This window comes from Ramlibacter pinisoli, from assembly GCF_009758015.1.
Classification (GTDB): Bacteria; Pseudomonadota; Gammaproteobacteria; order Burkholderiales; family Burkholderiaceae_C; genus Ramlibacter; species Ramlibacter pinisoli.
Genome location: NZ_WSEL01000002.1, coordinates 205,145 through 248,893 on the forward strand (window position 1 = coordinate 205,145; position 43,749 = coordinate 248,893).

Annotated in this window: 38 protein-coding genes (1 of these 38 running past the window's edge); 23 read left to right on the forward strand and 15 right to left on the reverse strand. The window is 65.8% G+C overall.

The window, feature by feature from the left end; genetic code table 11:
• Positions 1-103, forward strand: the 3' portion of a protein-coding gene (locus GON04_RS01035) for a class I adenylate-forming enzyme family protein (protein ID WP_157396139.1). 1,367 nt of this gene lie to the left of the window's left edge; the window shows 103 of its 1,470 coding nt (coding positions 1,368-1,470); its start codon lies beyond the left edge, outside the window; its stop codon occupies positions 101-103.
• Here the strand turns inward: GON04_RS01035 and GON04_RS01040 are convergent.
• On the reverse strand, positions 91-1,446 hold the full coding sequence (locus GON04_RS01040; protein WP_157396140.1) for an AmpG family muropeptide MFS transporter: 1,356 nt from the start codon (positions 1,444-1,446) through the stop codon (positions 91-93). The genes GON04_RS01035 and GON04_RS01040 overlap by 13 nt on opposite strands.
• Before the next feature lie 31 nt (positions 1,447-1,477).
• Between GON04_RS01040 and GON04_RS01045 the strand changes: the two genes are divergently transcribed.
• Positions 1,478-2,314, forward strand: coding sequence for a M48 family metallopeptidase (locus GON04_RS01045; protein ID WP_157396141.1), 837 nt, complete (start codon positions 1,478-1,480; stop codon positions 2,312-2,314).
• Here GON04_RS01045 and GON04_RS01050 read toward each other — a convergent pair.
• On the reverse strand, positions 2,311-3,216 hold the full coding sequence (locus tag GON04_RS01050) for a DMT family transporter (RefSeq protein ID WP_157396142.1): 906 nt from the start codon (positions 3,214-3,216) through the stop codon (positions 2,311-2,313). The two genes, GON04_RS01045 and GON04_RS01050, sit on opposite strands and share 4 nt — an antisense overlap.
• Positions 3,217-3,251: 35 nt before the next feature.
• Between GON04_RS01050 and pyrF the strand changes: the two genes are divergently transcribed.
• Positions 3,252-4,079 carry an orotidine-5'-phosphate decarboxylase gene (gene pyrF / locus GON04_RS01055; RefSeq protein ID WP_157396143.1) on the forward strand — a complete coding sequence of 276 codons (828 nt, stop codon included), beginning with the start codon at positions 3,252-3,254 and terminating at the stop codon, positions 4,077-4,079.
• Here pyrF and GON04_RS01060 read toward each other — a convergent pair.
• Together GON04_RS01060 and uvrA are read right to left on the reverse strand one after the other, a co-directional pair.
• Complete coding sequence (locus GON04_RS01060; protein WP_157396144.1) at positions 4,076-4,291, reverse strand: DUF3606 domain-containing protein; 216 nt, start codon at positions 4,289-4,291, stop codon at positions 4,076-4,078. The genes pyrF and GON04_RS01060 overlap by 4 nt on opposite strands.
• 103 nt (positions 4,292-4,394) lie before the next feature.
• Positions 4,395-7,301, reverse strand: coding sequence for an excinuclease ABC subunit UvrA (uvrA, locus tag GON04_RS01065; protein WP_181653582.1), 2,907 nt, complete (start codon positions 7,299-7,301; stop codon positions 4,395-4,397).
• Between the two features lie 179 nt (positions 7,302-7,480).
• On the opposite strand from uvrA, the gene GON04_RS01070 reads away from it, so the two are divergent.
• From GON04_RS01070 to GON04_RS26520, 12 genes are all read left to right on the forward strand, one after another.
• A complete protein-coding gene (locus tag GON04_RS01070) occupies positions 7,481-8,011 on the forward strand; it encodes a hypothetical protein (RefSeq protein WP_157396146.1) in 531 nt (176 codons plus the stop codon).
• Between the two features lie 148 nt (positions 8,012-8,159).
• Positions 8,160-9,365: an MFS transporter gene (locus tag GON04_RS01075; protein ID WP_157396196.1), complete on the forward strand. Its 1,206-nt coding sequence runs from the start codon at positions 8,160-8,162 to the stop codon at positions 9,363-9,365.
• Positions 9,366-9,398: 33 nt separating this feature from the next.
• Positions 9,399-9,899, forward strand: coding sequence for a single-stranded DNA-binding protein (gene ssb, locus GON04_RS01080; RefSeq protein WP_157396147.1), 501 nt, complete (start codon positions 9,399-9,401; stop codon positions 9,897-9,899).
• Between the two features lie 525 nt (positions 9,900-10,424).
• On the forward strand, positions 10,425-11,036 hold the full coding sequence (locus tag GON04_RS01085; protein WP_157396148.1) for a site-specific integrase: 612 nt from the start codon (positions 10,425-10,427) through the stop codon (positions 11,034-11,036).
• 199 nt (positions 11,037-11,235) lie between these two features.
• Positions 11,236-12,504: a site-specific integrase gene (locus GON04_RS01090; protein ID WP_157396149.1), complete on the forward strand. Its 1,269-nt coding sequence runs from the start codon at positions 11,236-11,238 to the stop codon at positions 12,502-12,504.
• Positions 12,501-14,024, forward strand: a complete 1,524-nt coding sequence (locus GON04_RS01095; protein ID WP_157396150.1) for a site-specific integrase — start codon at positions 12,501-12,503, stop codon at positions 14,022-14,024. The genes GON04_RS01090 and GON04_RS01095 overlap by 4 nt, the downstream gene beginning before the upstream one ends.
• Positions 14,017-16,029 carry an integrase gene (locus GON04_RS01100; RefSeq protein ID WP_157396151.1) on the forward strand — a complete coding sequence of 671 codons (2,013 nt, stop codon included), beginning with the start codon at positions 14,017-14,019 and terminating at the stop codon, positions 16,027-16,029. Before GON04_RS01095 ends, GON04_RS01100 begins: the two co-directional genes overlap by 8 nt.
• 47 nt (positions 16,030-16,076) lie before the next feature.
• Positions 16,077-16,574: a hypothetical protein gene (locus GON04_RS26515; RefSeq protein ID WP_198349181.1), complete on the forward strand. Its 498-nt coding sequence runs from the start codon at positions 16,077-16,079 to the stop codon at positions 16,572-16,574.
• 2 nt (positions 16,575-16,576) lie between these two features.
• Positions 16,577-17,011: a VPA1267 family protein gene (locus GON04_RS26995; protein ID WP_157396153.1), complete on the forward strand. Its 435-nt coding sequence runs from the start codon at positions 16,577-16,579 to the stop codon at positions 17,009-17,011.
• Positions 17,008-19,332: an ATP-dependent DNA helicase gene (locus GON04_RS01115; RefSeq protein WP_157396154.1), complete on the forward strand. Its 2,325-nt coding sequence runs from the start codon at positions 17,008-17,010 to the stop codon at positions 19,330-19,332. The genes GON04_RS26995 and GON04_RS01115 overlap by 4 nt, the downstream gene beginning before the upstream one ends.
• On the forward strand, positions 19,329-19,577 hold the full coding sequence (locus GON04_RS01120) for a YegP family protein (RefSeq protein ID WP_157396155.1): 249 nt from the start codon (positions 19,329-19,331) through the stop codon (positions 19,575-19,577). Before GON04_RS01115 ends, GON04_RS01120 begins: the two co-directional genes overlap by 4 nt.
• Positions 19,574-19,729, forward strand: coding sequence for a hypothetical protein (locus GON04_RS26520; protein ID WP_181653574.1), 156 nt, complete (start codon positions 19,574-19,576; stop codon positions 19,727-19,729). The genes GON04_RS01120 and GON04_RS26520 overlap by 4 nt, the downstream gene beginning before the upstream one ends.
• Positions 19,730-19,899: 170 nt before the next feature.
• On the opposite strand, the gene GON04_RS01125 is transcribed toward GON04_RS26520, so the two are convergent.
• On the reverse strand, positions 19,900-20,100 hold the full coding sequence (locus GON04_RS01125) for a DNA-binding protein (RefSeq protein WP_157396156.1): 201 nt from the start codon (positions 20,098-20,100) through the stop codon (positions 19,900-19,902).
• Between the two features lie 410 nt (positions 20,101-20,510).
• On the opposite strand from GON04_RS01125, the gene GON04_RS01130 reads away from it, so the two are divergent.
• Genes GON04_RS01130 through GON04_RS01140 form a run of 3 tightly spaced genes read left to right on the forward strand, consistent with a single transcriptional unit; the run spans position 20,511 to position 27,334 of the window.
• Positions 20,511-22,616 (forward strand): class I SAM-dependent DNA methyltransferase, encoded by a 2,106-nt coding sequence (locus GON04_RS01130; protein WP_157396157.1) that lies wholly within the window; start codon positions 20,511-20,513, stop codon positions 22,614-22,616.
• Positions 22,613-23,872 carry a restriction endonuclease subunit S gene (locus GON04_RS01135; RefSeq protein ID WP_157396158.1) on the forward strand — a complete coding sequence of 420 codons (1,260 nt, stop codon included), beginning with the start codon at positions 22,613-22,615 and terminating at the stop codon, positions 23,870-23,872. Before GON04_RS01130 ends, GON04_RS01135 begins: the two co-directional genes overlap by 4 nt.
• Positions 23,873-23,911: 39 nt before the next feature.
• Positions 23,912-27,334: a type I restriction endonuclease subunit R gene (locus GON04_RS01140; RefSeq protein ID WP_157396159.1), complete on the forward strand. Its 3,423-nt coding sequence runs from the start codon at positions 23,912-23,914 to the stop codon at positions 27,332-27,334.
• A gap of 64 nt (positions 27,335-27,398) precedes the next feature.
• On the opposite strand, the gene GON04_RS27000 is transcribed toward GON04_RS01140, so the two are convergent.
• The 5 genes from GON04_RS27000 to GON04_RS01160 all read right to left on the reverse strand — a co-directional run bounded on the left by GON04_RS27000 (position 27,399) and on the right by GON04_RS01160 (position 31,608).
• Positions 27,399-27,731, reverse strand: coding sequence for a ubiquitination-like system serine protease family protein (locus GON04_RS27000; RefSeq protein ID WP_220132886.1), 333 nt, complete (start codon positions 27,729-27,731; stop codon positions 27,399-27,401).
• The gene (locus GON04_RS01145) at positions 27,731-29,116 is read right to left on the reverse strand and encodes a ThiF family adenylyltransferase (protein WP_157396160.1); all 1,386 of its coding nucleotides are present in this window, start codon (positions 29,114-29,116) and stop codon (positions 27,731-27,733) included. The genes GON04_RS27000 and GON04_RS01145 overlap by 1 nt, the downstream gene beginning before the upstream one ends.
• Complete coding sequence (locus tag GON04_RS01150) at positions 29,113-29,835, reverse strand: E2/UBC family protein (RefSeq protein ID WP_157396161.1); 723 nt, start codon at positions 29,833-29,835, stop codon at positions 29,113-29,115. The genes GON04_RS01145 and GON04_RS01150 overlap by 4 nt, the downstream gene beginning before the upstream one ends.
• 114 nt (positions 29,836-29,949) lie before the next feature.
• Positions 29,950-30,501 (reverse strand): MarR family transcriptional regulator, encoded by a 552-nt coding sequence (locus tag GON04_RS01155; RefSeq protein ID WP_157396162.1) that lies wholly within the window; start codon positions 30,499-30,501, stop codon positions 29,950-29,952.
• Positions 30,502-30,510: 9 nt separating this feature from the next.
• Positions 30,511-31,608, reverse strand: coding sequence for an ATP-binding protein (locus GON04_RS01160; protein ID WP_157396163.1), 1,098 nt, complete (start codon positions 31,606-31,608; stop codon positions 30,511-30,513).
• Positions 31,609-32,048: 440 nt separating this feature from the next.
• On the opposite strand from GON04_RS01160, the gene GON04_RS01165 reads away from it, so the two are divergent.
• The 3 genes from GON04_RS01165 (at position 32,049) to GON04_RS01175 (ending at position 34,442) form a co-directional block, all read left to right on the forward strand.
• The gene (locus GON04_RS01165; RefSeq protein WP_157396164.1) at positions 32,049-33,170 is read left to right on the forward strand and encodes a PIN domain-containing protein; all 1,122 of its coding nucleotides are present in this window, start codon (positions 32,049-32,051) and stop codon (positions 33,168-33,170) included.
• Between the two features lie 124 nt (positions 33,171-33,294).
• Positions 33,295-33,831, forward strand: coding sequence for a hypothetical protein (locus tag GON04_RS01170; protein WP_157396165.1), 537 nt, complete (start codon positions 33,295-33,297; stop codon positions 33,829-33,831).
• A 188-nt stretch (positions 33,832-34,019) separates the two neighbouring features.
• Entirely contained in the window at positions 34,020-34,442 is a 423-nt protein-coding gene (locus tag GON04_RS01175; RefSeq protein WP_157396166.1) for a HEPN domain-containing protein, read from the forward strand.
• A 1,176-nt stretch (positions 34,443-35,618) separates the two neighbouring features.
• Here GON04_RS01175 and GON04_RS01180 read toward each other — a convergent pair.
• Positions 35,619-37,019: an NAD(P)/FAD-dependent oxidoreductase gene (locus GON04_RS01180; RefSeq protein ID WP_157396167.1), complete on the reverse strand. Its 1,401-nt coding sequence runs from the start codon at positions 37,017-37,019 to the stop codon at positions 35,619-35,621.
• 192 nt (positions 37,020-37,211) lie between these two features.
• Entirely contained in the window at positions 37,212-38,330 is a 1,119-nt protein-coding gene (gene mnmA, locus GON04_RS01185) for a tRNA 2-thiouridine(34) synthase MnmA (protein WP_157396168.1), read from the reverse strand.
• Between the two features lie 130 nt (positions 38,331-38,460).
• Between mnmA and GON04_RS01190 the strand changes: the two genes are divergently transcribed.
• Positions 38,461-39,453, forward strand: a complete 993-nt coding sequence (locus GON04_RS01190; protein ID WP_157396169.1) for a Bug family tripartite tricarboxylate transporter substrate binding protein — start codon at positions 38,461-38,463, stop codon at positions 39,451-39,453.
• On the opposite strand, the gene GON04_RS01195 is transcribed toward GON04_RS01190, so the two are convergent.
• The 3 genes from GON04_RS01195 to GON04_RS01205 all read right to left on the reverse strand — a co-directional run bounded on the left by GON04_RS01195 (position 39,454) and on the right by GON04_RS01205 (position 41,965).
• Positions 39,454-39,936: an NUDIX domain-containing protein gene (locus tag GON04_RS01195; RefSeq protein WP_181653583.1), complete on the reverse strand. Its 483-nt coding sequence runs from the start codon at positions 39,934-39,936 to the stop codon at positions 39,454-39,456.
• Between the two features lie 104 nt (positions 39,937-40,040).
• Positions 40,041-40,763, reverse strand: a complete 723-nt coding sequence (locus GON04_RS01200) for a hypothetical protein (protein ID WP_157396171.1) — start codon at positions 40,761-40,763, stop codon at positions 40,041-40,043.
• Positions 40,764-40,855: 92 nt separating this feature from the next.
• Complete coding sequence (locus GON04_RS01205) at positions 40,856-41,965, reverse strand: metallophosphoesterase (RefSeq protein ID WP_157396172.1); 1,110 nt, start codon at positions 41,963-41,965, stop codon at positions 40,856-40,858.
• Between the two features lie 141 nt (positions 41,966-42,106).
• On the opposite strand from GON04_RS01205, the gene GON04_RS01210 reads away from it, so the two are divergent.
• A complete protein-coding gene (locus GON04_RS01210; RefSeq protein WP_157396173.1) occupies positions 42,107-43,681 on the forward strand; it encodes a Re/Si-specific NAD(P)(+) transhydrogenase subunit alpha in 1,575 nt (524 codons plus the stop codon).
• Positions 43,682-43,749 lie beyond the last annotated feature (68 nt).

Here is a 43,749-nt window from a genome sequence, read left to right on the forward strand (position 1 = left end):
GCTGCCGCGCCGCTGGCTGCGGCTGGACGCGCTGCCCAAGACGGCGCTGGGCAAGGTGCAGCGGGCCGTGCTGGCCGCGCGCGCCGGCCCTCAGGCGGGCTGAGGCGCCGCGCGCACCGGCTGCACCCGGCCGGCCAGCCACACCAGCAGCAGCACCGGCACGCCCAGGCAGGCGGTGGCGGTGAAGAAGTTGCCGTAGCCGAAGGCTTCGACGAACCGGCCGGAAAAGCCGGCCAGCCACTTGGGCAGCAGCAGCATCATGGAGCTGAAGAGCGCGTACTGGGTCGCCGAGTAGCTGACGTTGGTCAGGCCCGAGAGATAGGCGATGAAGCCGGCGGAGGCGATGCCCGACGACAGGTTGTCGGCCGAGATCACGAACACCAGTGCCGTGACGTCGTGGCCGCGGGTGCCCAGCCAGGCGAACAGCAGGTTGCTGGCGGCGCTGAGGACGGCCCCGAGCATCAGCACGCGCATGACGCCGAGCCGCAAGGACAGGATGCCGCCGATGAAGGTGCCGGCCAGCGTCATGACGACGCCGAAGACCTTGGTGATGGCCGCCACTTCGTCCTTGGTGTAGCCCATGTCCGAATAGAACGGGTTGGCCATGATGCCCATCACCACGTCGCTGATCCGGTAGATGGCGATCAGGGCCAGGATCAGCACGGCCTGGGTGCGGTAGCGACGCAGGAAGTCGGCGAACGGCTCGACCACCGTCTCGCGCAGCCATTGGGCGGCATCGCGCGCCGGCGGCAAGACGGCCTGCACCGGCTCGCGCGACAGCAGCACGGTGACCACGCCGACCAGCATGGAGGCGGCCATGGCCAGGTACGCGGCGCGCCAGGCGTCGTGCTGGTAGGTCCCGGCACCCGGCAACTCGGCGCGGGCGGCGATCCAGAACACGCCGGCGCCGGCCCAGATCATGGCGAGCCGGTAGCCGGTCTGGTAGGTGGCGGCCAGCGCGCCCTGGCGATTCACGTCCGCCGATTCGATCCGGAACGCGTCCAGGGCGATGTCCTGCGTGGCCGAGGCGAAGGCCACGAGCAGCGCGCACCAGGCCACCGCCGACCGGTCGACCTTCGGATCGAACCAGGCCATGCCGACCAGTCCGGCGATGACGGCGGCCTGGGCCAGCAGCAGCCAGCTGCGCCTGCGTCCGAGGGCGCGCGTGAGCAGCGGCAACGGCAGCCGATCGACCAGCGGTGCCCACGCCCACTTGAACGCGTACGCCAGGCCGACCCAGGACAGGTAGCCGATGGTCGCGAGGTCGATGCCGGCTTCGCGCAGCCGGAAGCTCAGGGTGCCCAGCACCAGCAGCAGCGGCAGGCCGGCCGAAAAGCCCAGCGACAGCATGCGCAGGGTGGCGGGTTCACGGTAGACCTTCAGGCTTTCCAGCCATCCGGCAGCGGGGCGCTCGTTCCGAGCCTGTGTGGGGGTGTTGTCTGACATTGGCTCGTCTGATTTTTTTTATTATTGCTGCATGTGCCAGTCGTGCTTCGCCCGTGCCAGTGCCTGGATGCCGCGCCGCGGATTCCTGGCACTCGCCGGTGCCGCCGCCGCCACACCGGTGTTGGCCCAGGTCGACGTCGGCGCGCCGTCGCGGGCCCGGGGCCTGGTGCCGGCGGACGAAATCGAGGCCGCATCGGCGCAGCAGTACTCGCAGATGATGGCCGAAGCGCGCCAGCAGAAGGCGCTGGCACCGGAGAACTACCCGCAGCTGCAGCGGCTGCGGTCCATCGCCGCCCGCCTGATCCCGCAAAGCCCGCGCTGGAACGAGCGCGCCAAGTCCTGGCGCTGGGAAGTGAACCTGATCGGCAGCAAGCAGATCAACGCGTTCTGCATGCCGGGCGGCAAGATCGCCTTCTACACCGGCCTGCTCGATCAACTGCAGCTGAGCGACGACGAGGCCGCCATGGTCATGGGCCACGAGATGGCGCACGCGCTGCGCGAACACGCGCGTGCCCGCATCGGCAAGGAGCAGGGCACCGGCGCGCTGCTGCAACTGGGCGCGCAGCTGTTCGGGCTCGGCCAGCTGGGCGACGTGGCGGCCAACATCGGCACCCAGCTGATCTCTCTGCGCTTCTCGCGCGAGGACGAGACCGAGGCCGACCTGGTGGGCCTGGAGCTCGGCGCCCGCGCCGGCTACCAGCCCGAAGCCTCGGTGTCGCTGTGGGAGAAGATGGGCAAGGCCTCGGGCGGCAGCCAGGGGCCGGCCTTCCTGTCGACGCACCCGACCGGCCCGGACCGGCTGGCCCGCCTGCGCGAGAACGTGCCCAAGGTGCGCGGCCTGTACCAGCAGGCCATCGCCGGTCGCTAGGCGCGCTGCACGCCGGCCAGCGCCGGCCGCCGCGCCGGCCACAGCACCGACGCGATCGCCACCACCATCAGCGCCACGGCGGCCCAGTCCTGCCAGTGGATCGCCTCCTTCAGCCACAGCGCGCCGGTGAACACGCCCAGCACCGGGATGAACATCACGCTCAGGCTGGAGGCGATCGGCGGCAGCACCCGCGCCAGGTAGAACCAGGCCGCGTGGGCGAAGCCGAAGATCAGCACCGCGTTGTACAGGATCGAGCCCCACACCGGCGCGCTCGGGACCTGCCAGTCGGCGCGCTCGAACAGCGTGCTGAGCACGGTCATCACGCACGCCGTCAGCAGCGTCATCCAGAACGAGATCGTCAGCGTGGGCCGGTCGATGGTGGTGCGGCGCAGCAACTGCGTGCCCAGCGCCCAGACCGCGGCCGCCACCAGCGCCAGCACCACGCCGACCGGCCGGCCGGCCAGGTGGGTGAGCTCGTGCCACAGCAGCAGGGCGACGCCGAGCGCGGCGGCGCTGACGCCCAGCCAGCCGCGGCGGCTCAGGGCGGTGGAGAACAGCAGGGCGCCGATCACGGCCGAAAAGATCGGCATGGTGTAGCCCAGGATGGCGGCGCGGCCGCTGGACAGGGTGCGCACCGCCAGGATGATGCAGGCGTGCCAGACGAACATGTTGGTGGCGGCCAGCCAGAGCAGCTGCGGCCAGTCGCGCCGCGCGATCGAGAACGGTACCTTCAGCAGCAGCAGCACCGCGGCCAGCACCGGCACGCCGATCCAGATCGAGAGCGCGCGGAAGGCCAGCGGCGGGTACGCGGTGACGCCGATCTTCATCACCGGCCAGTTCACGCCCCACACCAGGGTCAGGAGCACGAGGAGGACGAGTTGCTGCCGGGTCAGTCGCTGCATGGGGCGCGATTGTGGGTCATCCGTACAATCGAAGCATGACGTTCCTCGAGATGCTGCAGGACGCGCAGCAGCGCAACGCCTCGATGCTTTGCGTGGGCCTCGACCCCGAGCCCAAGCGCCTGCCGGGCGCGATGCAGGGCGACCCGTCGCGCATCCACGAGTTCTGCGCCCGCATCGTCGAGGCCACCGCCGACCTCGCGATCGCCTTCAAGCCGCAGATCGCCTACTTCGCCGCCCACCGCGCCGAGGCCCAGCTGGAGCAGCTGGTGGCCCACATCCGCCGGGTGGCGCCGCACGTGCCGGTGATCCTCGATGCCAAGCGCGGCGACATCGGCTCCACCGCCGAGCAGTACGCGATCGAGGCCTTCGAGCGCTACGACGCCGACGCCGTGACGCTGTCCCCCTTCATGGGCTTCGACTCGGTGCAACCCTACCTGCGGCACCCGGGCAAGGGCGCCTTCCTGCTGTGCCGCACCTCCAACCCGGGCGGCGACGACCTGCAGAACCAGCGCCTGGGCTCGGTCGACGGCAACCCGCTGCTGTACGAGCACGTGGCGCGTTTGGCGCAGGGCCCCTGGAACCTGAACGGCCAGCTCGGCCTGGTGGTCGGCGCGACCTACCCGAACGAGATCGAGCGCGTGCGTGCGCTGGCGCCCACGCTGCCGTTGCTGATCCCCGGCGTCGGGGCGCAGGGCGGCGACGCCGTCGCCACCGTGCGGGCCGGCTGGCGGCCCGACGGTCCGATCGTCGTCAACTCCTCGCGGGCCATCCTCTACGCCTCCTCCGGCGCCGACTTCGCCGATGCGGCGCGGGCCGAGGCGCTGCGCACCCGCGCCGTGCTGGCGGCGGCGCGGCCGGCCTAACCGCCCAGCTCGGCCACCCGGTCGGCGTTGGTGGTGCTGTGGCTGCCCTTGAGGTGCATCTCGACGTCGGCGGCGATGGCGCCGACTGCGCGCACCGCTTCGTGCAGCTGCCGCTCGGTGGTGTCGAGCTTGCGGGCCCAGGCGGCGCAGTCCTGCGGATCGTTCACGTCGATGCGGTCGGGCTCCACGCCCGGCTGGGTGGATGGGGACATGGCCGAACCTCCTGCTGCTGCGATGCCTCAGGCTAGTTCGGCCACCCCGTCCGCGCTGTAGGCCGGTGCCGCACACGGCCGCACCGGCCCGGGGCGCGCCCGGCTAGAGCAGCCGCTGCAGGTAGCGGCCGGTGTGGCTGGCCGGATCGGCCGCCACCTGCTCGGGCGTGCCGGCCACCACCACCGTGCCACCGCCGGCGCCGCCCTCGGGGCCCATGTCGATCACCCAGTCGGCCGTCTTGATGACGTCCAGGTTGTGCTCGATGATGACGATGGTGTTGCCGGCATCGCGCAGCTGGTGCAGCACCTTCAGCAGCAGGTCGGTGTCGGCGAAGTGCAGCCCGGTGGTGGGCTCGTCCAGGATGTAGAGCGTGCGGCCGGTGTCGCGCTTGGACAGCTCCAGCGCCAGCTTGACGCGCTGCGCCTCGCCGCCCGACAGCGTGGTGGCCGCCTGCCCCAGCTTGACGTACGACAGGCCCACGTCCAGCAGCGTCTGCAGCTTGCGGGCGATGGCCGGCACGGGCTTCAGGAACTCGTAGGCGTCCTCCACCGTCAGGTCCAGGATCTGGGCGATGTTGCGGCCCTTCCACTGCACCTCCAGCGTCTCGCGGTTGTAGCGCTGGCCGCGGCAGACATCGCAGGGCACGTAGACGTCAGGCAGGAAGTGCATCTCGACCTTCACCACGCCGTCGCCCTGGCAGGCCTCGCAGCGGCCGCCGGCGACGTTGAAGGAGAACCGGCCCGGGCCGTAGCCGCGTTCCTTGGCGGTGGCGGTCTCGGCCATCAGCTCGCGGATCGGCGTGAACAGGCCGCTGTAGGTGGCCGGGTTGCTGCGCGGGGTGCGGCCGATCGGCGACTGGTCGACGTTGATCACCTTGTCGAAATGGTCGATGCCCTCGATGGCGACGTGCGGCGCCGGCTCCTCGTGGGCGCGGTACAGCTCGCGCGCCACCGCCGCGTACAGCGTGTCGTTCACCAGGGTCGACTTGCCCGAGCCCGAGACGCCGGTCACGCAGGTCAGCAGCCCGACCGGGATGTCGACCGTCACGTCCTTCAGGTTGTTGCCGTGCGCGCCCTCGATGCGCAGCTTCTGCACCGCGCCGGCCTTGCCGCCGGCCAGCGGCAGCCAGGGGTGGCGCGTGGCCGGCACCGGGATGACCCGGCGGCGCGACAGGTACTGGCCGGTGAGCGAATCGGCGCTGGCCTCGACGTCGGCCGGCGTGCCCTGCGCCATCACCCGGCCGCCGTGCAGGCCGGCGCCCGGTCCCATGTCGACCACGTGGTCGGCGGCGCGGATCATGTCCTCGTCGTGCTCGACCACCAGCACGCTGTTGCCGATGTCGCGCAGGTGCTGCAGGGTGCCGATCAGGCGGTCGTTGTCGCGCTGGTGCAGGCCGATGCTGGGCTCGTCCAGCACGTACATCACGCCGGTGAGGCCGGAGCCGATCTGGCTGGCCAGCCGGATGCGCTGCGCCTCGCCGCCCGACAGGGTCTCGGCGCTGCGGTCCAGGCTCAGGTAGTTGAGGCCGACGTCGTTGAGGAAGCGCAGCCGGTTGGCGATCTCGCGCACCACCTTGTCGGCGATCTCGGCCTTCGAGCCGGCCAGCTGCAGCGACGAGAAGTAGTCGAGGCAGTCGCGCAACGTGAGGTGGCTGATGGTGTGGATGGTGCGCGCCTGCGCCTGGTCGCCCACCCGCACGTGGCGCGCCTCCGGTCGCAGCCGGGTGCCGCCGCACTCGGGGCAGGGCTGCAGGCTGCGGTAGCGCGCCAGTTCCTCGCGCACCGCCGGCGCGTCGGTCTCGCGGTAGCGCCGCGCCATGCCGGGGATGATGCCCTCGAAGGGGTGCTTCTTCGTGACCTTCCTGCCGGCCGTGCTGCCCGACTCCATCACGTAGTGGAAGCGGATCTCCTCTTCGCCCGAGCCGTGCAGCAGCACCTGCTGCACCGGCGCGGGCAGCGACTCGAACGGGGCGTCGACGCTGAAGCCGTAGTGCTTGGCCAGGCTCTCGACCAGGCCGAAGTAGTAGGGGTTGCGCCGGTCCCAGCCCTTGACCGCGCCCGAGGCCAGCGACAGCGAGGGAAAGGCCACCACCCGCTGCGGGTCGAAGTGCTCCATCGCGCCCAGGCCGTCGCAGGCCGGGCAGGCGCCCACCGGCGAGTTGAACGAGAACAGGCGTGGTTCCAGCTCGCTGATCGAGTAGTGGCAGATCGGGCAGGCGAACTTGGCGTTGAACAGGTGCTCGGTGCCGCCGTCCATCTCCAGCGCCACCGCCCGGCCCTCGGCCAGCCGCAGTGCCGCCTCGAAGCTCTCGGCCAGGCGCTGCTGCACCTCGGGCCGCACCTTCAGGCGGTCGATGACGACATCGATGTCGTGCTTCTCGGTCTTCTTCAGCTTGGGCAGCTGGTCGAACTCGTACGGCGTGCCGTTGACGCGGAAGCGCACGTAGCCCTGCGCCTGCATGTGCGCGAACACGTCCTCGAACTCGCCCTTGCGCTCGCGCGCGATCGGCGCCAGCACCATCAGTCGGGTGTCGGGCGGCAGCGCCAGCACGGTGTCCACCATCTGGGACACGGTCTGCGAGGTCAGCGGGATGTCGTGGGTGGGGCAGTAGGGCGTGCCGGCGCGGGCGAACAGCAGCCGCAGGTAGTCATGGATCTCGGTCACTGTGCCGACGGTCGAGCGCGGGTTGTGGCTGGTGGCCTTCTGCTCGATCGAGATCGCGGGCGACAGGCCCTCGATCAGGTCGACGTCGGGCTTGTCCATGAGCTGCAGGAACTGCCGCGCATAGGCCGACAGGCTCTCGACGTAGCGCCGCTGGCCCTCGGCATACAGCGTGTCGAAGGCGAGCGACGACTTGCCCGAGCCCGACAGGCCGGTGATCACCACCAGCCGGTTGCGCGGCAGGTCGAGATCGATGTTCTTGAGGTTGTGGGTGCGCGCGCCGCGGATGCTGATCCGCTGCCTCAAGGCCTCTTGCAAGGACTTGCCGTGGGTGCTGTCGTTCAAGATGGGCCGGGCCGAGGGAAACCCGACATGATAGGGCGCCGACGCCGGCGGGCGCGAGAGGCGGCAGCCCGATTCGCCGGCGAGCCCGCCCGTGCTGTAAGCGGGCGAGTCAGTTGTATCGCGGGGAGTAAAGCGCCCACGCCCGGCGTTCATGGGGTGTCAACACCCCTGGAGACGACGCCATGCCCTACCTTGCCCACCCCCTGCTGGCTGCCTGCCGGCGCCCCTGCGCGGCCATTGGACGGCTGCTGCCCGCCGTCGCGGCGGCGCTGCTGGCCGGCGCGGCCCTGGCGCCGGCCGCCGCCCTGGCCGATGACCTGCTGGTGCGGTTCGACGGCGGCATCGGCTCGCAGCCGCTGCGTTCCGGCCCGGCCGTCAACACGGTCCAGAACGTCAATCCCGGCGGCATCCCCTGGGTCATCGCCGAGCTGCGCGCCGACGTGCGCACCGACGGCAGGATCCGGGTCAACGGCCGCGGTCTGCTGCTGGCCGGCGGCAACGGCGTCGGCACCAACGGCAACCAGAGCGTGCGGGCCCGGCTGTTCTGCGACGGTGCGGCGTCCGACAGCAACCTGGTCGCGCTGGAGCCGAACGGCGACTTCCGCATCGACGACCGTCTGGTGCCGACGCCGCCGACTCCCTGCAACAGCCCCATCCTGCTGATCGTCAGCGGCGGCGGCAACTGGTTCGCGGCCGGCATCCCGGACCGCTGACCTTGACTGGCCCCTGCGCGGGGCCTTCGCGCGCGCTGTCGGCGGGGCGGCGCGCACATCCACGACAATCGGCGTCTTTTGCCGGGCGGCCGCCCGGCCCCCGCCCGACGCCGTGACTCCCACCCCCGTCCCCGCCCCGTCTGGCCGCATGACGCCGCTGGAGCGCCGCGCCAGCGTTTCGCTGGCCACCGTGTTCGCCTCGCGCATGCTGGGGCTGTTCCTGGTGCTGCCGGTGTTCGCGCTGGAGGCGGCCCGCTATCCCGGCGGCACCGACACCGCGCTGGTCGGCCTCGCGATGGGCATCTACGGCCTGACCCAGGGCATGCTGCAGATCCCGTTCGGGCTGGCCTCGGACCGCTTCGGCCGCAAGCGGGTGATCCTGCTCGGCCTGCTGGTGTTCGCGGCCGGCAGCTTCGTCGCCGCCGCCGCCCACAGCCTGACCTGGCTCATCGTGGGCCGGTCGCTGCAGGGCGCCGGCGCCGTCTCGGCCGCGGTCACGGCCCTGCTGGCCGACCAGACCCGCGACGAGGTCCGCACCAAGGCCATGGCGCTGGTCGGCGCCAGCATCGGGCTGATGTTCGCGCTGTCGCTGGTGGCGGCGCCGGCGATCGCCGCGCTGGTCGGCCTGTCCGGCCTGTTCGCACTCACCGGCGCGCTGGCGGTCGGCTGCATGGCCGTGGTGGGCTGGTGGACCCCGGCCGAGCCGGTCCAGCACAAGTCCGCGCCGCGCGGCCGGCTGGCCGAGGTGCTGGTGCACGGGCCGCTGCTGCGGCTGAACGTCGGGGTGTTCGTGCTGCACGCGGTGCAGCTGGCGATGTGGGTGGCCGTGCCGGCGCTGCTGGTGCAGTCCGGACTGGCCAAGGAGCGCCACTGGCTGGTCTACCTGCCGGCCGTGGTGGCCTCCTTCGTCGTCATGGGCGCCACCCTGTTCCCGCTCGAGCGGCGCGGCTACCTGCGGGCGGTGTTCCTGGCCGCCATCGGCCTCATCACCCTGGTGGAGATCGCGCTGACGCTGCTGCCGGCCCCCGGCACCGGCTGGCTCGCGATGCTGCTGTTCCTGTTCTTCTGCGGCTTCAACGTCCTCGAGGCCAGCCAGCCCAGCATGGCGTCGCGGGTGGCGCCGCCGCACGCGCGCGGCGCGGCGCTGGGCGTCTACAACACCCTCCAATCACTGGGCTTCTTTGCCGGCGGCGCGGTCGGCGGCTGGCTGGCCCAGCACGTTGGGGGACAGGCGCTGTTCGCCGCCTGCGCCGTGCTGATGCTGGTCTGGCTGCTGGTGGCATGGCCCATGCGCGCGCCGGCCCGGCAACCGTCGGCCGAGGAAGTGCTGGCCGAAGAAGCGCAGGCGACATAGAGATAATGGTCAATCCCCCCAGGAGGACAGAACATGGCATCCGTCAACAAGGTCATCATCGTCGGCAACCTCGGCCGCGATCCCGAAATGCGCACCTTCCCCAGCGGTGACCGGGTCGCCAACGTCACCATCGCCACCACCGACCGCTGGAAGGACAAGCAGAGCGGCGAGATGAAGGAGGCCACCGAGTGGCACCGGGTGGTGTTCAACGGCCGCCTGGCCGAGATCGCCGGCGAGTACCTGCGCAAGGGCTCAGCGGTCTACGTCGAGGGCAGCCTGCGCACCCGCAAGTGGACCGACCAGCAGGGCGTGGAGAAGTACACCACCGAGATCCGCGCCGACCAGATGCAGATGCTGGGCAAGCGCGAAGGCATGGGCGCGCCCTCGGGCGGCGACGACGATGGCGGCGGCTACGACAGCGCGCCGCGGCGCGCCCCGGCGGCCGCGCCGCGCGCCGCGCCGGCAGCCCAGCGCCCCGCCCCCAGCAAGCCGTCGTCGGGCTTCGACGACATGGACGACGACATCCCGTTCTAGCTCGGATAAAGACGCTTTTTTGTTGGTAGGAGGCCCAGTTCCAGAGGGAACTGGGCCTCCTTTCGCTATCAACACTCAAAAATTCGGGCTGCTGCCACCCTCGCAGAACTGGTACTTGCGCTGTCTGTGGGTACGTCGGTAGACTTAGCTCGCAATCGGGCAACGGGACTAGCCACCCCATCTCTTGCGGGTCCACACGACCTAGGGTGAATATGGCTTCGGATACTCAGCCCATATCCATGTTGGGTATGTAAGGCATACCTGTCGTCCTCCGGGGCGGCGAAAGCGTGACCGCAAAGCAAGAACGGAAGCGCACCTGCATGGCCTTTGGAGGCCAGGGGGTGGCTCTGTGTTTGTTTTGCGATTTCGCAATGCGCGAGCGCGTCGGCGCCTCGGCGCTTTTCTAAGTAACTCATCTGTTCGCGGTCTGCCGGCCGTGCGGACGGACACGCCTGCGCACGATCGAACGATCTCCGCCTCACGCAGCCCTGAGGTTCGTCGGCCCGTTGGCGAGGAGGGCAAGCCATGAGGCCTCACTTCTTCGTGCGCCGGCTGCGCTTCGAAAATGGTGAGCGCACGTCAGTCGTGGTGCGCCTCGACGCCGACTTGCCGGACCATGCGGCGGCAGGCTGGATGCCGCTTGCCTCAAGGCTGGGGATTGACCAGGAGCAAGAGGATGTCTTGCTCGCTGCCATCGACCCAGACTCCTCCGCCAATCCGTGGAAGGATCCCTTTGTCCGGCTGCGCAACTTCCTCATCGTCGTGTTGTATCTCGCTGCCGGCATCCGGCGATGCGAGTTGGTCGGAATGCAAGTCGGCGACCTCAGTGTCTGGTGGCCGGAGACCATCATCTATCACCGGGATCATGAGCCGATCGACAGACACCCGCGCCAGCCAGTCGTCATCGAAACTGCAGGTCTAGAGGCGACACTTGGCATCGCCGTGATTCAGCGACTCTCGAGCTACCTTGAGGCTCGACGGAAGCGGGATCCCGTCGGGAACATCGCTCAGCTGTGGATCCGCAATGGCGGAAGCGCCGCGCTCACCGAGGGCGATATCGGCAGGATCTTCAACGACATCCGCAAAGCCTGCTCCAGGACACCGGCACGCGGGTCGGGCGGCACGGGGAAAACGTGATGGGGCCGCTGGACGTTTCGCGGCGCCTTCGCTTTAGGGGTGGGGAACGCAGCTCGCACCACCGCCTCAGCCCATGCTCCTTCAAATCATCTAGTCGGTCGGAGCCGCCGTCGTGGGGATGGGCGGTGCTGCGCATGGCCGGACGATCTCGGCCGCACACATCTGCGAAACCCGCTGCGCTCTGTAAGGGGGGCCAGCTATGAAGCCGCTGTACTTTGCGCGGAGACTGCGCTTCGAAAATGGTGAGCGCACGTCGACTGTGATGCGCAGCGACACTGGCATGCCGATCCATGCGACCGTACTGTTCATCAATCGGTACCGATTGCAAGGTATCAAGGCAAACACGATCCATAAGATCGCCGGCTCACTGGCCCTGCTCTACCGGCACTGCCACCATAAGAAGCTCGATCTGGAGGCCCGGCTTCGCGCAGGCAAGTTCTTAACGAGCGCCGAGCTCGACCAGCTGGCCGACCTTGCCCAGTACCACGTCAAGGACCTGGACGAAGAACGGGCTGATGGCGGCGGAGTCTCGGCCTCCAAGGTCCGCAGCCTTGAACGGATGCGGATGCGCCGGAAGAAGGCCAAGGAACGCCAGCTTGTTGAGGTGCCTACGCGCGCGACCAGGACCAGGCACTTCGTGTCCTACTTGGAATTCCTGGGCGACTACTACGCCCGCCAGCTTCCTCTTGCCGCGAGTGATGCTTTCCTGCAAGAGATCGCGAAAGGCATCAAAGCGCTCGAGAAAATGGTCCCTCGGTACTCGAACTGGGCGAAGCTCGGCTCGAGGAAGGGAATGAGCGAGGAGGCGATGGAGCTCTTGGTCGCGGTCGTCGACCCAGACTCTCCCGCCAATCCGTGGAAGGTTCCTTTCGTCAGGTTGCGCAACTTCCTCATCGTCGTGTTGTATCTCGCTGCCGGCATCCGGCGTGGCGAGATGGCCGGACTGCAAGTCGGTGACCTCGGTACCTCGAGGCTAGTCATCACCATCTATCGACGAGCAGATGATGAGAATGACAAGCGCGTACACCAGCCGGTCGCCAAGACTGCTGACCGAGAGATCACGGTTGACATTGCGCTGATGCAACGACTCCAGGACTACCTGGGAGAGCGTCGGAAAAAGAAGCCCGCCAGAAAGATCCCGCAGCTGTGGGTCACCGATGACGGGACCGCTGCCCTTTCCTACGACTCCATCGGAAAGATCTTCAACGACATCCGTAAAGCGTGTCCCGAACTCCCCCGCACGCTGACCACGCACGTGCTTCGGCATACCTGGAACGACCGCTTCTCGGAAGTCGCGACAAGGATGGGGCTCAAGCCCGCGGAGGAGGAGAAGGCGCGAGCCACGCATCAGGGCTGGAGTCCGGGCTCGAAGATGCCTGCCCGATACACGTTGCGAACCATTGAGGCGAACGCGCGAAAGGTCGGCCTCAAGCTTCAACAAGACCTCGAAAGCAGGATCAAAGAATGAAGAGCGACAAGACCTCAGCCAACGCACTCATATCTGCGCTCCCGAAGGAAGCGTTCACCAAAAACGGCGTGAAGTTCTTCCCGCGAGAGAACCCTTGGAAGTTCCAAGACGGCGTGGTCGCAGTCCACATCAATTTCGATCGGATTGCCTCCGAATGTCGCGCGCTGGAGCTGTCGCTTCGCTGGACACTGATGTCAGCCCTGCGCGGCATGGCGCCTAGGTACGCGCAGAACCTGTTCGAGGCGTTCGTTCACTTTTCGCAGAAGCTCCAAGCCGCCGGCACCGGCTGCATCAGTGTTGGAGTTCGCGAAATTCAGGCGTTCAAGGCGCAGCTGCTGCCGCACGAGCAGTACCGCGTGGGCACCCTCAATGCGCTGCTGCAACGATGGTTTAGTCTCAACCAGCCGGGTGTCGACGAAGAGAGCATCGACTATCTGCGCGAGAGCCGCAAGCCGGGCAACAGAAAAGGGCATGCAGTTCGGACACACGATCCAGTGCGAGGGCCATTCACGGCCATTGAGTACACGCTGTTGTACAGGGCTCTCGACCAGGCGTACGGCGCCGGGGAACTGGCCGTGTGGAGCTTCGTGCTGGGGCGGCTTCTCTTCGCAACCGGGGCACGGATTTCGCAGTACGCATCGATGAAACTGTGCGACCTGAAAGTCGACACCACGCCCGATGGTCGGCGCACGTTTACTGTCTACGTCCCACAAGTCAAGAAGGGCGACGAGCACTCGAGAAAGCAGCTAAAACCCTTCGAACTCTCCCCCCAGACCGGGCAGCTGGTGCTCGACTACATCGAGGCTTCCCTGGCGAAAGGCGCCGCGTCCGACGCGCCGTTCTTCCCGTCCAACAGGCCGAGCGCCGGCGCCGGAGCATTCTTGGGCCACTGTACCGGGCAAGAGCTCTCACAGCGCTTCCGTGAAGCGATAGAGCCGCACGTCCCAACGAGTCATCGACTGAACGGCGCGGACCTGCCGGTGTCCCCGACCCGATTTCGGTACACCTTCGGCACCCGGATGGCCGAGCAAGGCTGCAGCCGAGCGGTTATCGCTGACCGGCTCGGCCACTCCGATTTGCAGAACGTGGAGGTGTACTTCGAAGTGTCACCGGAACTCGCGGAGGACATCGACGAAGCCCTTTCCAGCTCTTTGGCGCCCATCGCCCAAGCCTTCCACGGCCGCCTGATCGAGAACGGATCGCAGGCAACCTTTGCCGGCGAGCCAGGATCCACGATCTTCGATTTCCGGCTCGCAAAGTCAGGTCTCGGAAGCTGCGGAACAAAGGCCTACTGCGGCTTCGATAAGCCGGTGGCCTGCTACACCTGCTTCAAGTTCGAGCCCTGGCTGGATGCACCCCACGAGAAAGTTCTTCACCGTCTCATAGAAGATCGAGAGCGGCATCGTACCGACAAGAGCATCGCTACTGTCAATGATGACGCCATCATCGCGGTCCGTGAAGTGATTTCGGACTGTGCCGCGGTTCGCGCGCAGCGCGATGGAGGGGCGCTCAATGCCTGACGGCCTCATCCATTTCACACCCCGATCTGAGCTTAACGGCCACGCCAACGTCAGCGCTTTCATCAAGCTGTGCCGGCACGCCCCCGTTCTCAATGCCCACAAGCAATTCGACGAGAACATTTGGGAAACCGAAAAGACCAGGAAGGGAAAGAACGGTGTCGAGCGGATCGTCTTCAACACGTTGGAGGCTGCGAAGGGCGCCAAACATCTGCCAGCCCTACCGGAACCCTTTGTTTCCTTTGCCAAGGCCGTCATCGTCTATCTGGAAGACAAGCGTCCGGTCGTCTCGCAAGGGCCGAGGCTCTCCGCTTTGCGCTGCCTGGAGGCTGCACTGCGCGAGAACGCCAGGGACCGCAGACCGACAGCTGTGACACCCACTGTCTTGGACGCCGCAGTCGATCTGGCCAGGCGGAACTTAAGCGACGCCGTTGCGTACAGGGTAGCCGGGGCGCTGGAGGCGATCGCTGAATTGATGCGCGAGAAGCGGTTCATTCGCATGAACACCCGTTGGGTGCACAGTGTTCCGAAACCGCGCGAGACTGGATCGCGCATCGATGAGGCATCACTTAGGGCGCGCCAGGAGAAGCTCCCATCGCCGGCGGCGATCCGCGGATTGGCAGGGGTCTTCCTCACTGCCATGGGTGTCGCTGACACCCTCATCTCCTCTTCCGCCACGTTGATGATGTGCGCGCCAGAGCGGATCAACGAAGTCGTCCGCCTGCGGCGCAACTGCATTGATGAAGGCGAAGGGCGGCTCGAGGGAAAACTCGGACTGCGGTGGTCTGGGTCCAAGGGCGCCGCTGACATTGTGAAGCCCATACCTACCAAGATGGCTGACATCGCGCGAGAGGCGATCAGCCGACTTGAGACCTGCTCGCGAGCGGCGCACGAAATCGCTGCCTGGTACGTCCATAACCCTCGCAAGATCTACCTGGCGAAGGACGTGGAGCATCTTCGTGCAAAGAAGCTCCTGACCACAGCCGAGGTAAGCCAGATCCTATGGGGTCCAGCTGGCGGCGCTGCTGTTCAATGGTGCAACAAGGAGGGCATCGAGCTGATCAAGGACGGGCGCACCGCGAGGGTGCGCTTCAGCGATGTCGAGAGGGCAGTGCTGTCCATGCTGCCTCGATCCTTCCCGTATCTGCCAGGAGACGGCCCTCCCATTCGTGTTGACGAAGCACTTTGCGTGATGCGAAAGAACGAGCTTCACCCGGGCCGCGCAACCTACGAATGCATGTTCGACGTCCTCGAGCAGAGCGATATCGGTTCACGTCTGGGCCAGAGAAATGACAGCGGGATTCCGTCCATCTTCGCCAAGTACGGCTTCACGGAGGACGACGGAAGTCCAATCGTCGTCAACTCTCACGCGTTCAGGCACTACCTGGAAACGCTTGCAGAGATGGGTGGGCTTACCGATGTCCAGATCGCGGCATTCAGCGGTCGCGTGGACGTGAGGCAGAACAGCGCCTACGACCACATGACGTCGGACCAAGCGCAGGCCCCGATCCACCGAGCCACTAAGGAGCACGGGTTCATGAGTGGCCTCGTGAAGGCTCCTTCCCGCACATTGATCAATCGGGCTGACTTCGTGAAGCTGGATATTGGTGCGACGCACACGACCGACTACGGGTTCTGCCGGCACGACTTCGCCGCGGAACCCTGCCAGATGCACCGCGACTGTCTGAATTGCGACGAGGAGGTGTGCGTTAAGGGAGAGGTTCACAAGCTAGCCGCGCTGCGGTTGCGCGTCGCGGAGACGAAACGCGCCCTGTCGGTGGCCAAGAAGGCCCTGACCGATCACGAGTTCGGCGCGGACAGGTGGGTCGCCCACCAGCAGAAGACGCTGATGCGCGCGGAGGAACTGCTGGCGCTGCTTACGAATCCTGATACCCCGGATGGCACTGTCATCACTTTGGCTGCCGAAGATCAGCCAATGCCGATCGGTCATGTAGCGCCCAGCGCGACTACGCGGATCTCGTCCGCCCACCAGAGGGCTCTGAAATGAGGAAGAGCAGAGCCCCCGATCTCACAGACCATCTGATCGAATCGATCGTGGAGATCTTGGACGGATGGTCGGGAAAGATCACGTGGGAGTTGCTGTGCGCGAAGATCTCCGCGACGTTGGGCGCGCAGTATGACTATTCCCGCTTCACGCTAGGCGACCATCCTCGAATCAAAGCGGCGTTCGACCTTCGCAAGGATGCCGCTCGAGGGATGCCGTCCGGCGGCCCACGAGTTCCTCGAGACGAGCGGCTGCGTGCGGCATTCGAGCAAATCGAGCGACTGAAGGCGAAAGCTGCGCGACTCGATGTCGAGAACAGAAGGCTGCTTGAGCAGTTCCACGTCTGGGCGATAAACGCCGAGCGAGGTGGCATCTCGATGGATAACTTGAACAAGGCCCTCGCGAAGCCGCAGCGAGAGCAGAGCAGAGTCGAGAGGGACGGCGATGTGCCAAACAACCGCCACCGAGCTCGCGGGCGACTCCCTGGATCGGTTGAATCGCGCGCTGGTCAAGCCGCGGCGGGGACAGACCAAGTTGCGGAGGGATGACGATGTCTAGCGGGCAGCAACTGGCAGAAGAGAACTTCCAGAGGTTCGTCACCTGGGCCGCGGCCAAGAGCGACGAAGAATACCGCTCGATGGTAAGCAGGGGGGTTCTTTCCAGAACGGAGATCGCCGCTGAGTGTGGCTTCGCGAAGTCAGCGCTCTCCCAGAACCCGCGTGTTCGTCAGTCCCTAAGTGACTTGGAATCCGGGCTCAGGGCGAGAGGCGTGCTTCCACAAGCCGTCCAAGCGGCCGCCCAGGCTCCTGCGCTAAGGCAACGGGAGGTAAGCGGTCTCGCGACGGCCCGAGATGCCGAACGTCTCAAACGCCTTGAGCAGGACAACGCGAGCCTGCGTGCAGAGGTTGCCGAACTTAAGCGACTGCTTTCACGATACGCGGACCTCCAGGAGGCTCTCGCGGAAACAGGACGGGTGCCGCGATGACGCCCATCACGCTCCGTGTGACCGGGATCCGGTCGCAGAACCCGCTCGGCTTTGGTGGCGCGATCTTCACTGGCGTGCCCATTGCTCCTGATGGTTCCGTCGAGGATGCCCGCTCGTACCTGGTAGTGCGCGCTTCACGCGCCGTTCTGGGGGGCTGCAAAGTGGAGAAAGGACAATGGTGGCGGGTCGCCGGTGCCATCACCGAGCGTCCCTTACGGCTTGATGGCTTCGCGTTGACCGAGCGCCAGGTGGATGCGTCGACCGCGCTGCTGGCCCGGCCATCGGGCGAGCATCTTGTCTCATTCATCGCGCGCAACACGGCCTTCGAAGGCTTCGGGACCGTCAAGGCCCGGCGGCTTTGGGACCACTTCGGTGAGCGGCTCTATGCGCTCCTGGACGCTGGAGATCACGTGGAACTTTCGGCGGTGGTGCCGGCGGAGGCTGCGCAGCGCTTGACCTCCGCGTGGAGCCTGCAAGGTGATGCAAGGACGTTGCAGTGGTTGCAGGCCAGAGGATTTGACATCCGCATAGGCCGCAAGGTGCTGGCCTTCTTCGGTTCGAATGCGGCCGAAAAGATTGAAGAAGATCCCTACCGGCTACTTTCGTTCGCGGGCAGGTGGTCGGAAGTTGACAAGCTCGCCACCGGCGAGTTCGGCCTAGCTCAGGACGACCAACGACGTCTCCTCGGCGCGGTTGAGGAGACCTGCTACCGTCTTTTCGCTTCGGGGCACACGGCCATGCTCTCGTCCGAGCTATCGGACGGCATTTCGCGACTACTTGGCCGGCCGCCTACGGGAGTCCGCTGGGTTGACTTGATTTCGCGTGCGCTGACTGCAGGCTTGGGCAACGGCAGCTTCGTCAAGGGTGATCATGGCCTCCAACCGCTGGGAGCACTCGTGATGGAGCGCCAAGTCGCGAGGGCCATCCACCAGCGGCTCAGGCTGGGCGAGGTGCCTCTGGCGTCGCGTGCGGTTGTCGACGGCGTCATAGGCCGCGTTTTCCAGGAGGATGGGGTGGAGCTCAACCTAGAGCAAAGAGAGGCCCTCCACGCGGCAACAACCCGCGCATTCGTGTGCATCACTGGAGGTGCCGGTGTCGGCAAGACGACCGTCTTGAAGACGCTGTATCGCCTGTTCGACCTGTGCAAGGTCAAGGTTGTCCAAGTTGCGTTGGCTGGCCGGGCCGCGAAACGGATGCAGGAGGCCACCGGAAGGCCGGCATCAACAATCGCAAGCTTTCTTCGGTCCGAGGAGGCGGAGTCGATGGAAGGGCTCGCTGTCCTTGTAGTCGACGAGGCGAGCATGGTCGACATCATCTCCATGAGTCGGTTGTGTCAAGCCCTTCCTCCGCATGTGCGGCTCGTTCTAGTTGGTGATCCCCATCAGCTGATGCCAGTTGGGCCCGGCTTGGTGCTGCACGCGATGCAGAACGTGCCCCAAGTGCCGACCGTGGAACTCAAGGCGGTGAAGAGGTACGGCGGCCACATCGCGGCCGCGGCGGCGTCGGCGCGCAGTGGCAAATGGCTTGAGCTGGGCGATGACTCCGCTGACCCCATCGCCTTCCTTCCATGCAGTGACGACCAGGTGGCCGGCCTAGTGGTCGAGCTTCTAGCGCTGGACCTTGAGAACACTCAGGTCCTGGCGCCCTTGCGAAACGGTGTGGCGGGCACGAAGGTCTTGAACGAGTTGTGCCAGCAGCGCTTTACGCGGGGCCGGCCCGCGGTCAAGTGCTGGAACGAGGAATTCCAGACCGAGGCGCTGTGCGGCTTCAACGAAGGTGATGTAGTTCTCTGTACTCGGAATCTGTGGGCTAAGGGCTTACAGAACGGCTCACTCGGACGCGTCGCTGAGGTTGAAGCTGCGCCCCGGGTGCTCGCCGAGGAGGATGGAAACGAAACGGGGCTAGCGCTGGCATGGATCGAGTGGGATGACGGAGAGCGAAGGCCTCTCACCGCAGACATGCTCGACGACGTCGAGTTGGGCTATGCGGTCACCGTCCACAAGGCCCAAGGCTCGCAGTGGCCCAGGATTGTGGTGCCAGTGACCAAGTCACGCATGCTGGACCGGACGCTTCTGTACACCGCCATCACGCGTGCACAGAAGCAAGTCCTTCTGGTGGGCGATGTCGATGCGGCGCGACGCGCAGTGACGGCGGCGCCCCGGGCCGCGGAGCGCAGAGTCGCGCTTGACCTCACCCTGGCGGCTTTGCTGATGGGCGGTGCAGATTCACGGTCCACGCTCGCCGCTGCAGCGTTTCGGCGAAACACAGAGTTTCCGCATGCGCATGTTGGGTTCAACCTTCACAAGGCAGAAAACCGATGACCAAAGAGAGAAAAGACCACCGGTGCGCTAAGTGGCAGGTGTTCTTGATGCGTAGCAAGGCTGGCCACTGGATGTTCGAAGTGCGCGGACCGGACGATCAGGTGATGGGAGGAGGCGGCGGGTATGAGGACGCATTTGAGGCGCTCGACGCTGCTGAAGACGCCTTTCCCGGCTGCGATATGAAATGGGTGATTCAGCAGCCCATGGGGTACATGGTTAACACCGCGAAAAGAGAAGCCGAATGACAAAGCTTGAATGCCAAGTACCGCAAGGCGCCAGCCGCGACCACACGCAGGGCACGCCTGTAAACCGGATGATGAAGTGCATTACCTCCTACGAGGTCGACACTTACCACCGGCTACGGGACGCCGCGGTCGGCCGCATGCGCCAGGGCTGACGGCCCTGGACGAACTGAACTCCAGCAACGACCGCATTCGACGGCGGATTCAACCGGTCGACGCAACACAGTCGTCGGCCTGACGCCAGGTATCGCAATGGGGGTGCGCGCAGAACGGATCCCGAGGCTGCAGAAGAAGGCGGCCCCGATTGGGGCCGCTATAAATCACGTCACCCCTTTCCTCGTCGCGGGCGCGAGGCATAGCCGAGGGTACGCAGGTGCACTTGAATGGTGTTGAAGCTGCCCGTTCCGAGTTCGATCCGTACATTGGACGGCCCCACTTTGCGGCCCTGCAACTCAAGCTCTTGGCAGGCCCGTCTGACGTCCTCCAGCGTGATGCCGGGGCGGCCACGTCCCTTCTTCTTGCCCATGTTGTCCTTCGATGCGCGGGGACGTCCCCCGCACACCGTCTAGCAACGGGCACATGGCAAGGGGTCTCGTTCGATCGACAAGCACCGGCGAAGCCCCACCGAAGCGAGTCCTCAGACGGACGCCACATGGAACGCAGGCATTCCATGTGAGGAGACGGGCACTCGGAAAGCGGCCCGAAACCAACTCGGTGCGAGCTCAGACGTCTTGAAGTTCAGGCGGCTTGCGGGGAAGACGGGCCGGAAGCGGCCATCGAAGACTTCGGACTGACCAACGGCCGACCTCTGGAGGGGGCCATGTTTCGGCCTACTTTTGGCCAGAGGCGGGACCCGAATGCAATGGTTGAAGCGATCGGTACACTGCTCGCTTGCCGGACCCTACCGGCTGACTAAATCACCAACAGAGAGACGCATTGACCGCCGACCATTTCACGGGCCTGGAGCAATTCGAAGCGGGACTCTGGAAGATCGCCGACGACCTGCGGGCCAATTCGGGCCTGGCATCGAACGAGTATTTCATGCCCATCATGGGTCTGCTGTTCCTGCGCCAGGCCACCAACCGCTACTACGAAGCACTGGCGGCGATCGAATCCGACAAGGCGGCAGGCAGGATGGCCGATCGCGCGCCGGTGGCCGGCGACTTCACCAAACGGCGAGCGCTGATGCTGCCCCAGGGCACCCGCTTCGACGAGATCCTGCAGACACCCAAGGACCAGAGCCTGGGCGCGGCGTTGACGCGCGCAATGGAGGCGGTGGAGCAGCGCTTTCAGCCGCTTGCCGGCCAGCTGCCGAAGGACTACGAGCGCTTCGACAACGAGCTGCTCGAACGCATGATGCGCACCTTCGACAACGAGGCGCTGCGCAGCGCGTCGGGCGATGTCTTCGGCCGCATCTACGAATACTTCCTCGCGGAGTTCTCCAAGCAGGGCGCGCACGACAACGGCGAGTTCTTCACGCCGCCTTCGATCGTGCAGACGATCGTCAACGTGATCGAGCCCGACCACGGCTTGATCCTCGACCCGGCCTGCGGCTCGGGCGGCATGTTCGTGCAGTCCAGCCACTTCATCGAGCACGCCGGCCGCGACACGATGAAGCGAGTCACCTTCTACGGCCACGAGAAGAACGAGACGACGGCGAAGCTGGCGCAAATCAACCTGGCGGTGCACGGGCTGGAAGGCCGCATCCGCGCCGGCAACGAAGCGATCACCTACTACAAGGACCCGCACGAACTCGTGGGCAAGTGCGACTTCGTAATGGCCAACCCGCCGTTCAACGTGGACGAGGTCGATGCCGAGAAGGTAAAGGGCGACCCGCGCCTACCGTTCGGGCTGCCCGGTGTCAACAAGGCGAAGAAGGTCTCCAACGCCAACTACCTTTGGCTGTCGTACTTCTACAGCTATCTCAACGAGACTGGCCGCGCCGGCGTCGTGATGTCGTCGCAGGCCTCAAGCGCCGGGCGCGACGAGGCCGCGGTGCGGCAGAAGATAGTGGAAAGCGGCGCCGTCGACGTCATGATCGACATCCGCGGCAACTTCTTCTACACCCGCACCGTTCCGTGCCAGCTGTGGTTCTTCGACCGCGCCAAGGCGCGAGATGAGGCGCGGCGCGACCACGTGTTGATGCTCGATGCACGCGGCATCTCTCGCAAAGTGTCGCGCGCGATCTGCGACTTCTCCCGCGAGCAGCAGCAGAACATCGCCGCCATCGTCTGGCTGTACCGCGGGCAGGGCGAGCGCTTCCTGGCGTTGGTGGCGGCCTACCTCTCGCAGGCACTGGCCGCCGGCGCGGCTGCTGCCGAACCGCTGGCGCTATTCATCGCGGCGCTGGACAAGCTGGGCACCCTGACGGGGACGTTCGTGACGACGAAGCGGGACCCGGACCCGCTGGCCGAGACCTGGGGCGAACTGCTCGCATTGCGCTCGACGCTGGGCACGGACATCGAGGCCTTCGTCGCCGAGGCTGCAGCGCGCGGAAAGGACTGGACACAGGTCGCACGCGACGACAACGCCGGCTTGCATGCCGCGCGCAAGGCGCTGCACCCGGTGGCCGAGCAGTGTCGAGACCTCACCAAGCAGGTCGACCTGGCGGCCAAGCTCGCCGGCCGAGTTGTCGACGTCGCGGTCAAGGACCTGGAGGCGCGCGATTCAGACGCTTGGGCCGGCGCCGAGATCACCCGTGCCCGCAAGGCGCTGGAGTCGGCGCGCGCGGCGGCCGTCGAGGCGCTGCGCCGGCCGCGCTACTTCGTGAAGCAGGCCGACTGGCTGCAGGAACGCTTTCCCGACGCCGTGCTGTGCGACGTGCAGGGCCTGGTGAAGCGCGCGTCGCGTGCCGAGATCCAAGGGCACGACTGGAGCCTGACGCCGGGGCGGTATGTTGGCGTGGCGCCGGAGGAGGTGGACGAGGACTTCGACTTCGAGGAGGCGCTGCGGGCGATTCAGATCGACTTGCAGGGGTTGAACGAGGAGGCGGTTGAGTTGGCGGCGAGGATCGCGCGAAACTTCGAGGAGTTGGGGGCGTGACGTGGCTTGAAGGCCAGATTGGCGACTTCGCTGACATTAAGCACGGCTTCGCGTTCAAGGGCGAGCACTTCTCCGACGAGGGCCAGCGGATCGTCCTAACTCCTGGCCACTGTTTTGAAGGTGGCGGATTTCGACCCCGGGGTGATAAGGAGAAGTTCTACGATGGGCCGGTCCCAGACGGCTATCTACTGAGCCGTGGTGACACGTTGGTCGTCATGACGGACTTGGTCAGTGCGGCCCCGGTACTGGGAGCTTCTTTTCGCATTCCTGAAGATGACCGTTACCTTCATAACCAACGGCTTGGCCTTGTCTCGATTACGCGGCCTGGGCTGATTGACGAACGCTTTCTGTACCACCTGTTCAATACCTACGTGTACCGCGCACAGGTTCGAGGCTCTGCCAGTGGCGCGACGGTGCGCCACACGTCGCCTGGTCGTATCAAGGCATGCAGGGTGAGGTATCCCGACACCCTCCGTGAACAGGCTCGCATCGCCGAATTCGCTGATTCCTACGACGACCTGATCGAGAATAATCGGCGACGGATTGCCTTGTTGGCGGAAGCAGCGCGGCTGCTCTACCGCGAGTGGTTCGTCCACCTCCGCTTCCCCGGCCACGAGCACGCTGCGATTGCGGACGGTCTGCCTCAAGGTTGGTGCATCCGAGCGCTTTCAAGTCTCTGCCCATCCGGCGACGGCATTCAGACGGGACCATTCGGGAGTCAATTGCATCAATCGGACTACTCTGACGATGGCGTTCCAGTGATCATGCCCAAGGACATTGCTGGATCGCGCTTGAAGACTGACGGCTTCGCTCGGATACCGGAAGATCTGGCCGCGAGGTTGAGCCGACATCGCATGGAAGTAGGTGACACGGTGTACGGGCGGCGTGGTGACATTGGCCGGCGTGCGTACATCGGCGTACGCCAACGCGGATGGTTGTGTGGGACAGGAAGTTTGCGCATCCGTCCCAACTCTAATGAGATCGTGCCGCGCTATCTTTTTGATACGTTGGGATCGCCAGCTACTTCGGGCTTCATCGCCAACCAAGCGAAGGGCTCGACGATGCCCAACCTCAGTGCCGGCGCATTGCAGCGCGTGCCGGTCCTGTGTCCACCTCAACGCATCCAAGAGCTGTATGCAGCCGAGGCAGAGCCAATCGCCGAATTGATCGAAGTGCTTTCGGAGCTGTGCCAGCAGTTGGCCAAAGCCCGCGACCTCCTCCTCCCCCGCCTGATGAGCGGCGAAATAGCGGTCTAACGAGCACCGCGAACCTACCAGCCAGGAACTCAGCACACGATGGCCATCACCACCATCAACAGCGAAGACCGGCTGGTGCAGAAGACCTTTGCCGACCACCTGCAGAACGTACTCGGCTGGGGCAGCGTCCACGCCTGGAAGCAGGAGACCTTTGGCCCCGGCGGCCTGCTTGGCCGCGCCGACACGAAGGAAGCCGTGCTGACGCGCGACCTGCGCGCCGCCCTCGTCCGCCTGAACAGTGAACTGCCCGACGGCGCGATCGACAGCGCGGTGCGTCAGCTCACCGCGTACGACGTGAGCCGCTCGGCCGTGCAACACAACCGCGACTTCTACCGCCTGCTGCGCGGCGGCGTGCCGGTCGAATACCGCGACGCCGCCGGCCAGCGCAAGACCACCCGCGCGCGCGTGATCGACTTCGACAACGCGCCCGGCGCCAACCGCTTTCTCGCGGTGCGCGAGCTGGTGCTGACCGGCGTGCGCACGCCCAACTACAACCGCCGCGCCGACATCGTCTGCTTCGTCAATGGGCTGCCGCTGGTCTTCATCGAGCTGAAGGCGGTCTACAAGAACATCCGCGCCGGCTTCGACGGCAACCTGCGCGACTATATGGACGAGCACGTCGTCGCCCATGCCTTCCACCACAACGCCTTCCTCGTGGTCAGCAACGGCGACAACGCGCGCTACGGCTCCATCACCAGCGAGTGGGAACATTTCTACGAGTGGAAACGCCAGGACGAGCAGGATGCCGGCAGCGTGGCCGCGCAGGTGCTGCTCGACGGCATGCTGGCGCACGACCGGCTGCTCGACATCGTCGAGAACTTCATCCTGTTCGACGAGAGCAAGGCCGGCGCCACGCGCAAGGTGGTGGCGCGCAACCACCAGGTGCTGGGCGTCAATAGGGCCGTCGCGTCGGTGGCTAGGCAGGAGGAACTGAAGCGGCAGTTCCCGCCCGGGGAGCGGCTGCGGCACCGGGTGGTGACGTTGCCGCTGGAGCGGAAAGAAGCGGAGCGAAGCCGCCGCGGGCGGCCGGCGGGCAACGAGCCTGCAGGAGCCTTGGTGGCCGCTGAGCGCACGCCCCCTTCTTACATCCCCGAAGGTCCGATAGAAATCATCGAGCGTGCGCACCCTGAGCTGGGGCGCCTGGGCGTGTTCTGGCACACCCAGGGCAGCGGCAAGTCGTACTCGATGGCCTTCTTCGCCGAGAAGGTGCGGCGCAAGCTGCCGGGCAACTTCACCTTCCTGCTGATGACGGACCGCGACGACCTGGACAGCCAGATCTACGGCAGCTTCGTCGGCTGCGGGATCGCCGACGCCAGGACGCCGCGTGCTGCGTCGGGCGTGCAGCTGCGGCATCTGCTGACCGAGAACCACGCCTACGTATTCAGCCTGATCCACAAGTTCAACCAGGACGTCAGGCCCGGCGAGGCGTACAGCGAGCGCGACGACATCATCGTCGTCTCCGACGAGGCGCACCGCACGCAGGCCGGCCGGCTGGCGCGCAATATGCGGCTGGCGCTTCCGAACGCGGCCTTCATCGGATTCACCGGCACGCCGCTGTTTAAGCAGGACCAGATCACCCGGCGCATCTTCGGCGACTACGTCTCTCGCTATGACTTTAAGCGCTCGGAAGAAGACGGCGCCACGGTCAAGCTGGTGTACGAGAACCGTGGCGAGAAGCTGGGCGTGGCACGCGCCGACCTGAACGAGCGCATCGCGCAGAAGATCGAGGAGGCCGAGCTCGACGCCGACCAAGCCGCCCTGCTGGAGAAGTTGCTCGGGCAGGACTACGAGGTCATCACCGCCGACGAGCGGTTGGACAAGATCGCTGCCGATTTCGTCGAGCACTGCGCCACGCGCTGGGAGTCGGGCAAGGCGCTGTTCGTCTGCATCGACAAGATTACCTGCGCGCGCATGCTGCAGCGCATCCAGCCGCGCTGGCAGGCCAAGGCGGCGGCGGTGCGAGCGGCGGCGCAGCAAGCAGCGCTGGTTGGCCGAGCCGCCGAAGCGGCGAAGCTGGCGGCGCAGGCGCAGTGGCTGGACGACACCATCGTCGAGATCGTCATCAGCGAAGCGCAGAACGAGGTGGCGGACTTCGCCAAGTGGGGTTTCGACATCATTCCGCACCGCGCGCTGCTGAAGCAGGGCTTCGACGTTCCGGGCGGCGATCGGGTCGATGTGGAGAAAGCCTTCAAGAACCCGCAGCATCCGTTTCGCGTCGCCATCGTCTGTGCGATGTGGCTGACGGGATTCGACGTCGAGTGCCTGTCCACGCTCTACATCGACAAGCCGATGAAGGCGCACACGCTGATGCAGGCGATCGCGCGCGCCAACCGGGTGTACCCGGGCAAGGACTTCGGGTTGATCGTCGACTACAACGGCATGCTGAAGGGCCTGCGCGCCGCGTTGGCGCAGTACGCACTGGGAGACGACGGCGGCGGGGACGGCGGCGACCTCATCGCGCCGGTGGAAGAGCGCGTGCAGGCGCTGTTGGAAGCGATCGAGGCGACAGAGGCTCACTTGCGCGGTCTGAGGTTCGACCCTGCAGCCCTGATGGGTGCGACCGGCTTCACCCGCATCGCGATGCTCAAAGACGGTGTCGAGGCGGTCTATACCAGTGACGACAGCAAGCGCCGCTTCGAGATCCTGGCGCGGCAGGTGTTCATCCGCTTCCGCTCGCTGCTGACCGAGCCTTCGGCGTTCCGTTACGCTGAGCGGCACGACAACATCGAGGCAATCTACAAGAAGCTGACCGAGCGCCGCGACACCGCCGACGTGACCGCGCTGCTGAAGGAACTGCACCGCATCGTCAACGAGGCGATCCGCACTCAGGCGCCTGGGCAGGACCAGGCTGAGGGTCTGACCTTCGACCTGAGCCGCATCGACTTGGAGAAGCTGCGCGACGAGTTCGCGAAGAAAGTGCGGCGCAAAGCCACCGCGCTGCAGGACATCCGTGACATCGTCGAGGACAAGCTGGCCCAGATGCTGGCCCGCAACCCGGCGCGGATGGATTACCAGCGCAAGTACGAGGAGATCGTCGCCGACTACAACAACGAGAAGGACCGCACGACCATCGAGGAAACGTTCCGCCGCCTGGTCGAGCTGGTCGCGAGCTTGGACGAAGAGCGAGAGCGCGCCACGCGCGAAGGGCTGGACGAGGACGAACTGGCCATGTTCGACCTGCTGCGCAAGGACGGGCTGGATGCGGCTTCACGCGAGCGGGTGAAGCAGGCCAGTCGCCAATTGCTTGCCGCCGTGAAGGAGCGCCTGGCCGAGTTGGACCGCTTTTGGGAGAAGGAGCAGACCAAGGCTGACGTGGAGGTCTTCATCCTTGACGAGGTGTACGCAGGGCTTCCGACCCCGCCGTTCACCACCGAAGAGAAGGAACTGGTGGCTGCCAACGTGTATGCGCACGTCTGGCAGCAAGCGGCCAGTGGCGGGTTTTCGCGCTACGCGCGAGGCTAGGAGCTTTGAGAGTCATCGACGTGTCTGTTCTTGGCAGATGCACGCCCATTTCGGAGCGCGCAACTCACACCCAAACCACTCTTCCTGAGCGGACAAAGTAGTGCGATCGGCAACCGTCAAGCAACCAGACCGACGGGCGCAGGGTGGGGCGCCTCAGCTTGTCTACCTGGAGGCTCCACCGAGGGGATGCCTCACGCAGAAGCGGTAGCTCAACCCGCTGTCCGCAGCCGCAGGGGCAAATCATTGCAACGGACCATGGTTCATCGTCCTCGGTAAGTAGCACCAAGTCACGGGCGGGCAGCCTACTCGGCAATCCATCCCCGGCGATCACCAAAATTCTTCGGTACGGCCACGCCCGTTCCTTGAACTTCAGCCACTGGCGCTGCCACCAGCCCATCACTGGTCCTCCTGGCCGAGGATCGGCAGGCCTAGCAGCGGTTCCGCAGCGCCCGAGGCAAGCAGGCGCGTGGGCTTTGGGGCGAACTCGCGCTCGTGGGTGAATTCCTCAAACGCCTCCGCAAGCATGAACTTGGTGCGCGCGTAGCTCGCGTTGGGCTCGTGGCGATACGGGTAGGCGCGCGCAATGAATTCCAGCACGCCGGCGCTGGCGGCCCGCATGTTGAGGGCGATGACCGCGGGGGCTTGGTCCGGCAGGCCTTCGATGTAACCGGCCTTCACGCGGTCGGCGTGAGCGACAGGATCTTCTTCCGCAAGCGCTTCGGCCTGCAGCGACTCGGGCGTGTACACGCCGCGGTCACGCAGGCTGCTGCCGCCGGGATACACGTAGTCGATGCGGCCGGTCACTTCGGCGATCGCCAGTCCATGCGCAGTTTCGCGCGTGGGAATCCCTACGCCGACATCGATCAACGGCAGCAGGAAGGTCGCACCCGCACGGTCGGCGATCATTCGGGCACGGTGGGTGTCGACACAGCTAAAGACGACGTCACCCTGGGCTAGCGCCATCACCGCGTCGCGGCTCATCATGTTGACGGCCAATCCCTCAAAGTATGGCGTGGACCGGTAGCGGTTTGCGCGTTCGGCGAACACCTCTACCTTCGTGCTGCCATTCTCAGCGTCGGCAAACGTGGTGTTGAGGATGCGGTTGAGGTTTTTGTGTTCGACGTGGTCAAAGTCGATGCCAATGACGCGGCCGAAACCTAAGCGGCAGAGCTGTTCGGCAGTCGGCGAGCCGGTGCCGGAGATGCCGATGACTACCGCAGTCAGCCGCGATAGCTCGCAAGTCATGTCGGGCGTGAAGGCCATTGGGCGGCAGATGCCGGTGGCCAGGTCGTCACGCCACCAGAAATGGAGGTCATCCCCCGCAACCGAGACCAGGTCGATTGAGGTGTGTCCGCCGTCCCGGTCGTAGATGCGGCCGAAGATGAGTCCTGTCGGGAGCATCACGGCAGAACCATGCCGCGCATCGATGGCGGCGAAAATGCAAGGCATGACCTCGCGGTCGCTTTCGTCGTCGGTCGTTGAGAAGGCGGGGAAGCCGTTGGGGTGGGAATGCAGCAACACGATGCCGAGGTTCTCAGCCTCTGCGGCGTCGATTGCCTGCTCGATATAGGACCCCGGCCAAGTCAGAGAGCAGTCCGTGCGCCGGGTGCACGAGTCGTGCGGCACCGGGATCACGTCACGCACCAGGAGGCGAATACGTGGGCCAGGCACCTGGGTGCACACCAGCACGGCCGCCGCTTCCTTCCCGTCGCCAGGAAAGAGGTGGGCACGCAGCTGCGCGTGCGCAGCTGCGGTCAGGCTGAGGGTAGTGCGCGGCATCATTCGCCCAGCTCCTTGGCCAAGCAGGTCTCGACCAGCGCCATGTGCGTGCGAATGTTGTCGCTGTACTCGTCCCACTTGCTGGCTTCGTTGCGGTGGCGGGACCAGCCTTGGAAGACGTGCCCGTCCACCGTCGCCGTGACCTGCGTGCTGGGGATCTCGCGGCCGCTGGCCAGACGGACATGGGGCCAGAAGTAGAACATGTCGATCTGGGCCGCCGGGTAGTCCTTGTGGATGTTGAGCGCCAGCTGCACCGTCTGCGGGGAGTAGCCGGCCGGGAGTTGGTAGTCATGAATGACCAGCCATTGGGCCTCGCCCTCGACCGCTGCTTCCCAGCGCAGGCCCATGCCATCTAGGAACTGCTCGTCCGCTTTCAGCACCTTGAACTGGCGACGCTGGGCTTGCTGTTGGCCGTCGCCGTTGTCCACATTGCGCTGCATGAGGCGGATCTTCTCGATGCCTGGCATGCGCAGATCGACGACGTAGTCCAGCGGCACTTCCTGCTTCGGCTGGTCCTTGACGATGAGGTAGATGTGCCACGCCTTCTTCGGATCGAACCCCGCACGGGTCATCGCGTCGGACACCCTGACCTCGGGAACGTCGTATTCCAGCGTTTCACCCTGAACCTTGAGTTTCCACGTGCTCTTCTTGTCGTGCGCCTGCCCGTGGCCGTCGGCGGTGCCGCTCGGTGCTGCGGCGGAGGATTGGTTGCCAGTTTCCATGGCCGTACTCTTTCTGCTTCAATGAAGCTGTTTAACGCTGCCCGCAGCTCCGTGCTTTGGACTGGCCACATCCTACACTAAATTTTCTGATTCAGGGAAGCTGTTTAACCAGAATCAGTGGATCGGTTGGTACTTGAACTCAATCCCGCCGGAGTCGGCACCTTCTTCAACCCTGAGGAGGTAGCCTTGCGCCACCAGCGTCTTGAGCCGGGTGCTGGCATTTGGAACCGAGATGCCCAAGTCAGCAGCGGCTTGAGAGGCAAGGGCCTGCCCTTTCCTCAGCACGTACTCGACGAGGGTGCGCGTACCAGGCGTGAGTTCCGGACCTATGACCTCAAACTCCGCGCCCGTCCATATGACGAGCGGCTGATCTTTCGCCTTGGCAGCGTAGCTCCAGTTATCAATCAGGTCTCTATTGCTCAAGTCGGTGAGATAGAAGCCGCGCTCGCCTCGCAACTGCTTGGCAAGCGACACAACGCTATCGCGAGCAAAGGAAGCGTCTGTTGCAGTGATGCCATCGAACGAAACGCCGATAACGCGGGCGCCGTGCTTCCCCTCTACGAAATCCGCCAGCATTCTGAAGGCCTCCTTGCCTTCAGTGTTCCCGAACGGTCTATCGGTACTCGTGAAATCCCGAAGCTTCACGACGACGGAGTTCTGGTTCATACGCTTAATTTAACGAGAGATTCTGGATCCGTCAAGCTTGAAATCGAAACTGATATGCGTGCCGTGGATGCGAACCAGGTTCGTATAGGGGGTGTACCGCGTACCCTCGGGACGGTGATCGATTCGAAGTTCGAAATCCTGTTGTCGCACCGAAATTCGAGCGCTGTACTTACGAGCTTGGTCCCCCGAACTCTTGAGACCCGCCCCCCTACCTTGTTCCGCTACTTGGCTAATCTGACCCGTCGAGAACACCTTTTTAAGCAGCGCGATACCCGAGTGCTCATTTGATTTTTCAATCTTTTCGGCGATTTCCGGATAGCGTTTGTGAAGAATTGGTTGCAACGTCCCGACGATGCCGAGGCCATTGTCAGATATGACCACCTGAATACGAGTCCTGTTTTTATAGGCTTGCAAGCCCGCAAAACCAGCAAGACTAGAACAAGAATGATCCAACACGTTTTTAAATGGCTCCCCGATAACAGTCAAGGCCAGCGTCGAGTAGCTCTCGTCGACACAGCTCACGAAGCTGCGTTCTAGGAGCCGAGGGATCTCGTTGTCTGGCTGAGCCGGATCAATGGCTCGGAGCTCGATGACACCGTCGTTGTTGCCCATGTAAAGTGCTCCGAGTCGAGCCCTCGGCCGACGAGGTAGGACGGCGATGTCGGATGCCAGAACCTCGAAAAAATCCATTCGATCGAGGTAGCGGGCTGTGCTTGGGCAATCTGTGAAATCCAGCGAAACCTTCTTGCCCGCCGCGTGGAGCTGATTGCATAGGGCCAGCAGTCTGGCTAACGCGTCTAGCAGCATTCGACATTCCTTGCCGAACACAAAAATCACACTTTCGCAGTCGACATGCCATGGAGTGCAATGCCTGGAAAGTAGGTTTTCGAGATCTTTGGTGGTCAGCCATGAGTCTCCAGGTAACTCAATGTGGAGTTCCTGTGGGCAAATCACAGACCATTTGAAATCATCATCGCGCAAGAATTTATCGCTGTTCTCGTAGAGAACTTGATTGACCGCGCTCTTCTCCCGTCCTAAGAACGCGGCCAACTCCTTGGCTTTGGTGCCAGGATTCTTGCCAAGAAATGTGAGGAGCTGCGGCAGCATTTTCTCGATGTTAGCGCTACTTCGGACCTTCATTTAGCGCACGACTGCTCCTCGAGTCGGCAAGTTCATCAGCGCCGATCTGACAACTTGTCTTCTGCTCGGCCAAGACGACTCACGTACTAGCTGCTAGTTTCCTGCTCAGCCCGCGCCCAGCAGCAGTCCGCAGCTAGCCAGCCCAAGGTCCCCAGACCTTCTCGCAGCAGCTGGGAGAAGGCTAAAGCTCGTGTCAGAGGTACGAACTCGGCTTGGCGTTGTAGGTGATTGAACGATGGCCCCCGCGATCAGCGAAGCCGTTGCGAACCACAAAGTAAGGCCCGAGGCGCAGGAGCGAACCTTGGAGGCCTTTCCGAGCCCCCTCGCAGCTGCATCTCGCATCGGGCAGTCGACTGCTAGCTTTGATGTCATATTCTAGGTCCTGGGCACCTAACCGACTCTGCGGCATGCACGTATTCGTCGATACCAATATCTTCCATAACCACTGGTACTTGGATGCCGCACCGTGGCGGTACTTGTTTCACTACCTGAACAACGAGGGTCACGCGCTGTTGATCTCGCGCGTGGTGATCGAGGAGGTACAAAATCTGCGTGAACGCAGATTGCCGTCGGCGTACAAAGCACTCGAACAGGCCGCAGCAGAGTGGACGCGTTTGACGCGACAACAAATTGAGTTGCCTGCATCGCAAGAACATGGAAACTACGATTTAGCATCCCTTCTCTCAGGTCGCGTTGATCGGCTGAAAATTCTTGAATACGAGGGCCTGTCGCACCGAACTATCGTTTCCAGAGCGATGGCTCAGAAACGCCCATTTCGGGAAAAGGAGAAGGGCTACCGAGATACGCTCATTTGGATGTCGTTGGTGGAGTATCTAAAGCTCAATAAGGTTGACCGGAAGATCGCGTTCATCACGGAAAACGTGAGCGACTTCTTTGGCGCAGATGGAAAGCGCCTTCACGAAGACCTTGTCGAGGACCTAACGGCCCACGAGCTTGAAGATCTGGTGGAGCCCTATCCGAGGATGAGCACGTTCGTGAAGGCGAATATCAATCGCAACGAACATGTTCTCGATTACGGGCGAACGATGTCAGAATTCCACCGGTACGTTGAGGCGGCCGTCAAAGACCTAATTGAGGGCGGCGACGCCCGCTTTGTTCGCGCTCTGGAGCGGCATCTGTTCCCCGGAAGTAATGTTCTGGCGCATGTCTCGCCAATCTCGGTTCGCATAAGGGAGGGGGTTGAAGACTTCGATCTCGATTCCACGAGTGACCTGGAAAACGGCGAGGTTTTCGTGGCGTGTACGTTCGATTTGCGGCGTGTGGATCTAGAGATGGATATCCCGGTTTCAGATTACTATGCGAATAGTTCCGCCATCCAAGAGAAGGGTGAGCTATACGGCGTGAACGTGGATCACGTGGTTGCCACTTTGCAAGCGTTGGTGAGACCTGTTTTTTCAGTGACTTTCACCTACAATCAAAAACTGGAAGAGTGCGCGGGGTTCACTGTCGATCGCCTCGGATTCAGAGCCAGAGGCCTTTCTCTCGCATCCTCACTGAATGAGGAATAGAGCGAGATTTGTCTGTAACCGTTGAAGCCCTGTGACCTGTTATCCCCTTGATGTGGATCCCCGCACGCTCGAGCCTTCCGCTCGCCACACGTACGTGGAGTCCTGCCTAGAACGAGCGCGTCTCATGACGGATGGAATTCCGCTTGGGCTGGCGATCTACAGCGCATTCGCGGAGTTACTGAAGTTCGTCGTCAAGGAGGACTTCGTGGGGGCGTGTCACGACACTTCTGCCGTCTTGCACATGCTTCTTGCGGAGAACAATGTCCCCTCTGAGCTTTGTATCGGTGAAGTCGGGGTGGGAAGCCGCTATTTTGACCACTCATGGGTGGAGGTCCTGGGTTCAGTGTTTGATGTGGCAGTCTGCATGCCCGATTACGCGGGCGAGCCGGTTGGTGGCCCTGTCTTTGACGGCATAGACCTTGCCCAAGGCCGGCCCAGCGAGCTTGTCTATGGTGCGGAGAGCGGCGAAGGCCTAGGCCTTGCAGCGCAGCCTGCTCTTAGCCTTGACCTGGAGGGGTTCGCGGCGATCCAGCCACAACTGAATATCTGGGTGTTGGCTGTCGCGATCGCGGGCCGAGCGGGCATGGCGAACCCCACCTTCACACATTTCCAACTTCGATACGGCGCTGTGAGGCGCCGATTTCGCAAGAACCCGACCTAACCGCCACTACTGCAAAGTCGGGGTCTGCACCCACGCACCTGAGGGTGGCGAGCACGCCACGTGCTGATGGAGCTTCGCACTTCTACCGCCGGCTGCCGGTTACCGGCCGGCGGATACACTGAGGCAGTCCATGAAGCGGCTTGGCGAATTGATGCATCTACGGCTGCGAGGATCTGCGGGAAACACGCGTGGCAACCATTCCTAGGACACAGATGCAGCAGATGGCGGACGAGAAGATCCTCGACGCTCGCCTGCTGCTTCAGAACAATCGGTTTTCGAATGCCTACTACTTGGCCGGATATGCCGTGGAATTGGCGTTGAAAGCTTGCGTTTCCCGTCAATTCCAGACGGACGTTATCCCTGAAAAGAGTCTCGCAACAGCAATCTGGGTTCACGACTTGCCAAAACTCGTCTCCCTCGCGGGATTGCAGCCAGCGCTCGCAACGCGCTCGGCGATGGACCTTCCTTTTAGAACCAACTGGGGGATAGTCTCGCAGTGGGGACCAGACGCGCGCTATGGACAGACAACTCCACAGAACGCCACTGACTTGCTGGACGCAGTTGACGATGCACAGGCAGGAGTCCTTCCATGGATCAAGCTCTACTGGTAAGACGGGGCAAAGCCCTTTTGCGTGCCTTGGACTCCAGGAATGTTCCCCCACGGTTCGCTGCTTGGGTGAGGTACCCGGATCCTGACCAGTGGAAGCTCTGGATCGTTCCGCATCCAAGCATTGATAGAACCAGGAAGTTCTACTCGCATGTGGCGCAGGCCCTTCAGACCAGCAAGCGACCTTCGCTATCGCCGTTGGACATTGCTGAAGTTGAGATGGTCCCGGAGTCTCGCCTTGGCATCACACCCGATCGGCCATTCTTCAGCATCGGTCCTGATGGTTCCCCTGTGAGTGCGCGCAACGTGTTTTTTGATGGGGTGTTCTACCCGGAAGTGATCTTCCTCCGCGTACCAGCGTGAACCGGTTGCAGGCCGCTTGGCGCACCTGCAATGGCCTTTGTGGTCATGAGGTGCGTTGCGTCACTGCAAGTCCGCCCCGAGCATCTCAACGTCAGAGCTTCGTCCCCCGCGTCATCTGCTCGATCGGCGCTAGCCGGGGCCAAAGGCCGCCGGCGCCCCCTCGTCGCATTCAAGCTCGCGTGCTCCCAAAAGGCGGCCAGTCGCAGGCCGGCGGTGCGGCGTTGGTGCCGGCGCGCGACGACCCCCCTTTCCACCAGCTTGGCCGGCTTGCCCATCGCCAGCGTCGCCACCTCTCGCCCCGAGATTCGTGATCTTCAGGTTGATCGTCGCGTGCTGACCTTGTTTTGACTTGGACGAGAAAGCAGGCACGGAATCCTGAGCATTGCTTCGATCGGCTCCAGCTCAGTTGCCCGCGTTCCGCCCAAATTGATTCGGGAGTTGAGAGTTGATCTGAGCGAATTCCTCTGCGTTGTTTCGGCACAACGATCCGTTTTCGGCAGTTGCCGAAGGGCGTACCCACAAAATCGGCCAAATTTAGCGTGTATGGCTAAAAAGAGGCCCGGGCGCGGGTTGTACCCACTTTTCAGGTATGCCGCGGCCCCCTCAGTCACTCACACGGAGGCCGTTATCCACATTTTCTTGTCGCAATATCCGTTCTGAGGTCCCGCGGGCCGGTCCCCCTGATCGGCAGGGGCCCACCGCCTCGCCGGTGGCGCGGGCTCGGTGCTCGCCGCGCGCCGCTTCCCGCGGTCCTGGGAAGCACAGACAGCAAAACGCCCGCTGGACAGCGGGCGTTTTGCATCCGTCCAGGGGCCGGCTACAGCGCGTCGCGCAGTCGGTAGTACCACAGCCCCAGCGCCAGGGCCGGCGTGCGCACCAGCGCGCCGCCCGGCACCGGCAGGTGGCGGATGCGCGCCAGCAGGTCGAAGCGCTCGGCCTGGCCGGCGATCGCTTCGGCCGCCAGCAGCCCCGCCATGCCGGCCATCGCCACGCCGTGGCCCGAGAAGCCCTGCACGAACCAGATGTTGCCGCCCAGGCGGCCGAAGTGCGGCGCCATGTTGAGCGTGAGGTCGACCAGGCCGCCCCAGCCGTGTTCCACCGCGACATCCTCCAGCTGCGGGAACACCGCCAGCAGGCGGCGCCGCACCGCCTCGGCCCGCAGGCGCGGCGCCAGGCCGGCGTGGCGGTCGACGGCGCCGAACAGCAGGCGGTCGTCGGCGGCGAGCCGGAAGTAGTCCGGCATGGTGTTGCTGTCCGAGGCCGCGGCGCGGCCGGGCAGCAGTGCCGCGGCCCGTTCCCGGCCGAGCCGCGCGGTGGCCAGCATGGACGTGCCCACCGGCACGATGCGCGCGCTCACCTCGGGCGCCACCGCCGCGCCCCAGGCGTCCAGGTAGACGTTGCCGGCCAGCACGACGAACTGGCAGTCGCAGGCGCCGGCCGCGGTGAGGACCCGCGGCCGCGCGCCGCGCTCGATGCGCACGACCGGTGAATCCTCATGCAGGTGCGCGCCGGCGGCCTGTGCGGCGCGCGCCAGGCCCAGGCAGTAGCGCAGCGGGTGCAGGTGGCCGGAGGCGGCGTCGAGGACCGCTCCGTCGTACTGCGCGCTGGCCACCCAGCGCGGCAGCTCGGGCCGGGGAATGAAGCGCAGCGGATGGGCATAGGCCTGCACCACGTGCGCCATCCAGCGCTGCAGCGCAAGGGTCTTGCGCGGCCGGGTCGCGAGGCTGAGGTGGCCGGGCTGCCAGTCGCAATCGATCGCGTGCCGCCGGCAGCGCTCGTGCAGCAGGGCCAGGCCGGCGATGCTGACGTCCCAGGCCCGCCGGGCGTCCGCGGCCGGCAGCTGGCGCTCGATCGCCATCTCGCCGTCGCCGCCATAGCCCACGATGACCTGGCCGCCGTTGCGGCCCGAGGCACCCCAGCCGGCGCGCCGGGCTTCCAGAACCCGCACCGAGTAGCCGCGCTGGGCCAGTTCCAGCGCCGCCGACAGTCCGGCATAGCCGGCCCCGACCACACAGACATCGGCCCGCACCCGGCCGGCCAGTGGGGGTTGCGGCGGCGGCCGCAGGACCGTCGCCTCGTAGTAGCAATCGCCGCCCGCGTCGCCGTCCTGCTCCGGCCGCACGGCGGCGCGGCCGGTGCTGCCGGCGCGCCCGCGGCGACGGGCGGCGCCGGGTTCAATGTCGGCCGGGCGGCGGACGGAAGCGCTGTCGACGGGCATCACCACGGCACCTGGGCCTTCCTGCGGCCGCACGCGCAAGGCCGCGCCGCCACCATAGCCAGGCGGGAGCGGCTGCGGGGGGCTGTTACCGCTGCGTACCCGACGAGCTCACCGGGCAGCGAGCCCGGCCGGCCGCGCTGAGGTCGTGCGCGGGATTCGGCAGGGTGGTGCGGCGCGGAGCCGGACGCGCGCTCAGGCCGCGCCGGCGGCGGCGGCCGCGATCACCCCGCCGCCCAGGCAGACCTCGCCGTCGTACAGCACGGCCGACTGGCCCGGCGTCACGGCCCACTGCGGCTGCGCGAACGCCAGGTGGAAGGCGCCGTTGGCGCCGGCCGCCAGCCGGCAGGGCGCGTCGGCCTGGCGGTAGCGGGTCTTGGAGCCGTAGTCGCGGGCCGGCGGCGCCACGCCGGCGATCCAGCTGGCATCGGCCGCGTCCAGCGCCAGCGACTGCAGCCAGGGATGGTCGTGGCCCTGCACCACCCACAGGGTGTTGGCGTCCAGGTCCTTGCGGGCCACGAACCAGGGCGCGTGCTCGCCGCCGCCGCGCTGGGCGCCGCGGGCCTTGAGGCCGCCGATGCCCAGCCCCTGGCGCTGGCCCAGGGTGTAGAACGACAGGCCCTGGTGCTGGCCGATCACGCGGCCGTGCGCATCCTTGATGGGGCCGGGTTCCTTCTGGATGTAGCGGTTGAGGAACTCCCGGAACGGCCGCTCGCCGATGAAGCAGATGCCGGTGGAGTCCTTCTTGGCCGCGTTCGGCAGCCCGATCTCGGCCGCCAGGCGCCGCACCTCGGTCTTGCGCAGTTCGCCGACCGGGAACAGCGCCTTGGCCAGCTGGTCCTGCGACAGCCGGTGCAGGAAGTAGCTCTGGTCCTTGGTCTCGTCCAGGCCCTTGAGCAGCTCGAAGCGGCCGCCGCGCTCGCGCACCCGCGCATAGTGGCCGGTGGCGATCTTGGCCGCTCCCAGCCGCATGGCGTGGTCGAGGAAGGCCTTGAACTTGATCTCGGCGTTGCACAGCACGTCGGGATTGGGCGTGCGGCCGGCCTGGTATTCGCGCAGGAACTCGGCGAACACGCGGTCCTTGTACTCGGTGGCGAAGTTGACGTGCTCGATCGGGATGCCGATGACGTCGGCCACGCTGGCGGCGTCGATGAAGTCCTGGCGCGACGAGCAGTACTCGTCGTCGTCATCGTCTTCCCAGTTCTTCATGAAGATGCCGACGACGTCCCAGCCTTCGCGCTTGAGCAGCCAGGCGCTGACCGCGGAGTCCACGCCCCCGCTCAGTCCCACCACCACCCGCTTGCTGCCGTCCATGGCCCGGATTATCCCAGCGGGACAGCAGCCCGATGGTCCGTGGGGACGGCGCCGCGGCGGGCCGGCTCGGGGTTTGCGCCGGTAGGCATGCCAACGTGCGCCCCCTAAGCTCGCGCCCAGGAGACAACGCATGATTCCAGCCTTGCAGCACCCCCTGACCCGCCGCCGCCTGGTGGCCGGCGCCGCCGCCGCGCTCGCGCTGCCCGCGCTGCGCGCGCAGCCGGCCTGGCCGTCCAAGCCGGTCCGCTTCCTGGTGCCGTTCGCCCCCGGCGGCACCTCGGAGATCGTGGCCCGCTCGGTCGCCGCCGAGCTCACCAAGCAGCTCGGGCAGAGCGTGTTCGTGGAGAACAAGCCGGGCGGGGCCGGGGTGGTGGCGATGGCCGAAGCGGCCAAGGCGGCGCCGGACGGCCACACGGTCATCCTGGGCCATGTCGGCACGCTGGCGGTCAATCCGTACATGCTGGCCAACCAGCCCTACGACGTGAACAAGGACTTCGTGCCGGTGACGCTGCTGGCCAAGGTGCCCAACGTGTTCGTCATCCACCCGGACGTGCCGGCCAAGAACTTCCGCGAATTCGTCGCCTACGCGAAGAAGAACCCCGGCAAGCTCAGCTACGGCTCGGCCGGCAACGCCAGCGCCGGCCACCTGGCGATGGAGTACCTGAAGCTGGTGACGGGCATGTTCATGACCCACATCCCGTACCGCGGCACCGGGCCCCAGCTCACCGACCTGCTGGCCGGCCGCACCCAGGCCTCGTCGGCCGGCATGCCGGCGCTGGGCGCCCACATCCGGTCCGGCAAGCTGCGCGCGATCGCGGTCGGCACCCACGATCGCATTGCCGTGCTGCCCGAGGTGCCGACGGTGCACGAGATGGGCTACAAGGACTTCGAGACCTCGCAGTGGTACGGCATGCTGGCGCCGGCCGGCACCCCGCCCGAGATCGTCAAGCGGCTCCAGGAGGAGTCGTACAAGGCGCTGCGCTCCAGCGCCGTGACCGAACGCTTCGCCACCGACAACGCGGTCGGCGGCGGCGGCCCGGCGTCGGAGTTCGCCGCCTTCATCGCCAGCGAGCAGAAGATCTGGAGCGACATCGTGCGCCGCGCCCAGATCAAGGCCGACTGATCAGGGCAGGCCGAACACGCTCGGGTCGGTGCTGACCACCGACAGCGGGTAGCGCACCCCGGCCAGGTAGTCCTCCATGCAGCGCACCAGCAGCGGGCTGCGGTGCCGCGCGCGCGAGGCCCGCACCTCCTGCGGCGTCAGCCAGAGCGCGCGCACGATGCCGCTGTCCAGGGCCCGCCCGGGCTCGGGCTCGCCCACCCGGCCGCAGAAGGCGAACCGCAGGTAGGTGAAGTCCTCGCCGGTGGCCGGCTTGCGGGCGCGCGAGAGGTAGACCCCGACCAAGGCGGTGGGCTCGAAGGGGTAGGCGGTCTCCTCCAGCGTCTCGCGGGCGCAGCCCTGGACCGGCGACTCGCCCGGGTCGAGGTGGCCGGCGGGGTTGTTCAGCTTGAGTCCCTCGCTGGTCTCTTCCTCGACCAGCAGGAAGCGGCCGTCGCGCTCGACCACGGCCGCCACGGTGACGCTGGGTTTCCAGCGCGGTTCGATGGCTCCCATGGGCGCGGATTATGGTGGCGCCGGCGCGCGCCGTGGGCCGACGCAGCGGCGCTGCGCGGTCGGCCACCGGCGGGCCCGGCGCCCGCACCGGCGCGTCAGGCGTCGTATTCGTCGGCCCCCTGGACCCAGATGAAGGACTGCACGTCGATCATGTCGCGCGCCCGCAGGCCGGGCCGGCGGTCGAGGTCGCGGCGGATGATGGCCCCGAAAGTCAACAGGCCGTGGTAGACCGGCCAGGACGGCTCCGAGCCGTAGCCGAAGTCGTAGCCGTAGGCGCGCGCCGCGCGGCGGGTGACGCGCGGCTTGAGGAACAGGTGGCGGTCGGGGCGGGCCAGGAAGCCGAACACCGTGACCACCGGCCAGGTGAGCACCTTGCCGCGCGGTTGCGGCAGGTCCTTAACCGCCTGCACCCAGTCCTGGAAGCGGCGCTGCGGCGCGCCGCGCCCGTGCAGGAAGGCGTACAGCTCGTGGGCGAACAGGCGCGCTCCGGCCGGCGTGCGCAGCGCGTCGCGCAGGGCCATCTTCTCGAACGAGAACAGCAGGTTGGTGCGCGACTCGATGCGGATCGCGATGTCGGCGATCTGGCGAAACTCGCCGCGCGCCAGCAGCTTGCGGAATTCGGCCGGGCCGAGCTCGGCCTGCCATTCGACATGGGCGCGCTCCTTGGTGGAGCGCTCGGCGATCAGGTAGGTCTCGTCCGCGAATCCGTCGGGGTAATAGAGCTCGAATTTGCGGCGTGCACGCGCTGCGCCGAGGTAGCAGACACCGGCGGCGCTGGCACCGGTGAGTGGGAGTGAGACAAAGGCTGGGCGTGGCATCCGGGCAGTTTTTGACCCCGGGGAAACTCATCCACGTCGGACACGACCTCACGTCCTTGTAGGACTCGCACCAGCCCAGCTGAGTGGACCGCTCAGGCAGCCACCAGCCTCAGCCGCGTGATTTCGGACGGCGCGGCCAGCCGTTTGGGCGGGCCCCAGTAACCGGTGCCGCGGCTGACGTAGACCCAGAGCCGGTCCAGCCGGTGCAGCCCGGCCGTGAACGGCTGCTGCAGACGCACGAAGAAGATCCAGGGGAAGAACTGGCCGCCGTGGGTGTGGCCGGAGATCTGCAGGTCGAACCCGGCCGCGGCCGCCGCGGTGGCGCTGCGCGGCTGGTGGGCCAGCAGCACACGGGCCCCGGCCCCGGCGGGAGCGCCGGCCAGCGCGGCCGTGGGGTCGCTGCGATGGGCCTCGTCGAAGCGATGCGCGCTGTAGTCGGCCACGCCGGCCAGCACCAGTGAGGCACCGTCGCGTTCGATCACCACGTGCTCGTTCATCAGCACCCGGATGCCCAGCCGCTGCACCTCGGCCACCCAGGGGCCGGCGCCGGCGTAGTACTCGTGGTTGCCGGTGACGAAGAAGCTGCCGTGGCGGGCGCGCAGCCCGGCCAGCGGCGCGACGTGCGGCCGCAGTTCCGGCACCGGGCCGTCGACGATGTCGCCGGTGATCGCCACCGCATCGGCCTCCAGGCCGTTGACCCGGTCGACGATGCGCTGCACGTACGCGGCGCGGATGGTCGGGCCCACGTGCAGGTCGCTGATCTGCGCGATGGTGAAGCCGTGCAGCGCGGCCGGCAGGTTGGCGATCGGGACGTCGACGTGCTTGATGCGCGCCGTGCGCCGCGTGTTGAGCAGGCCCACCAGCGTGAGCAGCAGCGCCAGCAGCGGCACCAGCTGCGCGCTGCGGCGATCCAGCGCCGCCGGCCCGGCATCGAGCAGGTGTGCACCCAGCAGCACCAGGTCGCGCGCCAGCGTCAGCACCAGCAGCGTGGAGAACAGCCCGAGCGCGAACAGGCCGGCGGCGGCGAGCCGGTCGGCGGCCGGCGGCCGGGCCCAGCGGCGCGCCGTCAGGCCGAGCGGGACCAGCGCGGTGGACAGGGCCAGCCACAGCCCGAGGGCGACCGCGGCCAGCATCGGCAGGGCCGGGACCAGGCGCATGCCGATGAGCAGATGCAACAGGCCCGAGACGATGAATAACGCCATGAAGCTGGTCTTGCAGGAAGGGGGCGAGGAAGATAGGGCCGAGCAGCCGCATTTCCAGTTGGATCTGCGGCTGAGTTCAGGCTGAGTTCAGGTAAGCTTGACCAAACCCTGACAACCTCATTTCCCGCCAGGAGACTTCCCATGCAGATAGGCGTGCCGGCCGAGACCGCGCCCGGTGAAAAGCGCGTCGCCACCGTCCCCGCCGTGGTGGAGAAGCTCGTCAAGCTCGGTTTTTCCGTCGCCGTGCAGAGCGGCGCCGGCGATGCCGCGAATTTTCCTGACGACGCCTATCGCGCCGCCGGCGCCCAGATCGTGCCGGACGCCGCCGCGCTGTGGAGCGGCTCCGACATCGTGTTCAAGGTGCGCCCGCCGACCGTGGAGGAGGTCGGCCTGCTGCGCGAGGGCGGCATGCTGGTCGGCTTCGTGTGGCCGGCGCAGAACCCCGAGCTGATGCAGCAGCTGGCCGCGCGCCGGGCCACGGTCCTGGCCATCGACGCGCTGCCGCGGCAGCTGTCGCGGGCGCAGAAGATGGATGCGCTGACCTCGATGGCCGGCATCAGCGGCTACCGGGCGGTGATCGAGGCGGCCAACGCCTTCGGCCGCTTCTTCAACGGCCAGGTCACGGCCGCCGGCAAGGTGCCGCCGGCCAAGGTGTTCATCGCCGGCGCCGGTGTCGCCGGCCTCGCCGCCATCGGCACCGCGGCCAACCTGGGCGCCATCGTGCGCGCCAACGACACCCGGGCCGAAGTCGCCGACCAGGTGAAGTCGCTCGGCGGCGAGTTCGTCAAGGTCGACTACGAGGAAGAGGGCTCGGGCGGCGGCGGCTACGCCAAGGTGATGAGCGAAGGCTTCCAGCAGGCGCAGCGCGCGATGTACGCGCAGCAGGCGCGGGAAGCCGACATCATCATCACCACCGCCCTGATCCCGGGCAAGCCGGCCCCCAAGCTGATCACCGCCGACATGGTGCAGACCATGCAGCCGGGCAGCGTCATCGTCGACATGGCGGCCGAGCAGGGCGGCAACTGCGAGCTCACCGTGCCGGGTGAGGCCGTCGTCCGGCATGGCGTCACCATCGTCGGCTACACCGACCTGGCCAGCCGCCTGGCCAAGCAGTCCTCCACGCTGTATTCGACCAACCTGCAGCGGCTGGCCGAGGAGCTGTGCAAGGCCAAGGACGGCGTCGCCGTCGTCAACATGGATGATGAGGCGATCCGCGGCCTGACCGTGATCAAGGACGGTGCGGTCACCTGGCCCGCGCCGCCGCCGAAGGCGCCGGCCGTCGCGCCGCAGAAGCCGGCCGCCGCGATGCCTCCCGCGCCGAAGGGCCACGGGCCCGGCGAGCCGATGTCGGCCCAGTCGCTGGCCATCACCTTCGGCGTCGGGGCGCTGCTGTTCCTGCTGGTCGGCCTGTACGCGCCGGCGTCGTTCCTGGCCCACTTCACCGTGTTCGTGCTGGCCTGCTTCGTCGGCTACATGGTGATCTGGAACGTGACGCCGTCGCTGCACACGCCGCTGATGAGCGTGACCAACGCGATCTCCTCGATCATCGCGATCGGCGCGCTGGTGCAGGTGGCGCCGCCCGTCGGCGGAGCCGGCGCCAGCCGGCCCGCCCAGCTGATCCTGGGCCTGGCGGTGTTCGGGCTCGCCCTGACGGCCGTCAACATGTTCGGCGGCTTCGCGGTGACGCGACGCATGCTGGCGATGTTCCGCAAGTAAACGAAGGCGAAGCACATGTCCTCCAGCCTCGCCACCATTTCCTACATCGGCGCCACCATCCTGTTCAT

What these genes read in the sequence shown, in the direction of transcription:
- GON04_RS01040 (WP_157396140.1), bottom strand. Translation starts at nt 1,446, where the DNA reads ATGTCAGACAACACCCCCACACAGGCTCGGAACGAGCGCCCCGCTGCC.
- GON04_RS01045 (WP_157396141.1), top strand. Translation starts at nt 1,478, where the DNA reads ATGTGCCAGTCGTGCTTCGCCCGTGCCAGTGCCTGGATGCCGCGCCGC.
- GON04_RS01050 (WP_157396142.1), bottom strand. Translation starts at nt 3,216, where the DNA reads ATGCAGCGACTGACCCGGCAGCAACTCGTCCTCCTCGTGCTCCTGACC.
- pyrF (WP_157396143.1), top strand. Translation starts at nt 3,252, where the DNA reads ATGACGTTCCTCGAGATGCTGCAGGACGCGCAGCAGCGCAACGCCTCG.
- GON04_RS01060 (WP_157396144.1), bottom strand. Translation starts at nt 4,291, where the DNA reads ATGTCCCCATCCACCCAGCCGGGCGTGGAGCCCGACCGCATCGACGTG.
- GON04_RS01070 (WP_157396146.1), top strand. Translation starts at nt 7,481, where the DNA reads ATGCCCTACCTTGCCCACCCCCTGCTGGCTGCCTGCCGGCGCCCCTGC.
- GON04_RS01075 (WP_157396196.1), top strand. Translation starts at nt 8,160, where the DNA reads ATGACGCCGCTGGAGCGCCGCGCCAGCGTTTCGCTGGCCACCGTGTTC.
- ssb (WP_157396147.1), top strand. Translation starts at nt 9,399, where the DNA reads ATGGCATCCGTCAACAAGGTCATCATCGTCGGCAACCTCGGCCGCGAT.
- GON04_RS01085 (WP_157396148.1), top strand. Translation starts at nt 10,425, where the DNA reads ATGAGGCCTCACTTCTTCGTGCGCCGGCTGCGCTTCGAAAATGGTGAG.
- GON04_RS01090 (WP_157396149.1), top strand. Translation starts at nt 11,236, where the DNA reads ATGAAGCCGCTGTACTTTGCGCGGAGACTGCGCTTCGAAAATGGTGAG.
- GON04_RS01095 (WP_157396150.1), top strand. Translation starts at nt 12,501, where the DNA reads ATGAAGAGCGACAAGACCTCAGCCAACGCACTCATATCTGCGCTCCCG.
- GON04_RS01100 (WP_157396151.1), top strand. Translation starts at nt 14,017, where the DNA reads ATGCCTGACGGCCTCATCCATTTCACACCCCGATCTGAGCTTAACGGC.
- GON04_RS26995 (WP_157396153.1), top strand. Translation starts at nt 16,577, where the DNA reads ATGTCTAGCGGGCAGCAACTGGCAGAAGAGAACTTCCAGAGGTTCGTC.
- GON04_RS01115 (WP_157396154.1), top strand. Translation starts at nt 17,008, where the DNA reads ATGACGCCCATCACGCTCCGTGTGACCGGGATCCGGTCGCAGAACCCG.
- GON04_RS01120 (WP_157396155.1), top strand. Translation starts at nt 19,329, where the DNA reads ATGACCAAAGAGAGAAAAGACCACCGGTGCGCTAAGTGGCAGGTGTTC.
- GON04_RS26520 (WP_181653574.1), top strand. Translation starts at nt 19,574, where the DNA reads ATGACAAAGCTTGAATGCCAAGTACCGCAAGGCGCCAGCCGCGACCAC.
- GON04_RS01125 (WP_157396156.1), bottom strand. Translation starts at nt 20,100, where the DNA reads ATGGGCAAGAAGAAGGGACGTGGCCGCCCCGGCATCACGCTGGAGGAC.
- GON04_RS01140 (WP_157396159.1), top strand. Translation starts at nt 23,912, where the DNA reads ATGGCCATCACCACCATCAACAGCGAAGACCGGCTGGTGCAGAAGACC.
- GON04_RS27000 (WP_220132886.1), bottom strand. Translation starts at nt 27,731, where the DNA reads ATGGGCTGGTGGCAGCGCCAGTGGCTGAAGTTCAAGGAACGGGCGTGG.
- GON04_RS01145 (WP_157396160.1), bottom strand. Translation starts at nt 29,116, where the DNA reads ATGATGCCGCGCACTACCCTCAGCCTGACCGCAGCTGCGCACGCGCAG.
- GON04_RS01150 (WP_157396161.1), bottom strand. Translation starts at nt 29,835, where the DNA reads ATGGAAACTGGCAACCAATCCTCCGCCGCAGCACCGAGCGGCACCGCC.
- GON04_RS01155 (WP_157396162.1), bottom strand. Translation starts at nt 30,501, where the DNA reads ATGAACCAGAACTCCGTCGTCGTGAAGCTTCGGGATTTCACGAGTACC.
- GON04_RS01160 (WP_157396163.1), bottom strand. Translation starts at nt 31,608, where the DNA reads ATGCTGCCGCAGCTCCTCACATTTCTTGGCAAGAATCCTGGCACCAAA.
- GON04_RS01165 (WP_157396164.1), top strand. Translation starts at nt 32,049, where the DNA reads ATGCACGTATTCGTCGATACCAATATCTTCCATAACCACTGGTACTTG.
- GON04_RS01170 (WP_157396165.1), top strand. Translation starts at nt 33,295, where the DNA reads ATGACGGATGGAATTCCGCTTGGGCTGGCGATCTACAGCGCATTCGCG.
- GON04_RS01180 (WP_157396167.1), bottom strand. Translation starts at nt 37,019, where the DNA reads ATGCCCGTCGACAGCGCTTCCGTCCGCCGCCCGGCCGACATTGAACCC.
- mnmA (WP_157396168.1), bottom strand. Translation starts at nt 38,330, where the DNA reads ATGGACGGCAGCAAGCGGGTGGTGGTGGGACTGAGCGGGGGCGTGGAC.
- GON04_RS01190 (WP_157396169.1), top strand. Translation starts at nt 38,461, where the DNA reads ATGATTCCAGCCTTGCAGCACCCCCTGACCCGCCGCCGCCTGGTGGCC.
- GON04_RS01200 (WP_157396171.1), bottom strand. Translation starts at nt 40,763, where the DNA reads ATGCCACGCCCAGCCTTTGTCTCACTCCCACTCACCGGTGCCAGCGCC.
- GON04_RS01205 (WP_157396172.1), bottom strand. Translation starts at nt 41,965, where the DNA reads ATGGCGTTATTCATCGTCTCGGGCCTGTTGCATCTGCTCATCGGCATG.
- GON04_RS01210 (WP_157396173.1), top strand. Translation starts at nt 42,107, where the DNA reads ATGCAGATAGGCGTGCCGGCCGAGACCGCGCCCGGTGAAAAGCGCGTC.